This window comes from Pusillimonas sp. ANT_WB101 (assembly GCF_008369125.1).
In the GTDB taxonomy this organism is placed as follows: domain Bacteria; phylum Pseudomonadota; class Gammaproteobacteria; order Burkholderiales; family Burkholderiaceae_B; genus Allopusillimonas.
Genome location: NZ_VOAY01000002.1, coordinates 742,840 through 800,238, shown reverse-complemented (window position 1 = coordinate 800,238; position 57,399 = coordinate 742,840). Strand labels below are relative to the sequence as shown.

The following is a 57,399-nucleotide window of genomic DNA, read 5'->3' as shown; positions in this document are numbered from 1 at the left end:
GGTGGTACGGCCCGAAGTTGCCCCAATGAGAAAGCCTCTCGGGCGCTGGTCGGCGGCTGCCCAGATAAGATCGCCCACACGTTGGAAGCCGAACATCGAGTAATAAATGTAGAACGGCAGCATGGTCATACCATGCACACTGTAGCTAGTCGCTGCGGCAACCCAGCTGGATATGGCACCCGCCTCGCTAATGCCTTCTTCGAGGATCTGCCCGTCACGGGCTTCGTGGTAGCTGAGAATGGACCCTATGTCTTCGGGTTCATAACGCTGGCCCACGCTGGAGTAAATACCAACCTGTTTGAATAGATTGGCCATGCCGAACGTGCGGGCCTCATCGGCAACGATAGGTACCACGCGCGGCCCCAGTGTGGCATCGCGCATTAGCGAACCCATCATGCGAACGAACGCCATGGTGGTCGACATGGATCGGCCGTCAGAGTGCAGTGCAAACTTCGCCCAGGCATCAGTGGCAGGAACAGGCAGCGTGTCGGCATTGGTCTGGCGAGCGGGCAGATAGCCACCCAGCGATTTGCGACGCGCGTGCAGGTATTGCATTTCGGGGCTGTCATCGGCTGGTTTGTAAAACTGCAATTGCCGTGTCTGCTCATCACTGAGGGGTAGCTCGAAACGGTCACGAAAGTCGAGCAGGGCTTCATCGTCGAATTTTTTCGCTGAGTGCGTCGTCATGCGCCCTTGACCAGCTGCGCCCATGCCGTAGCCCTTCTTGGTATGCGCAAAAATAACAGTGGGCTGGCCTGTGTGCTTTGCCGCCGCCGCATAGGCCGCGTAAATTTTTACCAGATCGTGGCCACCGCGTTTTAACTGGTCAATCTGCTCGTCGGTCATGCCCTGCACCAGGCGGCCAAGCGCCTCGTTCTGCCCGAAGAAATGTTCGCGGTTATAGCGCCCATCTTTCGCCGCAAATGTTTGCATCTGGCCGTCTACCGTATTGGTCAGCGCCTGCACAAGCTCGCCCGTGAGGTCTTGGGCAAACAGCCCGTCCCAGTCGCTGCCCCACAGTACTTTGATGACATTCCAGCCTGCGCCAGAGAACAGTTTTTCAAGTTCGGAGATGATGCGGGTATTGCCCCGCACCGGCCCGTCCAGCCGCTGCAGATTACAGTTGACCACCCAAACGAGGTTGTCCAGCCCCTCGCGTGCCGCCAACGTGAGAGCGCTCATGGATTCGGGTTCATCCATTTCGCCATCGCCGAACACACCCCAGACCTTGCGGCCGCTGCAGTCAAGCAAATTGCGATGTGTGAGATAACGCATGAAACGGGCATGGTATATGGAACTGATGGGGCCAATGCCCATGGAACCCGTCGGGAATTGCCAAAAATTGGGCATGAGATAAGGGTGGGGGTAGCTGCACAAGCCTTGCGCCCCGTTGCTTGACCCGCCGAGCTCCTGGCGATAGTGTGACAGATCGGCATCGCTGAGCCGGCCTTCCAGAAAGGCGCGCGAGTACACCCCGGGCGCGCTGTGAGGCTGAAAGAAGACCAGATCACCCAATTGACCGGTACCGTCGTTGCGTGCCCGGAAAAAATGATTAAAGCCCACCTCGAACAGATCGGCGGCGCTGGCATAGCTGGCAATATGCCCGCCTAGTTCGCCATAGGCTGCATTGGCGCGCACTACCATGGCCAGCGCGTTCCAGCGCATGATGGCGCACAGGCGTTGCTCAATGGCGAGATCGCCGGGAAAGTCAGCCTCTTGATCAGCCGCAATCGTATTGACGTAAGGCGTTTCGCCGTCAGGCTTCCAGGCGACCTGTTGCTCATGCGCCATGCGATGCAACAAATCGAGCATGAAAATGGCGCGCTGTTCGCCGCCAGCGTTGATCAGCGAACTAAAGGCGTCGCGCCATTCGTTGGTTTCTTCTGGATCAATGTCGAGCATGCGCTGGCCGAGGGTTTTCATGAGCATGTGATGTAGCCTGAAAATGGGGTAAATGATATATGTCATTTTGCATTGAAATCAGGCATATTTTGTGTTGAACTACACAATATAATCACTGGCTTTCAGCATGAAATGCTTGGTTTTTAATAAGGTTCAGCATAATGAGCTATGAAGCCACCGTGCCCAAACTGGACGCGACCGATCTTCGCATTCTTGAAGAGCTGCAGCGCGACTCCTCGCTCAGTAATGTAGAGCTGGCCCGACGCATACACTTGTCGCCTTCCCCCTGCCTTGCACGCGTCAAGGCTTTAGAGGCAGCGGGTATTATCAAGGGCTATGTTGCGCTGGTTGAAGCGCCTGCCATTGGTCTGGGCATCACCGTTTTTATTAACATCAGCTTAAAGTCACAAGACAGAAAATCACTGGCTGATTTTGAGCACCGCATAACTGAGCACGAAGCGGTTATGGAGTGCTATCTCATGACGGGTAATGCCGATTACCTGATACGTGTAGCCGTTGCTGACATGGCAGCGCTCGAGCATTTTATTCTTGAGCACCTCACATCCATTCCGGATATCGACAAAATACGATCGAGTTTTGCGCTAAAGCAGGTTTCGTACAAAACCGCACTGCCACTGCCGCTAAAGTTTAGGTAGATTGCCCAGCCGGTACCGGACATTGCGGTAAGGGTGCAGACTCCGTTAGCTTTTAGCAGGCTTAGGTCTGGACCAGAGCAGAACTTATCTGTCTTGTTGATGAAGCTAACGACCAGGGGGGATGGTAATGTGATCAAGAGGCCGTGGCACCGGGCGCTCTTGCGTCATGTTGGCCGCCCATTTCTCCAGAGGCAAGGGTGGGTCTTGCCACCATACTCGCCGCATGACAGCGCCCAGCTCATCAAGGCCCCGCTCTCGTGGCCAGTACTGAGGGGTAATCGCCTGCCAGGCAGCACCAGGCTGTGCGCGCGTGGCCATTAGAAACCGAAATGAGTACAAGCCCGTACCAAGGCCCATGCGTAGGTCGGTAACGACCAATTTGTTGCCAATGGCATCGTAACGCAGCCAGTTTCCGGTAAACCATTGCAGCCCAGCCATTTGCGGGGAGCCGGAGAACGTCGAGACAAGGTCTGTGTTAAATGTCTGGCGCAGGTGCTCGGGTGGTTTGCGGTCGAACAGGCTAGCGATGACTTCTACGTAATGATCGTCAGTGGTGCGCGCCACAACACGCCACAAGAAAATATTGAACGGCTCCGGGGTGGAGAACATGGCCTGTACCTGCGTGCCATCTTCGCGCAAAACCTGGCGTACACGGTATTCAATCAGCAGCTTTCCAAATACCGACAGAGCCAGATAAATGCAGCACCACGCAAGGGCCCAGCGCATAGTGCGCCAGATGCCTGGTCGATTACCCATAATGGCGGCCGCCAGCACGATGATGAGCAACGGCACGGTAAACAGCGGGTCAATAATAAAAATGCTGGACCAGCTGGTGGGAATAGGGCGCAGCGGCCACCACAGCTGTGTTCCGTATGAGGTAAAGGCATCGAGCAGCGGATGGGTGGCTAGCACCAGCCAAAGCGTGAGGAAGAGCCAGCCGGCACTATAGTGGGGTGAAGGTCGCCATCGACGCCATAAAAGCGTTAGCAAGGCCGCCAGGGCGGTAAGGACAAACAGTGAGTGAGAAAACCCGCGGTGATGGATCATGCCCGATACGGGGTCGGCATACCTGATAAGAACATCAAGATCTGGCAGGGTAGCCAGCACAGCGCCGACGAGCAGCGCCTTGCGCCCCTGAAACCTGCCGAGCATGGCGCCCTGTATGCCGGCGCCAAGCACGGCCTGAGTGATGGAGTCCATGGCTGACTGCGGCGTTTAGCCGCAGTGCACGCGTGTGAGCATGCCTTCGTCGTCGACGATGAGGTTAAGGCGTTGCGGGTTGTATTCCATGGTCATGACATCACGAGGGCCCAATGATCGCAATTGCTTGGCATCAGCCCTTTTTTGCAGCGTTTGCTCAAGCTGAGGCGTGAGCTTCTGGCCTATGGCGTACTCAGCCGGGTCTGCGTCGCACACCTTGCTGTCATTGGACGTAGTAAAACTTTGAGACGTGTCGGAGCGGGCAACGTTAGATGCACCGCCCGCGCAACCGGCGAGAAGGGCCAGTGTGAGGAGCAAGAAAGATGTCGGTTTCAAGATCATGTTTACTTCCTTTCGTTGGGACGCAGCGCCCTTAATCATACTTTAAGCCCAGCATCACAGAGCAACTAAGGCCCGGGTATGCCTCGCACATCGTTCGCCCTTGGTAGAATGATGCAGCAGCCACTGGCTTTAACTGATCTTTGATCAATCATTACCAAATTTATACCTACTTATGTCCAGCTACCTCGTTGCGGCGCTATACAAATTCGTCGAACTGCCCGATTTTCAAGAAATGCAGCAGCCTTTATTCGATTTTTGCGAGCAGCAAGGCGTCAAGGGTACGCTATTGCTCGCACGAGAAGGTATTAATGGCACCATTGCCGGCAGTGAGGGCGGCATCAAGGCGGTGCTGGCTCATTTGCGCAACGATCCTCGCCTGGCCGGGCTGGAGCATAAAGAGTCACGGGCAGAAAAAATGCCTTTTTATCGGCTCAAGGTCAAGCTCAAGCGCGAAATCGTAACCATGGGCGTTCCAGATGTGCACCCACCGACCATGGCAGGCGCTTACGTGCCGCCCGAAGAGTGGAATCAACTTATCGATGATCCCAACGTAGTGGTGGTCGATGTGCGTAACGATTACGAAGTGTCCATAGGGTCGTTCCGCGGAGCAGTCAACCCGCATACCACCAGTTTTACAGAGTTCCCTGAATGGGTACGTGAGCAGTCCGCCGAGGGCGGCGTGCTGGCGGGCGGCAACAAAGTGGCCATGTTCTGTACCGGTGGCATACGTTGTGAAAAATCTACGGCCTATCTGCGCGCCCAAGGTTTTGACGAGGTTTATCATTTGCAGGGCGGTATTCTAAAGTACCTCGAAACCGTGCCTGCTGAGCAAAGCCGCTGGGACGGCGAGTGTTTTGTTTTTGACGAGCGCGTGTCCGTCGGGCATGGCTTGGCGCAGGGGCATTACGAGTTATGCCGAGCGTGCCGTCTGCCACTCAGCCCCGAAGACAAAAAATCCCCGTTTTTTGAGCCAGGGGTCAGTTGCCCTCATTGCCACGACACGCATACTGAAGAGCAAAAGGCCCGCTTCCGCGAGCGCCAGAAACAGGTCGAGCTCGCGCTGCAGCGCAAAGAGCGTCATATTGGTGAACGTGTAGAAGAAAAAAAACGGGCGGCAGAGCTGGCGGCACAGGCCAAGCTGAAAGAGGCCCAGGCCCGCAAGGCTGCGCAAAAGCCGGGCACTAAACGCTGACACATCAGGTCTGAGGCTTACCGTGCATACATCGCTACCGGTTCTCTATTCGTTTCGACGTTGCCCCTACGCCATGCGGGCGCGTCTGGCGATTGCCGTCAGTGGCATACGCTGTGAGTTGCGTGAAGTGGTGCTGCGCTCAAAGCCGCCGGCCTTATTGCGAGTTTCGCCTAAAGGCACGGTGCCGGTACTGGTAGATACTGAAGGGATAGTGGTTGAGCAGAGTCTGGACATCATGATGTGGGCCTTGCGCCGTAATGATCCCGAAAACTGGCTTACCCCCGAGCAGCGTAACCTGCCTTCCATGCTTGACCTGGTTGCTGAGTGCGATGGCGCATTTAAACACCACCTGGATCGCTACAAGTACCCGCAACGTTACGACTGTGAAACAGGTGAGAGCTGGCGTGATGCGGCAGTAGATTGGCTGCAGAGCCTTGAAACGCGGCTAAAGTCTGACGCTTACCTGTTTGGTGCACGCCCGGCACTGGCCGACATGGCTGTTGCGCCATTTGTCAGGCAGTTTGCTCACGTTGATGTCGAATGGTTTGAACAGCAACCTTGGCCGCGATTGTGCCAGTGGCTTCAAACTTGGAAGCAAAGCGCTTTGTTTGCCTCAGTGATGAACAAATACCCAGCCTGGCAAGACGGAAACCCCGGGCAAGTGTTTCCGCTGCCGCAGCAGGCCGGGTGAGATAGCGAGTTAGCCCATGCCTGGAATGACACAGGAGAAACCGCCATCAACGTGCGTGATTTCGCCTGTAACGCCTGCCGCCAAGTCTGACAGCATAAATGCGGCCACATTGCCCACATCTTCAACGGTTACGTTGCGACGCAATGGCGCATGCGTTTCGACAAACTTTAAAATGACCTGGAAGTCTTTGATGCCGGCGGCGGCCAGTGTTTTGATGGGGCCAGCCGATATACCGTTGACACGGATGCCTTCAGGGCCGAGCGCCGACGCCATGTAACGCACACTGGCCTCGAGTGATGCCTTGGCCAGCCCCATGGTGTTGTAGTTGGGGATGGCTTTTTCGGCACCAAGATAGGTTAAGGTCAGCACCGAGGCTTTGCGGCCCTTCATGAGCGGCATCGCTGCCCGCGTAATCGCAGGAAAGCTGTAGGCCGAAATGTCATGCGCGATACGGAAGTTTTCGCGTGTGCAGCCTTCGAGGAAGTTGCCGGAGATCGCTTCGCGCGGGGCAAAACCGATAGAGTGCACCAGGCCGTCAAGGCCGTCCCAGCGCTCTTTGAGCAGGGTGAAAGCCTCGTCGATCTGGCCGTCGTCGGCCACATCGCAGGGAAGCACAATGTCACTGCCCAGCCCTGCCGCAATCTCTGAAACCCTGTCTTTGAAGCGATCACCTACGTACGTGAAGGCCAGCTCTGCGCCTTGCTCTTTGCATGCATTGGCGATGCCATAGGCGATCGAACGGGTGGAAATAACACCAGTGACAAGAATGCGTTTGCCTGCAAGGAAACCCATGTTGTGATCCTTCATTCTTCGATTAAATATGTAATTGGTTTTAGATTACCCGCGTACCCCTGTGCCTGGAACCGTGAGACGCTTGCCTTTTGCAAGGCGGTCGCTTTTCAGGTTGTTGAGCCGGCGCAGTTCGGTGACGGATGTGTTGTAGCGTTTGGCGAGCGCAAACAGGGTTTCCCCACTTCTGACAGTATGTGTACGCACGTTGGCGCGACGTTTTAACACAGTTACGTCGCCTTTGCGCTGGCGAGCCTGGGGCGCGACGCGACTTGGCGGCTGTTCATACGAAGCCAGGATAATGCCGCCCGTAGGGCCTGAGTCTTTGGTGGGAATAAGCAGTGTTTGGGCAACCGCCTTGCTCTGCTTGGTGCTGATGCCGTTTACCGAGCGCAGGGTGACCACGCTTACGCCATGTTTTTTGGCGATGGATTCGTACGTTTCGCCATACGTGCTTTTGTAGACGTCCCACGAGCTGAGACGACCCTTGTAGGCACGCAGGTTAGTGTTGAAGATGTCAACACGGTCAGCCGGCAGGAGCAACGTGGGGTTGTGCTCGGCCAGAATGACTGGGCGATTAAACGAGGCGTTGAGTGACTTGAATTCTTCGAGAGGCATTTCAGCCAATTCGGCCGCCAGCTTGATGTCGATATTGTCTTTTTTCTCGACCTTGGCAAAATAAGGCTGATTGTTGACGCTGGGCAGAACAATGCCGTAGTGTTCGGGGTCGGCAATAATGTTTTTGATGGCCTGCAGCTTTGGCACGTAGTTGCGGGTTTCGTCAGGCATGTTCAGCGACAGGTAATCAGTAGGCTTACCGGCCAGTGCGTTTTTGCCCATGGCGCGTTTTACCGCCCCTTCACCCCAGTTGTACGATGCAAGTGCCAGGTACCAGTCACCCTGGAAGTCGTATAAATAGGCCAGGTAGTCGAGTGCTGCATTGGTAGAGGCGATGGTATCGCGACGCTGGTCGCGCCAGCCATCTTGCTGCAAATTAAAGTACTTGCCGGTGCTGGGTATAAATTGCCACAAGCCCGAAGCCTTGGAACTCGACAGCGCGGTGGGGTTATAGGCGCTTTCGATAAATGGCAACAGCGCCAGTTCGGTAGGCAGGCCACGACGATTTAGCTCGTCGACAATGTAATAAAGGTATTTGCCTGCGCGCTCGCTCATGCGTTTGACCGATTCTGGATGCGAAGCGTAGTAGCTGGTCCAGCGGTCTGTGACGTCGTCCTGCAGGTTAGGTATGGCAAACCCGCGTCGGATGCGGTCCCACATGTCCTGTGGAGGTTTGGTAAGGTCGACCGTGCGCGAGGTTTCGGCGGCGGTGTACGACTTTTTTGGGGTGGCGTAAGGGTTGTCGGAGGAGTTTTGGGTAGCGCAGCCGGCCAGGACTGCTACGATTACCAGTAGAAATAGGCGCAGGCGGATCATGGGCTTGTGCGTGTCTTCAAAAGTTATTCTTCCATTCGCGCAGGCTGGTGAAAACCTCAATCGGGTTGTTTCGAGGTGCCTCCGCGTACCGGGCGGCGGCTGTTATCACTTCAGGCTGCAGTGTCCGTATAAACGGGTTGGTGTTCAGTTCGGCCTCAATTGTGGAGGGCAGGGTTGGCAAGCCTTGGTTGCGGCGTTGGGTATCCTGCTTAAAGCGTTGTTGCAAAGCACTATTGCCGGGCTCGACACTAAGTGCCCAGCGCAAATTGGCCAGCGTGTATTCGTGTGCACAGCACACGAGTGTTTCTGGCGGCAAAGCGCTTAGTTTACCCAGAGATTCGACCATTTGTGCAGGGGTGCCCTCGAACAAGCGCCCACAGCCTGCGGCAAACAGCGTGTCTCCACAGAAAACAACAGACGTATTTTGGCCAATGCTGCCATAGTAAGCAATGTGCCCCGCTGTATGACCTGGCACATCAAGTACACGCAGCTTCAAATCGACGCTGGGCAATTGTACCGTATCGTTTTCAACAAGGCGATGATCACAGGCTGGCAGTTTTTCGTGCGCAGGGCCATAGACGGCTGCCCCGGTTCGCTGTTGTAATGCGAGCACGCCACCTACGTGGTCACCGTGATGGTGGGTAAGTAAAATGGCGTCCAGCGTCAGGTCGTGCTGATCGAGCACGTGCTCAACGGGCGTAGACTGCCCAGGGTCAATAACGACCGCATGGTTGCCTTTGCGCACCATCCAAATGTAATTATCAGTAAAGGCGGGGATCGGGATGAGTTCGGTATTTGCCATAAAGCAGGAGTAAAAGTGTCTGCAGACCAACCCATTATTCTGGATCTGGCCGAGTGGCTGAACACACCGCCCGGCCAATACGTACAAGGCTGGGAACAGAAGCAGATCGATGCAATGGTCGGAAACGTGTTCGGCTATCATGCCATACAAGTGGGCCTTCCGCATTGGGATTTGCTCAAGGCCAACCGCATTCCCTATAAAGAACGTACTCATATAGAGTCATTTCAGGCGTCTGACTTGGGTGCGACGCTGGTCGCTCAGCCTGAAAATCTGCCTTTTGAATCGCAAAGCATAGATCTTTTGGTGTTGCCGCACGTACTTGAGTGCTCTTCTGACCCCCATCGTATTCTGCGCGAAGCAGAACGGGTGCTTGTTCCCGAGGGTAGGCTGGTCATTTCGGGGTTTAATCCCTGGAGCCTCTGGGGCGTAAGTGATCGCATCCCCGGTATAGATCCGCTTCTGCCCGTGCCAGCGCATCTGCAGGTATCATTGCCGCGCATCAAAGACTGGTTCAAACTTTTGTCGCTCGAACTCGACCGGGGGCGCTTCGGCTGCTACCGGCCAGCCTGCAGCGACAAAGTCTGGCTGGAGCGCTGGGCATTCATGGATGCCGCTGGTGACCGATGGTGGCCTGTGTGCGGCGCCGTGTATGTTGTATCGGCCATTAAGCGGGTTGCGGGCATGCGGCTGGTGGGCCCCGCCTGGAAAACCAAGAAGAGGCGCTCAAGAAGGCATGCTGTGGTGGCCAGTCGAAGGCCACAGGCAGGTGCTTTCAAGGAAGAAGATGCAAAATCATGACGCGAACACCTGCATTAAACGGAATCAGTATTAAATGACGCAAAAACCAGTAGAGATCTGGACAGACGGGGCCTGCAAGGGCAACCCGGGAGTAGGTGGCTGGGGGGCTCTGTTGCGCCAGGGGCGCCACGAAAAAACGCTTTTTGGCGGTGAACACGCCACCACCAACAACCGCATGGAGCTCATGGCGGTGATCCAGGCGCTGGGTGCGCTTAAACGTCCCTGTACTGTTGTGGTCCATACCGATTCGCAGTATGTGCAAAAGGGCATGAACGAGTGGCTGGCCAACTGGAAGAAAAGGGGCTGGCGCACTGCGGACAAAAAGCCCGTAAAAAACGCCGACCTGTGGCAAATGCTTGACGAAATGGTCGGCGAACACGAAGTTAGCTGGCGCTGGGTGCGTGGGCATGCCGGTGACCCGGGTAATGAACGCGCTGATGAGCTGGCCAATATGGGCGTTGAAAAGGCCAGGGCGACGCCGCGAGAAACTTCACTGAAATAAATTGATAACAAGTGCTAAAGTCACGAACAATCAATATTGTTTATTAGCCCGCTGACTTTGGGGCTGGCATGGCTTTTAATTATGAAATTCTCTATCCCAGGGCTCATCCTGGTCCTTGCCCTTGGTGTGGCCGCGGGCGTGTACGGCTCCCGCTGGCAGGCGGAGCGCAGCCAGAAGACTGTGCCAGCGCAGGTCAAGTCAGCCCCAACTGCGGGCAAGAGTACCCCTGCCTCCTCTAAATCTAAAACAGTTGTGGAGGTTGAGGCCGTGCGTCAGGTTTCAATGCCGCGCAGCGTCTCTGCCGTAGGTAGCTTGCGGTCCCGGGACTCCGTCATTTTGCGCCCAGAAATCACTGGTCGCATCACTGAGATTAATTTTGCAGAAGGCGGCAAAGTCGAGAAGGGTCAGGTTCTGGTTCGGCTTGACGACAGTGTTGTGCGTGCCGAGGTGCAACAGGCACAGGCCAACCTCAGCCTGGCAAGCAGCAAGTACAGACGCGCCCAGCAACTGACCAAGCAGGGTTTTATCAGCAAGCAGGCACTTGATGAGGCATCTAGCCAGTTCAAGGTGCAGCAGGCAGAGTTGGCGCTGGCCAAGGCCCACCTTAGCAAGACTGTCATCGTGGCGCCTTTTGACGGCTTGATTGGCCTGCGTACCGTGTCAGTGGGTGATTACGTCAGCCCGGGCATAGACCTGGTGCCTATCGAGTCGATTGACCCGCTTCAAGTTGATTTTCGTATTCCTGAACAATTTCTCAGTGACATAAAGCTGGGGCAAAAGCTTGCCGTCAGCTTCGATGCCCTGCCGGGGCAAAGCCGCCAGGGCGAGGTGGGCGCCATCAGCCCGCTGATAGATGTGGGTGGCCGCTCGCTGTTGTTGCGCGCCAACGTTCCAAACCCGGATGATATTTTGCGCCCCGGCATCTTTGCGCGCGTACGGCTGCAGTTTGCCGATGATGCCACCCTGGTTGTGCCCGAGACGGCTATCTCGCCCTCGGGAGACGAGCAATTTGTATACCGTGTTGTCGACGGTAAAGTACAGCGTGTGGCCGTGCGCCTGGGCATGCGGCGGGATGGGCGGGTGGAGGTGATCGACGGGATACAGCCTGGTGACCTTATTGTTACCTCTGGCTTGCAGAAGGTATCCCAGGGTCAGGAAGTCGAGATAGCAAAACCGCCTGTCAGCGCAACGGCATCCTGAGGGTAGCGCGGCATGAAACTGTCTGAAGTCTGCATAAAGCGCCCGGTTTTCGCGACAGTGCTGTCGCTGATCATTGTGCTGGTTGGCTTTATTTCGTACGAGCGGCTTACCGTTCGCGAGTACCCGGCTATTGATGAGCCTGTTGTTTCGGTACGCACCGACTATAAAGGCGCTTCGCCCGAGGTGGTCGAGTCTCAGGTTACCAAGCCGCTTGAAGATCAGCTGTCGGCCATTGAAGGCGTCGACGTGATGACGTCGCGCAGCCGCTCAGAGATCAGTTACATCAACATCAAGTTCAATCTAAGCCGTAATCCCGACGCTGCAGCCGCAGACGTGCGCGACAAGGTTTCGCGTGCGCGACGTTATCTGCCCGACGAGGTCGACGAGCCCATTATCAGCAAGGTAGAAGCGGACAGCACGCCGATTATCTACGTGGGTGTTTCCACCGGCCAGATGTCCGAGATCGAAGCGTCTGACTACATCAAGCGCTACGTTACAACGCGTCTTTCTGTAATGCCTGGTGCGGCTGAAGTGCGCGTGTTTGGTGAACGCCTGCCGTCCATGCGTATTTATGTCGACCGGTCGAAACTGGCGGCCTATGGCCTTATTGTGCAAGACGTAGAGACCGCGCTGCGCCAGCAAAACGTGCTGATTCCGGCAGGCCGCATAGAGTCGAAAGAGCGCGAGTTTACCGTGATGTCAACGACCGACTTGCAGTCGATTGATCAGTTTCGCGACATTATCGTGTCTATGGCCAACGGGTATCCGGTTCGTCTGGGTGACGTTGCGGATGTAAAAATTGATGCACTTTCAGATCGAATTCTGGCACGCTACAACGGCAGGCCCAGCCTAACCATAGGCATTACCAAACAATCAACGGCAAACCCGCTGGATCTCTCGCGCTATGCCCGTGCCGAAATTGCCGCCATCAATGAAAACCTGCCTTCAGGCATGCACCTTGACCTGACTTACGACACCTCGGTGTTTATTCAGGAGTCCATCAATTCTGTATACAAGACCGTGGGCGAAGCCATACTGCTGGTGGTGTTGGTTATTTTCTTCTTTTTGCGTAACCTGCGCGCCAGCCTGATTCCCATCGTGACAATACCCGTATCGTTGATTGGGGCGTTTGGGGTCATGTATTTTTTTGGATTCTCCATCAATACACTGACCCTGTTGGCCATGGTGCTGGCCATTGGCCTGGTGGTCGATGACGCCATCGTTATGCTCGAGAACATCTATCGGCATATCGAAGAAGGGAAGTCGCGTGTCGAGGCTGCGCTTCTTGGCTCCAAAGAGATTGGCTTCGCCATTGTTGCCATGACGCTTACTCTGGTTACGGTGTACGCGCCGCTGGCCTTCGCCACCGGGCGGACGGGGCGTCTGTTTATCGAGTTTGCCCTGACGCTGGCCGGCGCGGTGCTGGTGTCCGGTTTTGTGGCGCTGACATTAACACCCATGATGTGCGCGGCGCTGCTGCGCCATCAAACTAGCCATGGGCGTATTTATACCTTTATTGAAACCCTGCTCGAAGGGCTGACCATACGCTACCGCAATGGGCTGGCCCGTGCTCTGCGTCACAGAACACTGGTCATGTTGCTGGGCCTGGTGGTGGCGGGCGGCAGTGTGTTGCTTTTTAATACGGTTAAAAGCGAACTGGCGCCATTGGAAGATCGTGGCGTTATTTACGGCATGTTAAGTGGCCCTGAAGGCGCGACCGTCGACTACATGTTGCACAGCATGGAAAAAGTTGAGCAGATTTACGAAGACATCCCTCAGTCTGCGGGTTATCAGTCAATTATTGGCTTTCCAACCATTACCGATGGCATTGCGATTCTTAGGCTCAAGCCCTGGGATCAACGCACACGTTCACAACAAAGTATTGCTGAAGAGCTGCGTCCGCAGTTAGGCGCGCTGTCGGGTGTGCGGGCGTTTCCGGTTAACCCGCCGTCGCTGGGGCAGCGCTCTACCTCCAAACCCGTAAACTTTATGATTATGAGCCAGGCGTCTTATCCCGAAATGGATGCCATGGTAAAGCGCTATACGGATGCGCTGCGCGATTATCCCGGCCTGCAAAACATCGACACTGATCTTAGACTTAATACGCCCGAACTCAAGGTTGTGGTGCATCGCGACAAGCTGGCTGACGTGGGTATCGATGTGGATGTGGTCGGGCGAACGCTGGAGTCTATGTTGGGCGGGCGGCAGGTGACACGGTTTCGCGACAGCGGTGAGCAGTACGACGTAATTGTGCAGGTCAAGAAACAAGACCGGGCCGACCCGGCTGACATCTCTGACATCTATGTACGAGCACGTGACGGCAGTATGGTGCAGTTGTCCAATTTTGTGACGGTTAACGAGGGGGTGTCACCTCAGTCGCTTAACCACTTCAACCGCCTGCGTGCCGTCAAGGTCGAAGCGTCTGTGGCGCCGGGCTACGCGCTGGGTGAGGTGCTGGACCACATGAATACAGTGGCGCGCGATATTCTTCCCCCCACGGTGCAGACGGATCTGGATGGGCAATCACGCGAGTTTCGCGACTCTGCCGGTGGCATCTATCTGGTTTTCATGATGGCTGTCGCCTTTATTTACCTGGTGCTAGCGGCCCAGTTTGAAAGCTGGCGCAATCCGCTCATTATCATGTTGTCCGTGCCACTGTCGATGACGGGCGCATTGCTAGCGTTGTATCTCGCAGGCGGCACGCTCTCGATTTATAGCCAGATCGGCTTGATTACCTTGGTGGGGCTTATTACCAAGCACGGTATTTTGATCTGCGAATTTTCCAACCAGTTGCGTGCCGAAGGCATGGAAATGATGGAAGCGGTCATTAAGGCCTCAGTAATGCGCTTGCGGCCTATTTTGATGACCACTGGCGCCATGGTGTTGGGCGTGGTTCCTCTGGCCCTGGCAACAGGTGCGGGTGCGGAGTCGAGGCAGCAGATAGGCTGGGTACTGGTGGGTGGGCTGAGCCTGGGTACGGTGCTGACGCTGTTTGTAGTGCCAGTGGCCTATACGCTTATCGCCGGCAAGGCGCGGCCTGTTGCTAGTACTACTTAGGCCTGATGGTCAGCCTCGATGCGCTTCTGAGTGCGTGTTGAAGTCTGCAGATGCTTGCAGGTAAACGCAAATGGTTTTCGGTACACATTAATCTCCCGTAGATGGGGGCGTGTATCGACCTGCGGCAAGTAGATGTTGAGCCTGAGTGTGGGCAGCCCGACTTGGCCGTTCTTGTTTGGTTTTTTTCCTCGACCGAGAAACAATGTTACCGAAGAGGTTGGTGTGCCCATGGAGACGCATGCGTTAACATGGTTGCTTCGCCCCCCCATTGCTTTTATTTGCCGTCGCCCATCGTGGCTATGGCTTTGTTTTTTTTTAGTGATTTGCAGATATGCGTCAGATAGTGCTTGATACCGAAACCACCGGCCTCGACCCGGTGCAAGGCCATCGAATAGTCGAACTGGCCTGCGTAGAGCTTGAAAATCGTGCACTTACGGGCCGGCACCTGCATCTGTATTTCAACCCCGATCGTGACAGTGATCCAGAGGCTCTGGCCGTGCACGGCCTGACCACTGAGTTTCTGTCAGGGCACCCGCGTTTCGAAGAAACGGCGCAGCAGCTGGTTGACTACGTCAAAGACGCTGAAGTCATCATCCATAACGCGGCGTTTGACTGCAAGTTTCTGAATGCGGAGCTGACGCGTATTGGTCTGCCGCGTTTTGACGAGCTTTGCGGCAAGGTTACCGACTCGCTGTTGTACGCGCGCGAAATACATCCGGGTAAACGTAATAATCTTGACGCATTGTGCGAGCGTTATGGCATTTCTAATGCGCATAGAACGTTGCACGGGGCACTGCTAGACTCTGAGCTGTTGGCCGATGTATGGTTGGCCATGACCCGCGGTCAAGACGCGCTGATCATGGACTTTAACGAAGAAGAGGGCGGTCGTGCAGGTGGCGTGCATGTTGAGGCTGTTGATGTTTCTGTGCTGAAGGTGATTACCGCCAGTGCTGATGAGCTGCAGGCACATGTTAGCTACCTTGAAGCGCTCGACGAAACGGCAGGCAAGCCGTGTGTGTGGCGGGTGGTGGATGCCGAGGCTCAGGTGGCTGTAGCGGCGTCTACAGAGGTGGCAGGGGGCTGAACGCAGGCAACGATACCGCGTGAGCCATGCTGCTGCGACGGTCGGTTACGGGCAGCCTGTGTTCAATCAGATACCATTTAAAACTGGTGTACAATTCTGGTCTTCCCAAAGCTCGTTTGTGCAGCGCAATGTTGCCAATACGACGTCTTATGGGGCGGTTAGCTCAGTGGTAGAGCACTGCCTTCACACGGCAGGGGTCACAAGTTCGAACCTTGTACCGCCCACCATTAAAACATAAATAAAATCAATGCGTTAGGGCTTTTTGATACTTTTCGATTAGACGGCTAGTACTCAAAAGGTACTCAAAACGAGCGCGTCAAACCGCCATCACCTTTTACGATCTACTCGTAATACTACGAAACTTTCGTAGTAACTCCCACGCGAGCGCTGAGGCTATTACTACCGGGATTCCGGTAGTAGGCTATTAGGTGTTCCACATGCGGTGGAATACTTCCTCAATTTGAGTATGACACCCCCCAATGGGGGAAGTTAAACTTCCATCACCTTGTACGGGTTCAGCAGCAGAAAGTAAGTCGGGTTGCCGTGAAATGGTTTGTCTGCCTGGCGCTCTCGGTTCTCGTATAGGTCAGCCACTTGCAAGAGTATGGCCGCTTGGACTGGCGCTGGCATAGGGTCTGGCATTTCGTCCAGGTTCAGGTAATCTGCGGCTGCCATCGTCGCGGCTGCAATCATGGCGGATATCGCAGTATCTTCATCGTCGTGAATGACGCGAAGATGCATCTTTGCTTGGTCTAAGGTGATCATGTTGGCCCCGTATCGCACATAAGCGTTAAGTAAGTTTTGTCATTGGTCGCCAGTACCGCCCGGATGTTTAGCTCGTCGGCACCGTGAACGATCCGGTAGGCTGGCTTAATATCAGTGCGGTAGCGAATAAACACGCGGCTGGTCACGGTAGACGCCACGGCCATCGCCTGTAAGTATTCTCGGCCTGATAGCCCTTCGACGTGCGCCCAGACGGTCGCCACGGGCACCCAGGCCAGCGCCCAGCCACCCCCGCCATCGGGTGTACGCTCTTGCTTTTGAATCTCAATTCGATGTTTCAGCTTTCCTGCTTGCATATCATGCCCTTAAAGTAAATGACGGCCACCAGCGCAAGGTTCAATTCCACGATCAGGAGATGAAAAACACTGCGCCGCCTCTGGGGGTTTTCCTGAATCGCGGCACTCGCCCAGTAATCCGCGTCTACCCCGTCCGGCATTTCCGGCCCCGGTAGCAAGGGATCAAACAAAATCAAATTCGAGCGCGTCAAAGCTCGCCTCCACCTCTGTGCTGCCAGCTGCCCCAAACGCCATAGCCAGGGCTTGCAAGCCATCGATACGGCCCGTGGCTCGCATCTTGTCCAACTTGCGGTTGCCTGCCGGGTCTTTGGTCGTCACAGCGTTGGCCGCGCACATGGTCATTACCGGGTTCATGCCGTGGGCGACACGCCCATTTAGTAGCTCGGCTTCCAGGCTTTCCAGCGCTGGCGACATATCCTTGTAGCCTTGGCCATGAGGCACGAGCGATAACGACACGCCTATACGCTCGAATTCCCTTTTCAGCAGATCAATGCGCCAGCGGTCATACGCTACGGCCTGTACATTCAGGTCGCATAGGATCGTCGCAATATCCTGCGCCACCACCTCGTAATCGACTGTGGCCCCCGGCGTCGTGTTGATCAGCCCTTGTCTGGCCCATACGTCATACTCGGAGCGGTCTTTATGCGCCCGGTCGGCTAAGCCCTGCTCAGGCGTCCAGAAGTGTGATTGCACATGCCACACACCGTCTATCTTGCCGATAACCACGAGCGCGGTTAAGTCGGTACGGGCAGACAGGTCGAGGCCAGCGTAGACGGCTACGCTCCCGAAGTCTTGGGAACGCTCCCCACATGACTTCCACACGTCTGGCGATATGAACGGGCTTTCAGTTGATACCCGTTGGTTTAGCAGCAGGTTGCGAGCGGCGTTCTCCATCGACGGCATACGCTGGGCCTGCTTCATCTGCTCGGCCAGATCATCGCGGGATCGGAATGTATCTAAGGCTGGATTAGCAGCAGTCCAGGCTTTCTCGTCCATCAGGTCGCAGTCGGCTGGCGCGGCGTACACATGGCTGACAATGCGCGGATCGTTGCTGGTCTTGGCATCGTCTAACCAGATAGAAAGCAAGTCGGCGTCACTGGCTGCCTGCGTTGATATCACCATCAGTATGGGTTCAGCATGTGCGCCCTGGCTGGTCGTGATGGCATCCACAAAATCAGACTGCGGCCCGCGTACCTGCCCCACCTCATCAAGAATCGCCAGCACCGGCGATAACCCGTGAGCGGTCTTGCCCTCGGCCGCCAGCGCCCTGTATTCGGTATTGAGCGGTAAGCCCAGCAGCCGTTTGCTTGATGGCACGATCCGAACAATGCTCGATAGCCGTGGGGAAAGTTGCACCATCTTGGCGGCCAGGTTAAACACGAGCGCGGCCTGATCGCGGCTCATGGCCCCTGATACCAGTTGACTGTTAAGTATGGCTTCAGGCCCGACCAGGTGCGCCAGCAGCAGGCCAGCTATCAGACCAGACTTGCCATTCTTGCGAGCAATGGAAAGGTAAGCGCGGCGGGTGCCATGCTTGTTATCGTAGACAGCGCGGATAAACTCTTTTTGAAAGTCGGCCAGCACCAGCGGCTTGCCAACGTGCGCCCCGTCAGGGGTAACGCAGTGCTTTTCCAGAAAGGCTATGACGCGCTCGGCTCTGGTCATTTCACGGCCCGTAAGGTCGGGATCAGATCATCATCTTCTTCTTGATTCGCTTGGCGCTCCAACTCCAACGCCTTGCCCTGATTCTGGCTGCGCCCGGTTGTCGCCTCGGCGTGAACGTGAATCGCCCTCGCCATTGCCACCACACGACGCGCCAACGTCTCGACTAATTTATGCTTGGGGTTTAGCTTGCCGTCCAGTACATCGCCCTCGATGGCAATCTCACGCTGCAATCTTTCTACAGCGGCCTGATCACGCGCCATGACAGCAGCCATTGCCAGGTCGGCATCGTTCCAACGGTCACGCGGCCTATTCAGCATGACAGCGTCCCAGAAGGGTTTCGCGTCAGCGGGTAGGGCTACATGGCTTGGTGGCGACAGTGGCCCCCGTGCGGCGTTCTGGCTGGCCTGTACGGCTGCCTTGGCGCTATCGGAACGAGTGCGGCGCGTCATGGCTATTTTCCCTTAGCGTTAAAAGAGTGCTCCCCCCGCGGTGCTTGGCCCCCGGTTGCTGGCGATTTTTATTTATTCCAGTGGTGATCAGGATCAAGCGGATTGCCCAGCACATCGCAGCCGTAAGCCACGCGCTTGCCCATGTCAGCGGCGGTCTTCCTGCTATGGCAAGGCCCGCATAGTCCTTGCAGGTTGTCCAGATCATTGTTGCTCGGCTCATTGTCGATATGATCCACATCACGGGCTGGGGTATGGATACCACGAGCCAGGCAGTGAACACACATAGGGTCGCGACTGAGTACCACATCACGTAACCTGTGCCAGGCCGCGCTGCCTAGAAGTAGCGTCCTGCCGTTGTCCTTCTTGGGTGTGTATTTCATCTATGCCGTCCACTTTGGGTAAGTTCTCTAGCCGTCTGGCTTCGCTCGGCAGCATCCAGCCCGAAGCAATACCGTTCGCGTAGAATGCTGCCCGAGTAGTGCTGTCGCCACGCAACAAACCTTCAACGGAATGCTCTGGCTTGAATCGCTGCCTACCGGCTGGCGTCAGCAGTTGCTTGGTAACGGCCTGCTCCCACGAAACTAGATGGCGGCGCAATCCGAAAGTAACGAACTGGCGGGACATTTCCACTGAGTTAGAAAAGTTGCCATGGGTCAAGTCGCCAATCATCACAGGACTTATTCCAAAGATGCGGGCCACTTCTTCAACAGAAAATTTGCGAGCGGATACCCATTCGCTATCTTCCATCGACATTGACACGGTTTGAAAATCAACGCCCTGATCCAAAATTGCGGTGCGGCCTGCGTTCTGATTGCCTGAGTGCTGAGAGTCCCACGAAGCTTTAAGGCTGGCTTTCTGCTCGGCCTTCAAGTGTTGGGGAAATTTCAAAACACCAGACAATTTTGCTCCGTTGCGGAACGTAGAAACCCCATGATCGCGCTCACTGATAGACAGCTCGATGGTTTCACGGCTGGCTTGTATTGGCGATACACCCAGCAGCGCTTCGCCATCAGCGCGGTGCTTCAGGTGAAACACTTCATCTTGCAGCAGCTTTTGTACTTTCCCAGCATGGTCGGTGTGCTCGTAGATCACACCGTTGGCCGTGCGGTACAAGCTCATGCGGTCAGGGTGAATGGGGATCAGTTCCCGCACTTGGCCATCGTAGCCGCGCACGACGCGAGCATACGCATTGCCACGCAGCAGGACACTGGCCGTCATCATTTCGCGGAATTCGAGCGCCGTTTGATGCTCGTTCGCAATGCTGTGAAGCACGGTGTACAGCGGGTGCTTTTTGGCTTTGGTACGCTGGTCGTCACGCTCGTACAAATGCAATGGCAGGCTGCCCACTGTGCCAGCAATGAGGTTCACGGCAGCATATACCGCGCTCACACTCTGCGCCGTCTCAGCGGTCACAGACCCGCTACGCAGAGCTTGAAAGCCCTCCCAATAGTTATCACCATTGGCGCGTTTCTCGTAGCCCAGGCGGGTTAGCAGGCGTTTAATCATAGGGTGTCCATCCAAAGCACTCGAAGGCCACGGGTTTCGTAGACGCTCGGTTTACTGCGTAGTGCAACTGTCGTATCGGCATACGCCGGGTCACTGGTCAATGTGATTTCCTGCAAGTCCAGATCCAGCAATTCACGAATGAGGGTCGTGCCGCGTTGTTCCCATTTGTCGCCACCATCACGTACACGGAAGCCAAACGAGCAGCCGGCCACGTCGCCACGGTCAACCAGAATGGCCAGATCCCGGCCATGACTGGTATCAGGTAACTTCAGGCTGAAGGCCAGCCCCTTGGCATCCTCACGAAGTTCTAAGGTGCCTCCCTTGGTGGTGCCAAGCAAGGCGGAGGCGTCGTGGTGATATAAGGCGCGAATGTTAGAGCCCGATTGCAGCGATTTAGTGAAGGCTCCCGCACGTATTACCTCGGCAAAGTCGCCTATAGGCGCTTCGCTGTTAAATACTGCCGCGTACCCGGATAGGGTCTTGCCATTCGTGGCTAGTGTGCCGCCAGATCGAAGTTCTAACATTCGCTTTGCTCCTTAGCCGACTTCTACATCGTTAGCCAGCACGAAAGCTTGTTCGTGGCGAATGGCCGTACCGACCGTTGCCATGGCGCGTACTTGGACACCCCCACGGCTGTAGGCTGGTTCTGCAAAAGGGTTCACAAGTAGATCGAATTCTGACCACACGCCCAACAGGACTTGGCTAAAATCTCCGAGCAGGACGTTGCCGCCGGTCATGTGTCGGGTGACGCGCAATGCGCGTTCTGCCATGCGCCCACCTTCCAGCAAGTAGCCAGCAAGACCAGCTTCCTTTAGGGTGGTGCCCAGCAGGGTTTTGACAGTGCCCGTGGTCAGCCAGGTGCCGCCCGCAATTTCTTCATCCTCAAGCTTTTGCACCATCGCCATGACTGAAGCCCAATCCAGGTCTGCCAGGCTTGCGGTCTGAATGCCAGGTACGTTAATGACGCCCATCGGCTCGTTGCCCGTGCCGGTGCCTGCAATGATGGCGCGGTCGATCTGCTTGGCAATCAGGAAGGCCAGATCATCACGAACCAATTGTTCAATGTCGGGGCTGGATTGCTGGATCAATTGACGGCTCATTTCCGTTTTTCCGCCGACGTGTTTCGGGGTCAACGATACGGAATCAAAGGTCATACTGCCATCAGGCACGGGACTGTTTTCTGCAATCCAGCCAGTTGTAAGGCCAGTTCCATATTTGGGGATAGAAAGATTGCCAGACAAACCGGTCAACACACGAACGCCCAATTGACGAGCCACCAGTTGTTCACGCAATGCGCCGATGTATTGGTCAGGCCGGTGAATGGTCGGAACAATATCGCTGGCGGTGGTCGTGGTGTTGACGCGCTGTTCCAGCAAACCCATAGGCACGAAACACCCTTCGGCCTTGCGTCCGGTGCGTCGCTCCACTTCCTGCGAGTACTCCCGCGCTGGGCCGTCTACGCTGCGGTTTTCCATTTGTGCGCGCAGCACGTCCATGACGTTTATACGTGCTTCCAAGCTTTGCAGTGATTTGTCGCCTACAGGCTCGCCATGCTGCTGGCGCTCGGCTTCGGCCATGAAGGAGGCGCGTTGCTCATCAGCCTCTAAACCGGTGATTTCAGCTTTCAGTTTATCGAAGGCGGTTTTCTCGCCGTCGTTCAAGCTGCGCTTCTCGGTTTCAGCGGTATTTAGCAGGCCACGCATTTCGTGGACTTTGGAAGCTCGTGCTTCCTTGATAGCGTTAATGTTCATTATTTGGATATCCAATAGTAGTTAACTATCGATAGGTATATCACATTTCACATCATGAAAAAAGCCCCGGAAAGGGGCTTGGATGTTGACGGTTGAGGGTGGACGAAACTGATTATGAGTCGTTGTAAAAAAACCCAAACTCCAGTTCCAGCCTGGTTCTTTGGTTCGCCTTAAAGCCTTTACATCGATGCAATACTTCAACCCCACCACCTCCGAATGGCTGGCGATGTTGGATACACCTGTTGCCGTAAAAGCTGGAGCATTCAGCACAGCTACGGCGGTCGTCCATCTGCATGTCCCTCGTCGTTAGCTTCTCAGCAAGCCAGGTGGCTGTGTCGGACTCAATCCCTTTAGATTCAAATGTGATAACCCTATCTTGCCGGATCATTTCGATGGGGTCGAACGGATCTTCGTTTTTTGGAGAAGTCGGTTGTGCTACGGCTATTGGTGCTATTGTGGCTATTCTGGGCGACTCAATAGCCGGAATAGCCGGAATAGCCGTAGCCACTTCACTATTCAGAGCTTTTTCAAACATTGCCATCAAGCTCATGATGCCCCCCCATTAAGTAGCTTAGGGTTGACGATAATCATTGTTGATCGGCCCTCTGTAGCTGTGCTAACTCTGTCTGCGTCAATCAGTTCTTGCAATACTGGCAACAGTTCGGCCTTCTTGCGAAGTTTACGAACGGGGGCATGTTGCAGCACTTCAACCTGCCCTATCTGGTTCACCTTACGAGCATTGCATTGCTCGATTAGCCACTCGTCTAGCTTGGCCGCAAGGTGCAGTTCGGGTGATTGTTGCAATTCGGAAAGTAGCCGTCTGGATTCGGCCAAATGCCACATTGACACCATACAAGCCGCCTTCATGTCGGCCTGGTTGATCTGGCTTTCAATGCCGTATTGGTAAACATGGAATAGGGCGGCGATACGCGCCGCGTTGTCTGCTGCCTTGGACGCCACATCACGTACCACTGATAACTCACCTTCCGGCTTGAGCTGGCTCTCGACAGTGTTGTAAAACTTTGTCCAGACTGCTTTTGCCTGAGCATCAAACGAGAGTGTTGCCGGTGCAAGTCCATCGCCAGACTCATCAAACGCCATCGGCATTGATAAGATCTGAGTGATCCGCGCATTGAAACGATCCAGTTGCAACATTGATGCGTCAGGCTCCCGGTATGGCCTGTATCCTTGCGTCGATTCAGGACAGGCCACCAGAAAGCGAGCCAGGAAACCAGAACCACGAGCCAGCCCGCCAGCCTTACGCATGAACTCAATAAATACATCTTTCTGTATTTGCAACGTCATCGTCAGCCGCGCATTTCGAACAGCGAATGATTCGGTTGTGCGTCGGTCTACAGTGTGAACGCCACCATCCCATAAGACATTCAGGATCGCTAAGTTACGCATGACGCTATCACTACCCATGCCGTGACTGCCAAAGATCACCCCGGCCTCAGAACTCACAATTCCGCCGCTAGGGAATTTCTTTGCAAGACTAAAGGCAAGCTGCTCGGGTGTAATGTCGCCATACATCAGGCGCGGTACTTTTGGCTCTAATGGCTCGGCCTGCTCCAGCTCACGTAATGAGTTTTCCAGTTCGTCTGTCGGTTGTGCTTTCTTCGCGGCTGCTTTGATCGCCTCCAGAATGCCAGCCTTCTTTGCGGCCCAGCTTTGCTTGTCGGCTTTCCAGTCGTCTACTTCTGGCTGCATCGCCTCGGCCTGAGCGTTTTCAAATGTGCGGATCGCCGACACAAAATAACCGTCTACGGTGGTCTTGCGCTCGCCTGAGTCGGCAAAGGTAATGCTGAACAATGAGCAGGGATTGATGAGCCTGGCATCGCGCTCGACATTAACGTAAGCCTGAGCCGCTAAAGATATCGACGATAGGGCGCAAGTTGCCACCATCGGCATGGGTGCCTGTGAAAACTTTTGCACTTCGACAACGGCATTTTTGATTCCTTCCGGCAAGGCGTCCAGCGGGTATGGTTCCGGGTCGTATGACTTGCCACCCAGGGGCAATGGATCAGGCCACTGGCTTGGCATCCAAAGCCCCGGCATGGAGCCATCAATAGCGGCTGTGGCGCGTTCCAATTCTGTTATCGACATTGGCATACCTCCAGCGCTTGAGTGATCCGCCTTGACGCCAATAACAGTCTGGCCTTATCAGCTTCCGTAAGTGGTGTGCCGTTGCTCAGGTTGCAAGCAGCGGTCGCGGCCAGCATCGCTTCAAAGGAGACAGCCCGTAACGCATCGGCATAAGAGAATGGCATTCTGGCGCTTTTAACGTCAGAGCGCGGTGTTGCCATCGCAGGGAAAAGGTCTTGCACCTTCATTCCGACAGCCGCCAATACGTCGTATACGCTACACCCTCCAAAGTCGTGCAGAAGCACTTTGCCATCGTCAGTCTCGGTGATGGCAAGGGATGGACGTTTATCGTCGTGAGCAGGGCAGCAAGCCACCCACCGCCCACGGCCTGTCTGCTTCACCCGGTCTAGCCGGGAAAGTAAAGCTTGAACAGTCATGGCCGTACCCCTTAGCGTGAGGCGATACGGTCAGAGATCCACTGATCTATTTCTGCTTCGAGAAAACGAATGGCCCGGCCAAACTTGATCGGCTTGATGCGCCCGGCAGTCATTTCGTTGTAGATGAACGACCTGCCCATGCTCATTCTGTCCATAACTTCATGGAGTGTGAGTAGGCGTTGCTGTTGGGTTTGATGTTTTGCTGCTATGGCTGTATTCAGTTGGTCGATCATTTTTAGTTTCCTAAAATATCGACTTACAGTCTAAGTTATGCACTGTATTTACCTAGATTAGGTTCAGTGCTAACATTGAATCGATTACCCTCGGGTAGTCGCCGCGCTAACGGCTGTAAGTCTTAATGGGCCTACAAAATCGCTAGGGGTTGGTTACAGCCTTCCCCTAGCACCTCTACTTTATCTTCACATTTGCCACAACATGTTGTGTTTTTGAATCCTTAAAACCACTGTATGTTGCGCTGGCGTTTGCGTTGATGTATCTATTGTCTCCACAACATGTAATCGCCGCAAGTCGAAAACTTGTAACTGAAATAAGCTCTCTTATAAATAGCGCGAAAGCTCAGACAAGAACCAAAAAACTGTGAAAGCCCCTGCCTATGCGGGTTTCGTCTGCTTTTATGTACAGTGAATTGAACGATTGTGGATTTCATGCGTTAAGCTGGATTATTTTTTGGGCTATAAAATCATTGGTAACTAATTGTATGCGTGCCTAAATACGATTAAATAGCCAGCTTTGCCAGCGCAACAGCCGCCGTGGTGTCGCATAAATGCCCGTAGTGCTTTTCGATCATCGCCACGGAAGTACCGCTAATTTGCGCTACGGTCAGCAAGTCCAGGCCATCAATAACCAAGTCAGTAATGACGCTGTGACGCAAGGTGTATGCGGTCGTCTCGGCAGGCAGGCCAGCAGCCGCTACAGCGTCCTTTACCGGGCCTTTCCAGGCGTCTTTGTTCCATGCCACGCCGTCAGCCCTTGCCAGCAATGGCGCGTCAGCAGGTCGGCCCTCGGATTGTTCGGCCATGAACTTGGCAGCAGAGACAGGCAGCACAAGCCGACGGTCAGCACCAGCCTTGTCCTTGCCTATCTTCAATGCTTTGAGTCTCTTTTCAAAGTCGCCCACTTTGAGCGCGGCCAGCGCACCGGGTCGTAACGGAAGAATCGACATACCACGCAAGAAAGCGCCAACATCAGGGGCGGCATGGTCGATCAATGTCCGGCGTTGGCGGCGGTCTAAATACAGTTCGCGTCGGCGCGAGGCGTTCTTGATGGGTTTCAGATCTTCGCGCCAGGCGAAGTCAGTCGTTACCTTGCCGTCAGCAAAAGCACGATTTAGCGCGGCCCTCAATGGCGACATATCCCGGTTGATAGTGTCCTTGGCCCGTTCGCGTGTTTCGTCGCCTACCGTGACGGGTGCGGCCATCAGCGAGGCGCGAAACTTGCGGATATGGTCGCGTTTAAGTTTTGATAGTTCAATATTGGCAAGGGGTGTGTCATGTACCCAGCGGTTAAAGCGGCCTTGCGCGTCGTTGGCTGGTACATCGCCTTTCTCGCTGCGGATATGTTGGACATAGGCATTGCAGGCAGCGGCCACGGTGTAGGCTTTGGACGATCCGCCTGCCCCTAAATGGGTGAACCATTCGCGAGCCAGTTCAGACGCCTTATCGAATCGCTTACCATCTGGGTATTCATCCAGCGGCCCGAATGACGTAAATAACATTTTCCGGTGGGCATCATCCCAATACCGCGCTACCCATGTTCCAGTGCTCTCGGCAGTCATGCGGCGAAACCCGACATGACGCCCAGTAGCCAGCTTGTGCCAGTACGGTGGTCGCCGTGGGGTTAGGTTGTTTCGCGCCTTGACGCTATCAATGTTGGTGTCCATGTCGAAACTATACACGGTACTCAACAAGTACTCAAAACATTTGTGTATTTCGCTGTATCTTGGTGGACGGTTATTAACGTATTGCCCTATGAACAAAGGCTTCAGCGGATTGTTACGAATCTATAAAAAGTGCCTTCACACGGCAGGGGTCACAAGTTCGAACCTTGTACCGCCCACCAATATATCCCCAAATAAATCAAATGGTTATTGTGCCGAACACCATAATGTGGCCGGATCGGCCAGCATATAGTGTTTTTCATCATTGGCCACATTTTGGTCTATTGGCAGACATTGCGCTAGACGAGAACCATTTCATTGATACGGTCAGCCAGCTCCTTGAAGCCCTCACGCTGGTTGGCGCTGGTGTTGCTGATTAATAGGCTGATTTCCTGCACGGGGCAATACGTCTCGCGGCTGTGAGTGCCTATCTTGCTATGGTCTGCGAGAATCCACGTCTGATGGGCACGCTCTGACATGGCTCGGGCGATGGTCGCCTCGTCATGGTGAAAACTGCTAGCACCATAGCGTGCATCGATGCCCACGGGGGAGAGCAGTGCAATATCAGCATGAAAGCGTTGAATCTGGGCGATGGTTGACGAGCCTGTGGTCGCAGCTAGATGACTGCTTAGTTCGCCGCCAAGAATGATGATCTGATTGCTTTGGGCTGCTGCCTGTTGTCTGAAACTCTGTGCTGCATCCAGAGAGTTAGTAATGATGGTTAGCTCAGACAGCAAAGAGAGTTCTCTCGCGAGCAAGGTTGTGGTGCTGCCTGCATCCATAAATAAAGTGAGAGGGCGGTCAATACGCTGAGCCGCGGCCTTGGCGATGGCTTGCTTGGCTGATACGCGCAGGGTGCTGCGTTTGTCGATAGGGGGTTCGTCGCCGATGTGCACGGCACCGCCATGTACGCGCTTGAGTACGCCCATGGCCTCCAGTTCGAGGAAGTCGCGGCGTACAGTCTCGCGTGAGACCCCCAGCGCAGTCATGACCTGAGTTGTGCTCACACGTTCATAGCGTTGCAGCATGAGCTGGATGCGTTGATGGCGGGCTTCAGACCACATTTACATCACCCCTTGCGCAAGGTTAGGGCGAAAATGGTGGACCAGAGCACGCATCAGCAGCATGGCTACACTCACCACCAAAATAATGATCGTGGAAAAGGCTGCCGCTTGAGAGACAAAACCGGCTTCGTTCAAATGCATGACCGAAACCGCAGCGATATTAAGCTGTGGGGTCACCAGGAAAATTACGGCTGATAGCGTCACCATGGAGCGCATGAACAGGAAAAAGAACACAGCAAGGACGGTAGGGGCAATAAAAGGCAGGATGGCGTCGGTGAGGACGCGACGCGAACCGCCACCCAGGCAGCTTACCGCCTCTTCTAGCGCCTGAGGTACTGAGCGCATACCCGTGGCCATCGTGAGAAAACCTTGGGTGTGATAGTGATAGAAGTTGCACAGCGCAATGAGTATGGCGGTGCCGTATAGCCAATATAGAGGCGTGGACGGATCATTGAAAGCAAAGATATACGAGATCCCCAGCACGAGGCCAGGTACACCCACTGGCAGAACGGCCAACAAGTAGATTGCCTTGGCGACGGGGCCTTGTATGTATCGCGAGCCGTAGGCGAGGCAAAACAGCAGAAATACGCCGAATACAGCCGCCAAGATCGAGACATACAGCGTCGTCCAGATAGGGGCATAGCCACTGCTGATATTGACGTTGAAATTGGCCAATGTGAGCGTCATGTTATAGGGCCAGAGTTTCACGAAGCTTGCAAAGATCACGACGGCAATGATGGCGACAATACAGAATACAGTCAGGTAGGTCACTGCCCCGAACACCGTATCGCGCAAGCGTGCTCGGCCTGGTTGCAAGGGGATCTGGTTCTCGGAGGCGACACCGAATTGCTTTTGCCGGGCGACCCGTTCGATATAGACCGATATCAGCGCAGGCGTGAGCAAAATAATGCCCACGACCGAGCCCATGCCGAAGTTCTGCTGACCCGACACCTGGTTGAATATTTCGGTCGCCAGTACGCGATAGTTGCCTGCGATGACGGCAGCGTTGCCAAAGTCGGTGATGGTAATGGTAAAGACCACAAAGGCGGCGCTCAGCACGCCGAACTTGCAGTTGGGCAGTGTGATGTGAAAAAACTGCTGTGCAGGATTAGCGCCCATGACTGTTGCGGCATCGTAATAGCGCATGTCGGCGTTGCGCAGAGTTGCCTGGATGATCATGACCGCCTGGGGCAAGGCATAAAATATATCCGAGAGCAGCAGACCCCAGAATCCATAGATATCCTGCTCGATGCCTGTCCAACGATAGATTAGGCCATTGCGCCCGAGGATAAACAGCAAGCCCAAGCCTTGCACCAGCGAGGGTGCCAGCAACGGCAGCAACAGCCCCACGCGTACGGCAGATTTGCCCGGGATGCGAGTGCGCTCCAGCGCATAGGCGATGGCAAAGCCCAGAACAATGCAGACGACTGTGGTGCTAATGCTGATCGCCAGGCTATTGATGCCGGCCTGAATCAGGCCCGGTGTATCCGGGATAGCGGCATAGTTGTCCAGGCCGAATGAACCATCCAGCAGAGTAAAGCTCTGCCAAAATATAGTGGTGAGAGGGAAGACAAAAAATATAAGTAATGCCAGGGTAGGAAATACCAGGCAAGAGAACACCAGCCATTGTTCGGCGGTCCGCGGGATGAGACGTGAGATGCCGCTTCGTGGCGCTTGGATGGCGAGGGTAGATGACATAACGTAGCCCTTGAGTATCGTGTGCGTCGGCTTAGCAGCTCACCCAGCAGCATTGTGCGGGGTCGATGTCCAGACTGACGCGCGCACCTTGATGCAGGCCGTCCCGTGAGCGCCGCTCAACAATGAACTTGCGATCTGCCCACTGAATATGCACATGGCACAGATTACCCAGGAAGGTAACGGACTGGACGGTGGCTGGGCCGTTCGCCTCGCTGCGCACGGCGATATGCTCTGGGCGCACGCATAACTCAAGCCCATCGTGCTCACCCGCGGGGCGTCGTGCCATCAGTTCAGGCTGGTGTGCCTGTACCCAAGCGGTGGGCAGCAGATTGCTGATCCCTACAAAGTCTGCGACATAACGGGTCAGAGGTCGCAGATATAGGTCCTCTGGTGAGCCGACCTGCTCGATGGTGCCGTTGTTCATGCACACGATCGTATCGGCTAGCATCAAGGCCTCTTCCTGATCATGCGTCACCATAATGGTCGGAATACCCAGACGACGCTGTACATCATGGATCTCCTGGCGCATTTCATTACGTACTCGTGCATCCAGGGCCGAGAGGGGCTCATCGAGCAGGATCAAACGCGGATCGACAGCGAGCGCTCGGGCGAGCGCGACGCGTTGCTGCTGGCCACCGGAGAGCTGCCACGGAAAGCGATCCAACAAATGCGACATTTTGATGAGTGTAAGCAGTTCGCTCACCCGTTGATCAATGATGCGCTTGTTTTCGTTGCGTATGCGCAGACCGTAGCCGATATTCTGGGCCACCGTCATATTGGGGAATAGGGAATAGGACTGAAAAACAATACCAAAATTACGCTCGCGCGCTGGGGTCTGACTCAGGTCTTGGCCTTCAAACACCAACTGTCCCGTGTCTGCCTCGAGGAGTCCTGCGATGACCCGCAGTAGTGTCGTTTTGCCGCAGCCACTGGGGCCGAGCAGGCAGACGAACTCGTGCTCGCCCACGGTGAGATTGATATCGTGCAGTGCAACGTAATCGTCAAACTTTTTACTGATATTAGAAATTTCTAAAGCCATTGTGTCCCCGTGACCTTTGATTCGGGAGAGAGAAGCAATGCCCCCGCGGGCATTGCGTCGTCATCGTCCGATTACTTAGCCGTGACTTGTTGCCAGGTCTTGATGATCTGGTCGCGCGCCTTGGCTGACTGCTCGAAGTTGATGGGGAACAAGACCTTGGAGACATCTGCGGGTAGGCCTGCCTTGATGGACTGCTCGGAGGGCTTGAGACCTGGAATGGTGATGATCTCTTTGTACTTTTTGTACAAATTAGCGGCATCGGGCGACAAGGTCCAGTCGAGGAAGCGTTTGGAATCCTTCAGGTTTTTGCTTGTCGCCATGATGCCCGAGGCCTCCAGCTCATAGCCCTCCCAGTCCGAAGGGATCACCATCTTGACGGGGAAGCCTGCCTCGATGGATTGCATGGCGGGAAAAGCGAATGAGGCGCCGATGGTGTACTCGCCAGTGCGCGCCATTTTGCAAGGCTTAGAGCCTGAGGATGTGTATTGCGCGATGTTCTTGTTCAAGCGCTTGATCAGATCCCAAGCTTTATCGTCTCCCATGCCTTGGAGTATGGCGGCGATCTGCAAATAGCCTGTGCCTGACGCAGCCGGACTAGGCATGACGATTTCGCCCTTGTAGACCGGGTTGGTCAGATCTTCCCAACTTGTGGGCATGGGCAGGTTTTTACTCTTAAGCCGCTCGGTGTTCACGCAAAACGCCGCCATATAGCCAGTTGCAGCGAACCACGTGCCGTCCTTGGCTTTGTAGAGATCAGGTAGTTGCGCTGCAGCGGGAGGCAAGTAAGATTGCAGGCTGTCGTGGATGCGAGGATCCAGCATATTTGTGACGGCAAACCCCCAGATCACGTCATTACGTGGGTTTTTGCCTTCGGCCAGCATGCGTGCAGCCAGATCGCCCGTGGATAGTCGTAATACATGAAACTCCACATCAGGCATGGCTGCTTTTGCGACAGCCATGTAGTCGGATACTTCGTCATCCTCCAGAGCGGTGTAGATAGTCAAGGGATCGGCGCTGGCGATGTGGGTAACCCCTACGCCTAGCATGGTGATGGCCGCAGCCAAGATACTTCTCGTAAAGGTATTCATGGTGTCTCCTGCTTTGTGGGGAAAAAGGGCCGGTCTATGCCGACTGTGTTGCTATTTTGTGTAAATTTGCATATTTATGCAAGCTCATTCACAATGATTCCGAAACTTGTCAGGAGTTCAGTGTGATGACACTCAGTGGCCTTGAGCCTCAGATTGCAGAAATGCTCGATTTTGCACAGACAACGGTGACGCAGGCGCGTGCCGTCGCCTTGAAGTGGTTCCGACAGGCGCCCGAGATTATCACCAAGGCCGATGAGAGCCCCGTGACCATCGCTGACCGGTCTGTGGAGCAGTTTCTGCGCGATGCGATTTTGCAGCGCTATCCCGAGCACGGCATGCTGGGCGAGGAGTTCGGCCTGAGCCACCTGGATGCGCAATACCTCTGGTCTATTGATCCGATTGATGGCACGCGCAGCTTTATTTCGGGCAATCCTTTGTGGGGATGTCTGGTGGCGTTGCTACGCGATGGTGTGCCAGTTTTTGGTATCGTCGATATCCCGTTTACCGGCGAACGTTGGGTCGGGGCACAAGGACAAGGCTGCCAGTATCGTGGTGGCGCGTGCCACACTCGCCAGACCGATCGTTTACAGGACGCGATTCTGTATGCGACCTCGCCTGATATTTTTACTGGGGATGAGGCGCGGGTATTTGATGCGTTGACGCGAGCTGTATATCTGCGCCGATTTGGCGGGGACTGTTATAGCTATGCCCTGCTGGCCTCGGGGCACGTTGATCTAGTTGTCGAGGCGGGGTTGCAGCCCTACGATTACCTGGCCTTACGCCCGGTGATTGAGGAGGCGGGCGGGGTCATTACCGATTGGGCAGGGCGGCCTGTCACCATGCACTCGGATGGGCGAGTTATTGCCGCAGCCAATCCGGCTTTGCATCAGGCAGTGCTCGACATCGTCGCAGCGCGATAGCTATAGAATCAACATGCCCGGGCGTAGTCGGCGGTACGTCAGCGCATGTAGATCAGCGGTATTCTCACCGGGTGCGGCCACCACCAGAATATCGTCAGCAAGGGCTGCAAAGTCTGCACGAAAATGAACTGAGCTTTTCAATACCAGCACCCGGTATTGCGCAGGTTCGGCATTCAGGTGTCTGAACATCGCCTGGTCGGCGGCTTGCTGCTTTTTGCTGGATACAAGGATCTCGATCGTGCCGTAGCGCACCCGTGCCATGAGCCCCAGATCCATATTGCATCCCAGATAGAACGGACCAGTGCCGGTAAATCGGCCATTGCCTGTGGCGAGTATCTCAAACTCACCGGTCAGTGGCCCCGCTCCTGTACCACTGTATCCGCCTAGTGATCCCTGAATATGATGACCGATTCCGGCCTTGTGGGCGGCCAGGGCAAATGCAGGATCGCATACGATGCCTGCACAAACATCGCGCACAGACTGCTGTGCCAGGGCATGCAGGATGTCTGTCGTGTCGCCCGTCCCGCCCCCGCCTGGATTGTCCTGCGTATCTGCAAGTAGCGTCCGGCGTTCGGGGTGTGCCTGAATGAGTGCAATGGCCTCGGGAATACTGAGCAGTTTTCCCTGGAAGGTCTGGCGTGCGTCTTCGACCTTGGCATAGAGCAGATCGGCGGCCTGATCGGCCTGGGCTTGGCTGCGGCCATATGCCAAAATGGTTGGCCCACTGTCGTGAATATCGGCCAAGGGAAAGCCTGGGATGAACTGAACCTCAGGAGTATCCGAGTTTTCGAGTGAGCGAGCGTATTGCATGATTGAGCATGCGGGTTCTGCCAGCGTGCTTTGCCAAGGCATGGGAATCAGAATATTGATCTGCCGCGACGCCGTATACACCGGCTCTCCGGCGAGAATACGTTTGAGCATCTGTGCCGCGCGCGCACCGGTCTGGGCAATGTCTACGTGCGGGTAGCTGCGATAGGCCAGTAGCCCATCAGTGTGGTGCAGCATGGCCGCGCTCACATTGGCATGAAAGTCCAGTGCAGCCACCATGGGCATGTCTGGGCCGAGACGGGTGCGTAGCCGGGCCAGTAGCTCGCCTTCTGCGTCTTCGTGGGAGACCGTCACCATCGCGCCATGCAGATCCAAAAACAAGGCGTCTAGATGGGGCGCCTTATCGATCTGCTCCAGAATCTGGCTGACGATCGCCTCAAAGGCTTCATCCTCGACGGCTGCGGATGGATTCGCCGAGCACCAGAGCAAGGGAATCAGGGTATGTTCGCTGCCTTGCATGGCGGCGATAAAGCCACTGATAGCCAGGTTCATTCCTCGGGTGGCGCTGAAGATTTCGTCGCCGGTGATTAGGCCGGGCCATGCATCGGCCTCGATGAATTGCGCCAGGGTCGTGACGCCAGGCGCAAAGGTATTGGTTTCATGCAAGAAACCAAGGAGGCCGATGTGTGCCATTACAGTTTTCCGGTCAAGGCGTGACTGAGGATCTCACTGTATTGCGCGGCTGTGAACGGGATGGGATTGGTGGTCGATGCACCATCAGCCACGGCCATGTGTCCGATGTCCTCGATGCGATCATCGGGAATACCAATCTCTGCGAGCGTATGTGGGATACCTACCGAGTCACGTAACTCCAGCACCCAGTCGAGAAAGCCTTCAAAGCTGCACTTGCGCAGATTCAGATAGCGAGACAAGGTGGTGAGGCGTTCGTCGATGGCCGTATGATTAGCGCGCAATACATAAGGCATCAAGATCGCATTAAGCATGCCGTGATGAGCGTCATAGGTGGCGCCTAGCGGGTGTGCGAGTGCATGCATGGCTCCCAGCCCCTTTTGAAAGGCCGTCGCGCCCATGCTGGAGGCGACTAGCATGTGATGGCGTGCGAGCAGGTTGTGTCCGTCAGCCACGGCATCGGGTAAGTATTGCTGAACCAGACGTATGCCTTCAACAGCAATGCCTGCAGCCATAGGGTGAAAGACTGGCGAGCACAGGGCTTCGAGGTTATGCGACAAGGCGTCCATGCCGGTTGCCGCAGTCAGGAGTGCGGGCAGACCGACAGAGAGTTCGGCATCCAGGATGACCACTGCGGGCAACATATTGGCGTGGAAGATAATGCGCTTGACGTGATCGCGCTCGTCGGTGATCACCGAGGCGCGTCCGACCTCCGAGCCCGTTCCGGCTGTCGTCGGAACCGCAACCACAGGTGCCATGCCGGCGACATTCACTCTCAGGTAGTTGTCGCCAATATCCTCAAAGTCCCAGAGAGGACGATCCTGCCCGACGAGTAGCGCGACGGCCTTAGCCGCGTCCAGGGCGGAACCTCCGCCAAAGGCAATTACGCCATCGTGTTTGGATGCATGATAGGCTTTGACACCATCGACGACGTTCGCGCCGGTCGGATTGCCTTTGATGTTGGAGAAGACGTCGCAGTGCAACCCAGCCTGTTTACAGGAGGCGACGGCAGCAGTGACCATCGGCAGGCCGGCCAAGCCCGGGTCAGTGATCAGCAGAGGACGTGTCATGCCGAGCTGACGGCAATATTGTGGTAGCTCTTGGATGCGTCCGGGGCCGACTTTGATGGCGGTTGGGTAATTCCAGTTGGCGTTCAGATGTTTCATGATGGGGTAACCGCTATAGTTGGCGCAAGTGAAAGGATTTTGCTCGAGTGAGAGCCTGGTATCCCAGCGTCGAGAGGGAAATGCCATGCCCGGTATTCTTGACGCCTGTCCAGGCCAGGGCTGGGTCCAGGTAGTCGCAGCGATTCATAAAGAACGTGCCTGTCTGCACCTGACTGCCTATGCGCACTGCCGCATCAGCGTCCTGAGTAAAGACGGATGCGGTCAAACCGTAGTTGCTATCGTTCATAAGCTCGATGGCACGCTGATCCGAGGGCACAGCCATAATGCCCACAACGGGCCCGAAGCACTCTTCATTCATGACCAGCATATCGTGGTTCACGTCGGTGAGCAGTGCTGGGGCCACATAGGTACTGCCTGGCTGGGCCCGAGCGAATTTGCCTGAGTCGATCAGATTGCGTGCGCCTCGGTTTAGCGCCTGATCCAGGGTTTGGCGGATTTCGTTGGCGGACTTGGCCCGTACGACGGGACCTAGCGTGGTATTGGGGTTCATCGGATCATCAAGCACATAGGTTTCGGTGAGCGCGACAGCGCGGTCGATAAAGTCCTGGTAGATCGCCTGGTCGACATAGATACGCTGAATGCCACAGCAAGATTGCCCTGAATTGAAAAACGCACCGTCCACCAGGGTATCCACCGCGTGGCCTAGGTCTGCGTCGGCACGCACATAGGCAGGATCATTGCCTCCTAGCTCCAGCCCCTTGCCGATAAATCGACCAGTGGCCGCCTCCTCGATTGCAGTGCCGCCCCGCACGGACCCGGTGAATGACACATAGTCGATATAGGGCGATTGAATGATTTGGCGGATGGTGTCATGGGTGGCGTGAATATATTGAAACAGCCCTTCGGGCAATCCAGCGGCGCTAAAGGCTTCAACGAGCTGCTCGGCGCACAGTGGTGTCTGATCTGAGTGTTTGAGGATCACGCTATTGCCTGCCACCAGAGCTGGCACGATGCTGTTGACCGCCGTGAGTAGAGGATAGTTCCAGGGCGCGACGGTCAATACGGTACCGACGGGCTCGCGCAAAATATAACGATCGAGCTTGTCCTGCTTGGCGGGATATATGGGTGCCAGGGCTTCGGGAGCGATGGCGATCATATGACGTGCGCGATCCTCAAAGCCACGCAACTCGCCGGGTGTGTAGCGGATCGGACGGCCCATCTGTTCGGTGATGGACTGTGCCATAGCGTCGCTGCGAGCGACCACCGCATCCACGCAGGCGCTTACCAAAGCGCAGCGCTGTGCAAGAGGAACACGCGCCCATTCATGCTGCGCACGTCGAGCGGTGCGCAAGGCACGTGCGATGTCGGTCTCGCTGGTGTAGGGTCGACGCAGGAGTTCACGCCCATCTATGGGGCTGATAGTGATCAGTTCGTTCATGTCAGATGATCTCGAAATAACGCTGGAGTTCCCAGTCAGTTACGTACTCACGGAATTTACGCTCTTCCCACTCGCGTGTGGCGGCCATATGTTCGACAAAGGGTTCGCCAAACAGCTCATGAGCAGCTTCTGAGGCACGTAGCCGCTGGGCGGCATCCCACAGAGTGCTGGGGAATTTCAGATGCTCGGGGAATGATTGAGTATAGGCGTTGCCGAAGGTGAGTTCCGGCTCGAGTTTCTGCTCGATGCCCAGCAAGCCCGAACCCAGACCCGCTGCCAAGGCAATGTAGGGGTTAGCGTCGGCTGAGCCGATGCGGATCTCCACACGCTGACTTTTTTCTGAGCCCGGAATGATGCGTAGTGCTGTGGTGCGGTTCTCGACCCCCAGACTGGCTTCGAGGGGCGCCCAATAGCCGGGCACCAGACGGGTGTAACTATTGATGGTTTGCGCATACATGGCCATCATTTCGGGCATATAGCGCTGTTGCCCTGCAACGAAATGGCGCTGCAGATCACTCATGCTGTGTTCTTTGGTGGGGTCGTAAAATACGTTCTTCCCCGATTTCAGATCGCATAGCGACATGTGAATATGGCCGCTTTGTCCCGCGTGTTTATGGGACCACTTGGCCATAAAAGTTGCCATCAGGCCTTGTTGTTCGGCCAACGCCTTGGTGAAGGTCTTGAACAAAAAGCCCTTGTCAGCGGCAGCATTGATCCGGTCTACCGCGATGGCGGCTTCGAGCACGCCTGGTCCGGTCTCGGTATGCAGACTCTCAATTGGGATATCCATTTGCTCGGTCAAATCGATCAATTGCTTGTAGAAGTCTGAGTTGACGGTGCTGCGCAACACTGAGTAGCCAAAATTTCCTGGAGTCCAGGACTCCAGGTTCCGATATTGCTTTTCTCGTATGGTCTTTGGGGTCTCATTGAACATGAAAAATTCATATTCCAGCGCTGAAAAAACGTCAAAACCCATATCGCTCGCTCTGTCTACAACGCGGTGCAGCAGACGACGCGGGCAGACGCCAGCGGCAGGGCCATCGAGTTCAGCGATGAAAAACAGCATGGCTTCGCCATTGGCTCCGTGCTCTAAGGGTAGGCGCCGGCAACTGCTCGGGTCAATGCGTACCTGGGCGTCCGGGTAGGCGGTATGCCAGCCTGTGAATTTTGCATTGTCGTAGAGGTCGTCATTGGAGTCCCACCCCATGACGACGTCGCAAAATACGAAGCCATCGCGCAAGGCGCCGATGAACTTGTCCTTGCGCATGTACTTACCGCGTATCACGCCATCGATGTCGGATAAGCCCAATTTGATGTGCGTCAGGCCGCTAGCTTCGACGAGCTTTATAGCGTCTTCTGTCGTTTTGATAGAGCGTTCTTGCATGATGAACCTTCGTATGTCTCAGTGACGATGGGCGGAATCGGGCATTGCGCCCGCACCTGTTATGACCTCATCGTCGTGCCTTGGGAGATTGTGAGCTATCGAAAATTGGCACACCACTATCGGAATTTGGCAAATCTTTGTAATTAGTAGCGTGAGAGGAGTTGGGGACGTGAGCGGCACGCTGCCAGGGTGGTGCGTCAGAGCAGGGCGTGGTCAGGCGTAGTTGACGTGAGCGACGGTCTGAGAAGGCGTCTCGCCAAAGAGCTTGCGATAATCGGCCGAGAATTGTCCCAAGTGGTAAAAGCCCCAGGATAAGGCGGCCTCGGTGACTGGGTTACGACGCGTGGTATCTGTGCGCAGATCGCGTCGTACCTGGTTGAGTTTGAGGATACGCAAATAATTCAAGGGCGCCATGCCTACAACGTCTTGAAAACAATACTGCAGGGTGCGACGACTGACGTGCAAGGCGCGGCATAAATCGGGGATTGAGATGCCCTCAGTGGGCGCTGCAAGTACAATGTCGCGCGCCCGCTCGACGATGCGGTGGCGGTTCAGGTTTCTGGCTATGCTGGGCGCAGGTGCGGTACTGGTACAGAGCAGCGGCGCTAGGTAGGAGAGGATTCGATCCTCAAAGGAATAATAGGGTGGTGTGTGAGTATCGTGAGCGGTTTGTTTCGCGTTCAGCATATTAATCAGAGCGCCGCAGACCTCGACCTTGGCCTGTGCACTGACGGCCATGACGCCTTGCTTGCGCGTGATCTGGCTGCTGTCTACCTGTTCGACGTCCTGGAGATAGCGTGCAAAGATATCTTCATCGATCACGATGCCGATGATGTCAAAGTCTGCCGGTGTAAAGAGCTCGAATTGAGTGCCGCCTTGCTTGAAGGCGATGGAGTGCTCGGGAATGTCTATCGTGCCCATGCGCGCACCACCTGTGCGAGATACGGGGATGCCAAACCATAGGGCTTTGGACCAGGCAGCACAGGATTGGTGCAGGATTTGATTGGTCGATTCCAGGAAAAGCTGCGTATGCGGCAGCCACAGCTCGGTGATTTGACCGGCAAAGGTCCCTGCCGAAAACTGGTTGTATTCTTGTACCCAGCGGCTGAGGTTATGGGCATGATCGTCTGCATCAGCAGACGTCGTGATACGCCACTGGGCGTTGTGCCCGCGCTTTCCCTGCATAGTTATGCTCCAGATTCTGGTGCAGGTTAACGTGTAATCCAGCTTGGTTGAATGAGGGTAAATACGGCTATTAGCCTTCCTGCCCGCATGGTCGACCCTTAAAAGACTAGGGGAGGGCACAGACCATTAGTCGAGAATACTCCACAACAGGTATTTAGTATTGTTTGGGATGCTCCATGACTCGAATAGTCTTGCAAGAAGCTCTGACCTATCTGCAAACACTGCAAAAAAGCTATAACCCCCGATGAGTGGGGCGAACTTCTGAAGAAACCCATATTGGTAGACGATGATAGTTAGAAAACCACTGTGCCTTGCGTTGGTCTGGCACCGTACATTCCAGGCTTTGTGTGTTTACGGATAAGGGCACTGAAGGCCATGCTGGCTCGCGTTTGCTCGTGGGCATCCTTGAACATTAGGCCATGGGTGCGGATGGGGGTGGGGCCTTCGAGGGGAATGACTTGTACAGGAATACTGTGGTGTGCGATTGCGCTGGGCGCAACAATAGTACCTACATGTTCTCGTACTACTAAACCCAGCATCGCTGGGATAGTATTCATTTCAGCGATGATATTTGGCTGGGCGCCTGCTGCGTTAAAACATTCATCAAGCAGACGTCTGGTGGAAAATTTTTTTGGCAACAGAACCAGTGACTCGCGATGAAGCTCGGCTACCCGCAAGCGTCTGCGCGTTGCCAATATATGCTTGTTCGCCACGACCAAGGCGAGTTCCTCGTTGAATAGTGGTTCAAACCTTATTGTTTCTTGCAGTTCGGGTCGGTACCCAATGCCGATATCCAGCTCTTCTGCCATGAGCCCGTCAGTGATCGCGTCGGCCGATAGTTCGTCAATGACAATCTTGACAGTGGTGTTCTCTCTAAGAAAAAGTGCCACACAATCGGGAAGAAAACTCTGATTAAAAGTGGATGTAGTGCCTATGTGCACGGTACCTGTAATTGGCGCGACGGCCTGTTTTAGTTCGCCCAGACCCTCATCGATGACTTCAAGCGCACGGTTGGCATAAGCCAGAAACGATTCGCCAGCCTCGGTCAGTACGACACGCTTGCCGTTGCGGTCAAACAAACGTTGGCCGATCTCATCTTCAAGTTGGCGTATTTGATGTGACAGTGTCGACTGCGTTACGTGCACGCGCTCGGCAGCACGGGTGAAGTTAAGTGACCCCGCCAATGCAATGAAATATCGTAAATGCCTCAGTTCCATGACGAGAATGTTTAGATTGCTATCGATGCCATCGATCATAGCTGATTAAAACAATCATTTCTGTATTTCATAACTGGCAATTAGACTGATACCAGCTTCAAGCTCTAGAACAATGAATAAATGAAGTCAGGCCTACAACAAGGAGGAGTAATCATGAGTCTATCTATAAAAAATCCGTTTAATAAATATCCGCCGTACCGTCTTATGGCCGCTTTTGTTTCTGCGCCTTTAGCGTTTATGGCGACGCCAGCCCTATCTGCGGACTTTCCGACGAAGGCAGTGAACTTGGTCGTACCGTTTGGTCCTGGCACCACGACTGACACCATTTCGCGACTCGTCGCCGACAAAATGTCCAAGAAACTGGGTCAGCCCATTGTGGTGAGCAACAAGGCAGGCGCTGGTGGCACAATCGGTACAGCGCAAGTTGCACGCAGTGCTCCCGATGGTTACACCATTCTGATGGGCACGGTTGGAACCCATGCCATTAATACAGAACTGTATTCCAAGCGAGGTTATGAACCGAAAACAGATTTCAAGCCCATCGCTTTCGTTGGGCAAACGCCAACGTTTCTGGTGGTGAGTGGCGATTCGCCTTACCATTCTGTAAAAGAGCTTGCCGAGGCTGCGAACACGCCGAAAGGCATCATGTTCTCATCTGCTGGAAGCGGCACATCGGGTCATCTGGCTGGTGAATTACTTAAAGATCGGCTCGGCGTAGCGATGCTGCATGTCCCATATAAGGAGGGGGCCATGGCTATGCAGGATGTGATGTCAGGAGAGGTTCAGTTCATGTTCTATCACCCCGCTGCCGTGTTACCCCATGTAAAGAGCGGCGCGTTGCGCGCCATAGGTGTGTCTAGCAGTCGACGCAGTATTGCAGCACCCGATGTGCCCAGCATCGCAGAGCAAACCAACAGTGATTTCGACTTGGTCGCCTGGTTCATGATGTATGCCCCTGCCGGGGTGCCTGAGCCCGTCATGGCCAAACTGAAAGAGGCTGCTGCTGATGTGTTGGCCGATCCGGACCTGATTGAGAGACTGAAGCAACAAGGGGTAGAGCCAGGTGGCGAATCTACCAAAGATTTGGCTAAGTTCGAGGCCGACGAGACCAAAAAATGGGCTGAACTTGTCAGGAACTCAGGTGCAAAAGTTAACTAGTATGCCCAAACAATTCGTCTATACCGCACAGCCCACGCGGGTGGTTTTTGGTGCAGACGCGTGGCATACGCTCAAGGCTGAGATCGGCCTGCTAGGGGCGCAGAAAGCGCTCGTGCTTTGCACGGCACGCCAGCGTGGGCTGGCTGAGCAGGCTTATGGAGCGCTTGGAAAAAGCGCTGCGGCCATCTACGACCAAGCAACCATGCACGTACCCTTGGCAGTTGTTCAAGAGGCACGGGTTGCATTAACCAGGTCAAATGCCGATTGCCTGATTGCAATTGGGGGTGGTTCCACGATAGGCCTGGCGAAGGCGCTGGCCTTGGGTACCGGGCTCCCGATACTGGCTGTGCCCACGACCTATTCCGGGTCGGAAATGACGTCCGTGTATGGTGTGACCGAGAGCGGTACAAAAAAGACTGGTAAGGATGCCCGTGTATTGCCAAAGACGGTTATTTACGACCCTCAACTGACCATGAAGCTGCCGTATGATATTTCGGTAACCAGCGGCATGAATGCCATTGCTCATGCTGCAGAGGGCCTGTACGCCCAAGACAGCAACCCGATGATTACATTATTGGCCGAAGAGGGCATACGAGCCATGGCAAGCGGCCTGCGTCAACTTCAGCACCAGAAGAATGATGTAAACGCTCGGGAGCAATGCCTTTACGGTGCGTGGCTTTGTGGCACTGTACTTGGTAGTGCTGGTATGGCTTTGCATCATAAGCTGTGCCATACCTTGGGGGGCAGCTTTAATCTGCCGCATGCTCAGACGCATTCCATCGTTCTTCCCTATGCCATGGCCTATAACGCCTCGTTCGCACCCAGTGCAATGCAACGCATCTCCTGCGCGTTGCAGCGATCAAATCAGTCTGCTGCTTCAGCCCTATATGACCTCGCACAAGAACTGGGTGCCCCTATGGCTTTACGCGCAATAGGCATGCGTGCAGCTGATCTGGATCAGGCCGCAGACATTGCGGTCGCGCAACCGTACTGGAATCCTCGTCCTGTCGAGCGCGACCACATTCGCACGCTTTTGCAATACGCGTTCGAAGGGCTGCGGCCTGAATAAATTAACTTGCTTCAAACACACACCTTGCTGGAACAGTGCCCCAGCACAACGCCGCGCATACGCTTTTCAGGAACGACATGAAAATAGGTAAAGAAACTATTCCGCACTCGGCCATTTGCACTTCGAACTCAGAAACTATCGTAGTGCGAGGAAAGGATCTGGCCCAGGAGCTTATTGGGAAAATATCCTTCACAGATTATTTTTTTCTATTGGTTACTGGTCAAGAACCCACGCCAGCCGCCACAACCGTGTTGAATGCAACGTTGGTTGCCATCGCGGAACATGGCCTCGTTCCGAGCGTGCAAGCCAGTCGGATGACACTGGCGGCAGCCCCTGACGCACTGCAGGGCGCCGTAGCGGCAGGTATTTTAGGTTGTGGTTCCGTGATTCTTGGCGCCTCCGAAACGGCTGGCAGGCTTCTTGAAGAGGTCAGGGTGCGTGCTGACGGCGACAATAATTACAGCGAGGCAGCCAAGCAGGTGATCGGAGAATACCGTAATGCCCGGCGCGCCATTCCTGGCTATGGCCATCCACTGCATAAAGAGCGCGATCCTCGTGTGTCGGCACTATTTGGCGTGGCTGAAGCAGCCGGCGCCGATATGACTTACATACAAATTGCTGACGCGATCGAGAACGTGATCCCGGAAATCATTGGCAAAAACCTGATGTTGAATGTTTCGGCGGCTATTCCTGCTGCGTTACTCGGTGTGGGCTTTCCAATAACTGCCTTGAGGGGTGTGCCTATTCTTGCCCGGACCGCCGGTCTTATTGGGCATCTGACTGAAGAGTTACAGAAACCCATAGGCTTTGCACTGTCGTATCAAGCCACGCGCGATTATGTTTACGACGGAGACACGCCAGAAGGCTTTTCCGCAAGCAACACCTAGTATCTATGATTTGCACCGGAGTTTCATCATGATTAAAGTTCTGAATGGCGTTCGCGTATTGGAACAAGGAACCTTTATTACCGGCCCGGCAGCGGGAATGTTGCTGGGCGACATGGGCGCCGATGTCATCAAAATAGAACAACCTGAAACGGGAGACCCGTTTCGCGCGTTCAAAGGGGGCTTATACAGCCCACACTTCCAGACCTACAATCGCAACAAGCGCAGCGTCACGTTGAACACCAAGAATGCTGAGGACCTCGCGATCTTCGACGAGTTAATTAGTACTGCTGATGTTTATATTCAGAACTTTCGGCCGGGGGCTGCAGAGCGATTGAATGTTGGTGAGGAGCGTCTGCGCAAACTAAACCCTCGTTTGATTTATTGTTCGATTAGCGGATTTGGGCCTACAGGCCCGGCCGCCAGTCGACCCGCCTATGATTCAGTAGCTCAGGCTGCCAGTGGCTTTTTAGGTCTTCTTATCAACCCAGAAAACCCACGTGTTGTTGGCCCCGCGCTGGCCGATTCCATCACCGGTTTCTATGCTGCGTATGGTGTGCTCGGAGCGCTACACGAACGCCATCAGACAGGTGTTGGCCGCAAGGTTGAGGTGTCCATGCTGGAAGCCATGACACACTTTAACCTGGACGCGTTTACTCATTTTTATTCGGCAGGTGAGGTCATGGGGCCTTACAGTCGGCCCAGCGTCTCACAGTCGTATGTCATGAAATGCGCCGATGGTAAGTGGCTCGCACTGCATATGTCTTCGCCTGAAAAGTTCTGGCAAGGCCTTGCCAATGCGATGGAGCAATCCCAGCTGTTTAAGGACCCTCGGTTTTCGGATCGTAACGGGCGTATCGAAAACCAAGAAGCCTTGATTGATATCCTCGGCCCAATTTTTGCGCAACGGACGCGACCGGAATGGTGTCGCCGCCTGGAGGCCGAAGATGTGCCGCACGCTCCCATGTACGATGCCAGTGAAGCCTTGGAAGATCCACAAGCTAAGCATCTGGGGCTGCTTGTTTCGGGCCACCACAAAACCATGGGTGAGTTCCGCACTGTACGCTCTCCAGTTTCGTTTGACGGTGAGCGCAGCACAGAAGTCATACCGCCACCGGTTCTGGGTGAGCACAATAACGATGTTCTGAAAGAATTGCGCGAGCGGTTGGGCTCCATGCAGGAGGACTAATACGGTGAGAAGAGGTGTGGTTGGCGAACTGGAACTTCACGTTACGCGACAGCCAGTATCCGCAAATCCAGTTGGGGCAAATGCTGCAAGTGCATATAATTGAGCTACGTAAAGCTGAAGGGTTGCGTGAACTGACTGCGCCGTTGCTGGCCTGGATCGCATGCCTGTTGCACAACCTGGATGAGGCTGCCATGACCGCAATTACCCACCCACCTGTACAAGAAGCCCTGACCCATCTGCAAACGCTGTATTCAGACGAAGAACTGCGACTGGCAGCAGAGCGCCGAGAACAGGCGCTGGTTGATGCCGAAGATATGCTGGATCAGGCGCGATACGAGGGTGAGCAGAAGGGGCTACAGAAAGGACAGCAACAAGGAATTCTGCAAGGCCAGGCACAGCTGCTTGCGCGTTTACTCGAGTGCAAGTTCGGCCCCTTGCCGCCGCATTACCAAACGCTACTCTCACAAGCCAGCACCGATCAATTGCAAAACTGGTCATTGAGCCTGCTAGATGCCGAGAGTATTGAAAGCGTATTTGTTTGACGTGATTTGGCGCTCTTTGTACAAAGGTTGACCGACAAAATAGATGTAACGGCATTCCCCCGGCGGCATCAAAGAGAATCGGCTCACACCTTACCAATAAAGCCGCAGCTGTCGAAAGTCGAACAGGCAAGGGAAGGCTGAGGCATCCAAGCAGATTTTCGTGTGGGCACAGAATCAGAGGAGAGGGGGGCGGAGCGCTGACGTATCTAAACTGCCGGAACGCAGGGGAGATACTCTCCCGTCTGACTAATTGTCTTTTTCCTGCGTCCCGTTATCTGTCACGACAGCTAACGGCGACCCACTTACCCCCACAGAAAATGCACTCCCGCCTCCTGCAGGCGGAACGGTGACGGTTAACGCAGTACCCCAAGCACCTTGGCGATATTCCTGAACCTGATATGTCTGTAGTTGCCCTGCGTTGCGGGCCACGATATACAAAACGCCATTTATCACACGCAAGGCGGGCGAAGAAGCCACATTGACTGACAGTTTTTTGGCCTGAGCATTTTCGTAAAGCCAGAGTGCACCGCCTGGGTGATCGACGACGGCGACGATGACGTTGCCGTGCTCGTTCAGGCCAGCGGCTGGCTTGCCTACGAAACTTATGCCCAGGTCGGTGGCCGTATTCCAAATGGCTGGGGAAGGCGTGTCTGCAGCGCTATTTGCTTGGGCCGCCTGCACGATCCGCAGCAAATGATTGCTTTCCCGGTCGCGCAGGTAAAGTTCGATCAGGCCGTGTGCATTACGTAGCGCCGCCAACCCACCGAGAGCGGCCGGCGCGGCGATCTCATTCCACGATGACCAGTGTTCTGCATCTTCGGCAGCAATCTGCTGCACGGTAAAAAGCCTGCCCTCGACGTCGGTCGCAAAGATGACCAGTCGGCCTGCCGCGTCGGTTGTTATGGCAAGATCGCCAGAGGCTTGCTGCAGCACTGGCAATGGCTGCCAGGCTGCCCAGCGGTTTTCTGTGCTCGAAGCGGTCGCCCAATAGAGCAGCCCGTCGTTGGCAAGCGCAACCGCTGCCGTTTTCACCTCTGACGTTACAGTGGGAAGGCGAGGAAATCGTGCCCCCACCATGCCTTGCCATCCTTGCCAGCTCTCATCAGGGTTTTGCTTGTTGGTCCAGATGATGCCCAGCGCGTCACGTGCCAGAAACCCGTTTGTTGCATCCGGGTAAGCAAATGAAGCGAGTGAATCGGGGGTGCGACCGCCTAGTGCGCTCCAGGTTTGCTTACGGCTGTTCCAGATATTGGCGGCGTCGTTAACTTCGCCTTTGGCCAGGATCAGTATGCCGCCTTCTGGGTCTGTAAAGAGTGCGGGTGTAATGTTGTGCCGCGATACATAGTAAGAGCGGCCGACCCACGATGCCTCGGGGCCAGCGGGCGCAATGCAATTCTGTGGATCTGGGCAGGCGTGGTAGTCTTTCCAGGCATAGCGGCGAAACGCTTCGGTCTTCTTGTTGATTTCCTTTTCATCCAGGTTGATTTGGCGTTCTTGCGTGGGGTAGTCGACATAGGCGACTTCCGCGTAGTTGCCATGGGCAAGCTTAATGGCGTCGCGAACCAGCCTGGCGCTGGCAATGTGATCGGGGTGGCCATGCCCAATACAACGCCAGCACAGCTCGGTATAAGGGATGTTAATCGTGTCATCCAGGTGGCGTACCGTGGTGGGGCCGTAGCCCTGGATGATGCTGGCGATGGTGGCCACGAGGTCTGCCCGACTATACGTTTCATGGTAAGAGCCCAGCGTGTCGACAGTATTGCCTGCTATGGATTCGGTCTGGCTCAATGGGGTCAGGCTGCCCCATCCCTTACCCAGCCACGGGTCTTTCAGGCGCATATGTATAAGTTGCAGCTTTGGATCACCGGTCAGCGTGAAGCGCGTAAGGTGGTAAGCGCCTACAGCAACCGTATCCTGCGTCCATACATCAGGCTTGTTTGCCAGGTAGGCATAGGCGGCACGCACGCCGCGTTCGCGCGCCAGCATGTAGTCTTCGCCTGCCCGGCGTTCGCTGGCCGTCAGGTAAACCGTCAGCATGCATCCGCCCGCATCAATGTTGGCGGAAACATCGGGATTCATGAACAGCAGGTCGTCGTCCAGATGCGCAGCGAAGATCAGGTCTTTGCTGCCATTGCAATCGTGGATGGAGGGGGGTAAGGGCAGCGCGGTTGCCACATTAGCAAATAAAAACCCAATGCAGCAAAGTAATGCCAAGCGTATGGCAGTGACAATGCGGACTGAAATCGGGGTCATTCGTGATAGCTTCGCAGTGTTGTTTTTGTTTTCGTTCTTGTATCCCTAATTTAACAAGTATAGCTAAGTGTCGTGTAGGTAATGGCTAGGTGTTTGTACGGTGAGTTACGCACTCCGTAACGTTACATCGACACGCCCAGCGTAACGTACCTGAAAGAACTGCTTAGCTCTATTGCGCAGGCCGTAGTTTCATAGCCTATGAAAAAACAGGTGGTGACCAGCGGCCTTGATTATTACCGTTGATAATCAAAACCGCCGTCACCCCCCCCAAACTAAAAAACACTTTCAACCTCCTCCTGCCGAAGCATTTCATGCAGCGCAGTCTGGGTTTTATGCTTGCCTGCAAACTTGCACTCTTCGTCGTTGGGATGTGCTTCTGAGCATCCGGCCAATAACGGGCAACGTTTGAAGAGTTCGCTAATCCAGTCGACAAATACGCGCACTTTTGGTGACAAATGCTTGCTGTGCAGATAGACCACAGAAATCGGCATTGAGGGCGGCTTAAGATGTGTAAGCACCTCGCGCAGTGCGCCTGATTCCAAATGTTGGGCGACCATGTAATGCCCAGGCTGGATGAGGCCGAACCCCTTCAGGCCGCATGTAACATAAGCTTCTGCGTCGTTGACCGACATGACTCCCTTGATGGCGACATCGGTTGCGCGTCCGTCCATCATGAAACTCCAGTCGACAATCCGCCCGGTACGGCCCGAAAAATAATGAACAGCCCTGTGGTCAGCCAGCGATCCGATGGAATGCGGCTCGCCATACTTTTCGAGGTAGGCAGGTGCGGCGCAGGTAACGCCTTCAAAAGTGCCAATACGTTTGGCCACCAGGGAGGAGTCTTCAAGCTCTCCGACCCGTATTACACAATCTACTGCCTCTTGCACGAGGTCTACGGGCCGGTCACTCATGCCCAGTGCGAGTTCGATATCTGGATAAAGCGTGTGAAACTCACAGAGCGCGGGTACAAGAATGAGGCGGCCTATCGAAGGCGGTACATCGATGCGCAGACGCCCGCGCGGGATGCGGTTGCCATCCAGGAAAAGTGACTCTGCATCCTCAAGATCGGCCAGTATCTGCCGACAGCGTTCGTAATAGGACGCGCCGTCAGGTGTGAGGCTAACCCGGCGCGTGGTGCGGTTGAGCAGTCGTACTCGAAGTGATTTTTCAAGACTTTGAATAGTGGTGGTGACGGTTGAGCGCGGCAAACCCAGGTTGTCGGCAGCCAGTGTGAAGCTGTTGGCGTCGGCGACGTGGGTAAATACCTGCATGGCCTGAAAACGATCCATGAACTTCTCCTGGGTCTGGCTAAGCGTGTGAAGTGATTGTTCGTAAAACAGGAACAGTGTTCCCATAAAAACGATATTTATCTGTTTTTGCAAAGAATCAATAATACAACTCTTCTCCGCCTTGGCATACACGTGATCGTGTTTTGAATTGCAACTGACGCGCTTACGCATGTCGCAGCAGCTTCATTGTCGAGTGCTCTCTTCCTTACAAGGACGCAAGATGTTTCCGATTCGCCAACGCTATTTGGTACCGCTGGGCTTGTTGGCCGCGGCACTGTTCGCCATCACCATTTATCGGGCGAATGCAGGTGTCACCCAAAACACACCCGCCGACCAGCCCCTCGCCGCCGTGGTCGATGTTGCCGTTGTTCACAGCAAAGCTATCGTCGATTGGCACGCTTATTCAGGGCGTCTGGAAGCCGTAGAACACGTGCAGATACGTCCGCAGGTATCGGGTGCGATCACGGCGCTGCATTTCGCAGACGGAGGCCTGGTGCACAAAGGCGATGAGCTGTTTACGATTGATCCACGTCCATACGAAGCCAGTGTGAATCAGGCCACCGCACGGTTCGCAGCCGCCCAGGCGCGCGCGGCGTTTACCGCCTCCGAGTTGCAGCGAGGCAAACGCCTGCTGGCCGCCAATGCCATTGCCAGTCGTGATGTGGATGAAAAGCGCAATGCTGCGCGCGTTGCTAAAGCCGAAGAAGCCTCGGCGGCTGCGGCACTGCAGGCCGCGCAACTCGATCTTGAACATACGCGTTTGGTCGCGCCTATTTCGGGACGCGCCTCACGCGCTGAAGTGACGTTGGGCAACGTAGTGCAGGCGGGCCCTGGTGCACCGGTGCTTACCTCTTTGGTGTCGGTGGATAAGGTGTATGCCGCGTTCGATATGGACGAGCAAAGCTTTTTGCGTTTCTTGAACAAGGCCAGGCTGGATCCGCACGCAATCATGCCAGTGGAACTGGGCCTGGGTGACGATCAAGCCTACCCAAGACAAGGGCATGTCGTCTCCATCGACAACCATCTGGATACAGCGTCAGGAACGATACGGGTTCGCGCTGTATTTGATAACGCCGACGGCGCGCTGCTGCCTGGCTTGTACGCACGAGTCAGGCTTAGCACGCGCACAGCCCGTCAGGCTGTGCTTGTTGATGAGAAAGCAATTGGAACAGACCAGAGCAAGCGTTATGTATTGGTGGTGGATGCCAAAAGCCAGGCCAATTACCGGGAGGTGACCCTGGGCCCTGTGCGCGATGGATCAAGAATCGTTGAGTCGGGGCTTGCCGCAGGCGAACGCGTTGTCGTGAGTGGCTTGCAGCGCGTTCGGCCAGGCGACTCTGTACAGGCGCGCGTGGCGGTGGGCGATGCCACGCCCGACATCGCCATGCGCTCTCCGGCGTCCTCCACGGTTGGTAAAGCGCAGTTGCCCACTGCCGAGAGCGCATCTCCCGCCCCCTCTTCCCGTTCTTGAGCCAGATCCCCATGAATATTTCCAGATTCTTTATCGATCGCCCCATTTTTGCCGGGGTCTTGTCTGTGCTTATTGTGCTGGCCGGCGCGCTGGCACTCTTTCAGTTGCCTATCTCTGAATATCCTGAGGTCGTGCCTCCGTCGGTGGTTGTTCGCGCACAGTATCCGGGTGCCAACCCCAAAGTCATTGCGGAAACCGTGGCCGCGCCGCTGGAGGAAGCCATTAATGGTGTTGAGAACATGCTGTACATGCAGTCTCAGGCCAATAGCGACGGCAATCTTGTCGTAACCGTTAACTTTAACCTCGGCATGGACCCGGACAAGGCACAGCAGTTGGTGCAAAACCGGGTTTCTCAGGCCTTGCCGCGCTTGCCTGAAGACGTGCGGCGTCTGGGTGTAACCACCATAAAGACTTCCCCAGCGCTGGCCATGGTGGTGCATCTGGTGTCGCCTGATAATCACTATGACGCCACGTATTTGCGCAATTATGCTGTGCTGAACGTCAAGGACAGGCTGGCCCGTATACCTGGTGTGGGCGAGGTGCAGGTATGGGGAGCAGGTGATTACTCCATGCGGGTCTGGCTGGATCCCGCAAAAATGGCGCAGCGTGGTTTGACTGCCAGCGATGTTGTCGCAGCCATCCGCGAACAGAATGTGCAGGTGGCGGCTGGGGTAATCGGCGCTTCGCCGACGGCGTCTGATGTGGCCACACAGTTTTCGGTTAACGCGCGTGGCCGCCTGCAGACCGAGGACGAGTTTGCCGACATCATTCTCAAAACCTCTGCCGATGGCGGAGTGACCCGGCTGGGCGATGTTGCTCGCATTGAGTTGGCCGCTTCCGAGTACGGCCTGCGCTCGTTGCTGGACAATCAACCTGCAGTTGGGTTGGCCATCATGCAGTCTCCAGGCGCCAATGTGCTTGACGTGTCGGATCAGGTTCGGGCAGCGATGAAAGAGTTGTCTGCAGACTTTCCGGCTTCGCTGGAAAGCCGCATCGCTTACGATCCGACGCAGTTTGTGCGGGCAAGCATCTCGGCAGTCGTCAAGACCTTACTCGAGGCAATTGCGCTGGTGGTCCTCGTCGTGATTGTTTTTCTGCAAACCTGGCGGGCGTCGATTATTCCTCTGCTGGCCGTGCCTGTGTCCATCATAGGCACATTCTCTTTGATGCTATTTTTTGGCTACACCATTAATGCGTTGTCGCTGTTTGGGCTGGTTCTGGCTATTGGAATTGTGGTCGACGATGCCATTGTAGTTGTCGAAAATGTAGAGCGAAATATTGAAGAAGGTCATAACCCCCGCGAGGCGACGTATCGCGCCATGCAAGAGGTCAGCGGCCCCATTATTGCTATTGCGCTGACCCTTGTGGCGGTGTTTGTACCTCTGGCTTTTCTTACAGGGCTAAGCGGGCAGTTTTTCAAGCAGTTCGCCGTCACAATTGCCATCTCTACCGTGATCTCTGCGATCAATTCCTTGACCCTATCGCCTGCGCTTGCCGCCTTGCTGCTAAAAGGCCGTGACGAGAAGCCTGACTGGCTGACACGTGGGATGCACCGTTTATTTGGTGGCTTTTTCAAACGCTTTAATCGTTTCTTCCATAGCACGTCGGATCGCTATGCCAAAGGTGTGTCTGGCGTAATCCGCCGCAAGGCGTCGTCCTTGGGCGTGTATGCACTGCTGCTGGCCATGACGCTGGGGGTTTCTTACATGGTGCCCGGTGGCTTTGTTCCAGCCCAGGACAAGCAGTATTTAATCAGCTTTGCCCAATTGCCAAGCGGCGCTTCACTGGACCGCACTGAAAAGGTGATCCGCCAGATGGGCCAGATTGCGCTGGACGAACCCGGTGTTGCAAGTTCGATTGCGTTTCCTGGCCTATCCATAAATGGGTTTACCAACAGTTCGAGCGCCGGCATTATTTTTGTAACGCTGGATTCGTTTGAGTCGCGCAAGCGTGCCGGACTTTCGGCAGACCATATCGCCGCTGCTCTCAACGCCAAGTTTTCCGAAATCGACGGTTCTTATATTGCGGTGTTTCCGCCGCCGCCGGTGATGGGGCTGGGCACGGTTGGGGGGTTCAAACTGCAGATTGAAGACCATGGGGCGTTGGGCTATGCAGAGCTGGACAAGGCAGCCAAGGCATTTTTGGCCGAGGCGGCGAAAACCCCTGAACTGGGGCCAGCGTTTTCCAGCTATCAGATTAACGTTCCACAACTGGACGTTGACCTTGATCGCATAAAGGCCAAGCAACTGGGCGTACCCATTAACAATGTGTTCGATACGATGCAGATCTATTTGGGATCGCTGTACGTAAATGATTTCAACCGTTTCGGGCGCGTGTTTCAGGTGCGTGCCCAGGCCGACGCGCCATTTCGCTCCCAGCCTGAAGATATCCTGCGACTGGAAACCCGCAACCACAATGGCCAGATGGTACCGCTGTCTTCGCTGATACAGGTGACACCGGGCTTTGGACCGGAAATGGTGGTGCGCTACAACGGCTACACCGCCGCCGACATCAACAGCGGGCCAGCGCCGGGTTTCTCGTCAGATCAGGCCCAAAAGGCCGCAGAACGTGTTGCCGCAAAGGTGTTGCCGCGCGGTGTGAAATTTGAATGGACGGATCTTACCTACCAACAGATATTGGCGGGCAATGCGGGGGTGTGGGTGTTCCCCATTAGCGTGTTGCTGGTCTTCCTGGTGCTTGCTGCCTTGTATGAAAGCCTGGCCTTGCCCCTGGCAGTGATATTAATTGTGCCCATGGGTATTCTTGCGGCGTTAACGGGCGTATGGCTGACGCGTGGCGACAACAACATTTTTACCCAGATAGGGTTGATGGTGCTGGTAGGCCTGGCCTGCAAAAACGCCATTCTAATCGTCGAATTTGCCAGAGAGCTCGAACGTCAGGGCCTGACTGTGGTCAAGGCCGCCATCGAAGCCAGCCGTCTGCGTCTGCGTCCTATTGTTATGACTTCCATTGCCTTTGTCATGGGTGTGCTGCCGTTGGTGTTGTCCAGCGGGGCTGGCTCGGAAATGCGCCATGCCATGGGGGTTGCGGTGTTCTTCGGCATGCTGGGTGTGACTTTCTTCGGGCTCTTTTTAACCCCCGTCTTTTACGTGGTGCTAAGGCTGGCAGGGCAGGCCGTGAGCAAAGGCCGTAGCAAGAACGAGGCCCCTGATGCGGCAGCAAGCCATATATCCGGTGCGAGCCAGCAGCCCGGCACGAGCGGACAGTAAGGAAAGGAATAAACATGAACACAACACACAATCATGCGTTACACCGATTTGCCGGCTTGATTGCCCTCTTGCTGGTCTTGAGCGGGTGCGCTGTCGGGCCGCATTATGAGCGCCCAGCACAGGATGTACCTGCGGTGTTTAAGGAGGCCCGGCTCACGCCTGAGGCGGCGCGCCACTGGAAAGCGGCCCAGCCTGCAGAGGCGCTGGCGCGTGGCCGCTGGTGGGAAATCTTCAACGAGCCGCTGCTGGACAAGCTGGAAGACCAGGCTCTGGCGGCAAATCAAAACCTCAAGGCTGCGGCTGCACGGGTGGAGCAGTCGCGCGCGCTGCAGCGCAACGCAAAAGCGGCACGTTTTCCCACTCTGGACGCGGGTTTTGGGCCATCGCGTCAGCGCGCTTCCAATGCATCACTAGGTTTGTCTGATGATGCAGCAAATTCGCCTGAGACGCTCTGGCGGGCGCAGCTGGGCGTGTCTTATGAGGCAGATCTATTTGGCCGCGTTGCCTCTACCGTGGATGCGGCGCAGGCAGACACCTTGCAGAGCACCGCATTGTTTGAATCCTTGCGTCTGGCCCTGCAGGCTGATGTGGCGCAAAACTATTTTTTGATTCGACGGCTGGACGCGGAGCAGGAGCTGCTGACGCACACCGTTGCATTGCGCGCCAAAACGCTGGACTTGATTGAGCAGCGCTACCGGCTCGGTGAGATTAGCGAGCTTGACCAGGCACGAGCGCGTACCGAGCTGTCAACGGCGCGCGCCCAGGCACTGGGCATTACACGGCGGCGTGTCGCGGCCGAGCACGGGCTTGCCATACTGCTGGGCGAGCCACCTTCCGAATTTTCGGTAGCGCCTGCGCCCATCTCGCGGGTTAATGCACAGATACCAGCTGGTTTGCCGTCGTCGCTGCTGGAGCGTCGTCCTGACATTGCTGCGGCTGAGTACGCCATGGCGGCGGCCAATGCGCGGGTAGGGGCCGCCAAGGCCGCATTCTTCCCACGTCTGACGCTGACCGGCGGGTTCGGCTATGAGTCCAGTGGTTTGGGCGAGCTTTTCAACTGGGGCAGTCGGGCTTTTCTGCTTGGGCCACTCATCGGCACTGCGCTGACCTTGCCGATTTTTGATGGTGGTGCGCGTACGGCGCAGATGGACAATGCGCGGGCGCGTTATACCGAAGATGTTGCCAATTACAGGCAAACCGTCTTGCAGGCTTTTCGCGAGGTGGAAGACAGCCTTTCGGGACTGCGTATTCTCACTGAGCAGACGGCAGTGCAGGATCAGGCGCTGGTTTCGGCCGAGCGCGCTGCGCACCTGTCGCGCACGCAGTATCGCGAAGGCTCTATCGCCTATCTGGATGTTATCGATGCCGACCGTGCCGTTTTGCAGCAACAGCTGGCAACGGTACGGCTGGACGGTGAACGTGCCGCGTTGGCCGTCGATCTAGTGCGTGCGCTGGGGGGCGGGTGGGGTGTGCAGGTCGCGGCGAGTAAGTGAAGATTACCGGGATGTCATTTTCGTTCAAATGAGTGGTGGCTGATCTGGCATAAGGTATCGGCTTGCGAGACCTCGCTTTGAAATGTTGGGTGCGTTTGTGCAGCGCGTTGTCAGGAGGTTGTCAGGGGGCTGCAGCTACTCTGCAGGTATAGCGATGACAACATCGTTGGTGCCCTGTGGCCTCCTAGATAACCTCCTCCCATAGCCACAGAGAAAGTGAAGCTATAGGAGTAATACGCTATGTTGAAAAGAGCGATTCTTGTTAGTGCCATGGGGGCAGGGCTTATGGTGGCAACGGTTGCCAGTGCAGCCGATGCAGCCGTGGGCCAAAAACTATTTGAAACGACCTGTGTAGCCTGTCATGGGGCAAAAGGGATTTCCATCGCGCCCATTTACCCCAATCTGGCAGGTCAGAAAGAGCAATATCTGATCGACCAGTTGAAGGCCTTTCACGATGGAACCCGCGTGAACCCGATAATGCAGCCCATGGCGGCACCTCTGTCTGACACAGATATCGCCAATATTGCGGCATTCCTTTCGAGTTTGAAGCCGTAGTAGGCGAGGTTGCCGCCACCAGAGAGGCCCTTCTTGTAGGATAAATTCGTCATAGGTTAAGCTACAGCTACCTAGTAAGGAGTTGTAGCTTGAACGCAGAAAAATACTCGAAAAACGGGGCACACACGGCGAAAACGGGATCATCGGCCAGTAAGCTAAAGGCGGTTTTGGCTAGTGAGCGTAATGTGGCCGAAGAGGTCAGTGCAGAAGAAATGGAGAGCAACAATCCCGACGTCGACAGTTGGTCAACGTCGTTTTAGGCATCAAATACTAATCTAGCGAGCTGCCGTCCAGCTTTCGGAGAACGCCAGCGCACACGTGCTGAACGGTCGTCCATCGCGTTGTGTGGCGAATGCTTGCCCGTCCGCCTGCACCCCATTGTGTGTTAGCCGTGCGCCGAGTGCAGGGATGAGAAGTGTGCACACCCCATAGGGCCGTCCTGGCGTTTCATTGGGCTGGGTGTGGACGAGCAGTGGGTCGCCCATATCGTGCCAGGTCAGCGCGATCTCTTCGTCGTGGGTAATTAGCGTTTCGGTCCAAAAGTCGCGCACGTCGCCGGAACGGGAGAAATCTGCATCGATCACCGGGATCGTTGTGTCGGCGGTTTCAGTATTGAGCATACCTTGGACGGTGGTTTGCAACCAGCGTGCCATTGCGATGTTATCCGAGTAAATACGCCAACGGCCCTTTGTGAACTCGCTCTTAACGTACAGCACGTGGCCGGGCCCACCGGGGCTAAGGGCGATGCGCCAGAAGCTGGCGTTCGTGGTGATTGGGCCGCCGTCAGTAACGCTCAGGCGGATGAACGGGTTTTCCCCGGTCAAGATGACGCGGTTGGGATCAATCGACATGTTGGAGCCTCCTCCAGACTGGCCACGAGTGGTAGCCTGCACAGTAGAGAGTTTAGTCCAATGCCATCAGGTTTCTAGACCTTGGTTTTTTTGCCGAGAAAGCGCGTTCGAATGTGCCACTATTTCCTTCTAGCCATTTGCAATCATGAGTTAGCAGAATTACGCTTGATTGAACCCGTGCACACCACAAAGGAAACCCCATGACATGGTCAGCCACGCAGTACTCGGCCTTTGAGCAAGAACGCACCCGCCCCGTGCGAGACCTGGTGGCGGCGATACCTGGCCGCGCCGCTGGCGATGTGCGCTTGGCCGTCGACTTGGGTTGCGGTCCGGGCAATTCAACTGAGGTTCTCGCCCAGCGTTTTCCTGATGCCCGTGTGATCGGTGTGGACAATTCAGAAGACATGCTGGAGACGGCCCGTCAACGGTTGCCGGCGATTTCGTTTACGCTCGCTGACATTGGCACCTGGAACCCTGCAGAACGATTTGATGTCATTCTCGCCAATGCCTCACTGCAATGGTTGCCAGACCATGCGGCGCTGTACCCCCGCTTGGTCAGCATGCTTGCACCCGGAGGTAGTATGGCTGTTCAGACTCCGGACAATTTCGAAGAACCAGCGCACAGGCTGATACGCGAGGTGGCGGCCAACGGCCCGTGGGCACAAAAAGTTGGCACCGTGCATCTTCCTGCACGGCATGACGCCAGCTTTTACTACGAACTTCTGCAACCCCATTGCAGCACGGTCGATGTCTGGCGAACAACCTACTATCATCCTTTGGCCGGTGGCCCGGCGGCTGTGGTCGAATGGTTCAAGGGTTCGGCGCTGCGCCCGTATCTGCAGCGGCTTGATGATGACGAAAAGGCCGAGTTCCTTAAGTGCTATTTGGCGGCTATCACTCAGGCCTATCCAGCTCTCGCTAACGGCACGGTGCTGCTTCCTTTTCCGCGGCTCTTTGTTGTGGCTAGTCGCTAAAACCTCCAGTAGGGCGTGGCGTTAGCTGAGAGGGAGCTTGGAGATGAACCTGGGCTTCGTCTCGAATGGTATGGGTGCGAGATCGACCATGTCGTGTCTTTTGTTGCCGAGTCATGAATAAGGTCTACCGTGCCTCGGTGTGAGGCGCGCCCGCGTAGCTACAGGACGGGGCTGAATATAGCCATGATGTTGTTGCGTAGACGTAAGCGCAAACCCCATGCTGCTACATCGGTCTTGCTGACGGGCTTGGATTGTGCGATATATGTTTCTTGTCGGCGACGCATGGTTTGCGTCAGCTGCGGGTC

The 57,399-nt window shown here is 55.4% G+C and carries 54 protein-coding genes and 1 tRNA gene (2 of these 55 cut by a window edge); 22 read left to right on the top strand and 33 right to left on the bottom strand.

Annotation, left to right across the window (positions count from 1 at the left end):
- Positions 1-1,929, bottom strand: partial view of an alpha-ketoglutarate dehydrogenase gene (mdeB, locus tag FQ179_RS12630; RefSeq protein ID WP_370459866.1) — the 5' portion only. Its footprint begins 687 nt before the window's first position; 1,929 of the gene's 2,616 nt are visible here — the first part of the coding sequence; its start codon is at positions 1,927-1,929; the stop codon falls past the left edge of the window.
- Between the two features lie 134 nt (positions 1,930-2,063).
- Between mdeB and FQ179_RS12625 the strand changes: the two genes are divergently transcribed.
- A complete protein-coding gene (locus FQ179_RS12625) occupies positions 2,064-2,558 on the top strand; it encodes an Lrp/AsnC family transcriptional regulator (RefSeq protein ID WP_149397622.1) in 495 nt (164 codons plus the stop codon).
- Positions 2,559-2,663: 105 nt separating this feature from the next.
- Here the strand turns inward: FQ179_RS12625 and FQ179_RS12620 are convergent, their stop codons facing one another.
- Positions 2,664-3,758 carry a metal-dependent hydrolase gene (locus FQ179_RS12620; protein WP_149397621.1) on the bottom strand — a complete coding sequence of 365 codons (1,095 nt, stop codon included), beginning with the start codon at positions 3,756-3,758 and terminating at the stop codon, positions 2,664-2,666.
- A 15-nt stretch (positions 3,759-3,773) separates the two neighbouring features.
- Complete coding sequence (locus FQ179_RS12615) at positions 3,774-4,100, bottom strand: I78 family peptidase inhibitor (protein ID WP_188074602.1); 327 nt, start codon at positions 4,098-4,100, stop codon at positions 3,774-3,776.
- Positions 4,101-4,272: 172 nt separating this feature from the next.
- Between FQ179_RS12615 and FQ179_RS12610 the strand changes: the two genes are divergently transcribed.
- Together FQ179_RS12610 and FQ179_RS12605 are read left to right on the top strand one after the other, a co-directional pair.
- The gene (locus FQ179_RS12610; protein ID WP_149397619.1) at positions 4,273-5,292 is read left to right on the top strand and encodes a rhodanese-related sulfurtransferase; all 1,020 of its coding nucleotides are present in this window, start codon (positions 4,273-4,275) and stop codon (positions 5,290-5,292) included.
- Positions 5,293-5,314: 22 nt separating this feature from the next.
- A complete protein-coding gene (locus FQ179_RS12605; RefSeq protein ID WP_149397618.1) occupies positions 5,315-5,983 on the top strand; it encodes a glutathione S-transferase in 669 nt (222 codons plus the stop codon).
- A gap of 9 nt (positions 5,984-5,992) precedes the next feature.
- Here FQ179_RS12605 and fabI read toward each other — a convergent pair whose 3' ends face one another.
- From fabI to gloB, 3 genes are read right to left on the bottom strand one after another with little or no spacing between them, the layout of a single operon-like run.
- Complete coding sequence (fabI, locus tag FQ179_RS12600; protein WP_149397617.1) at positions 5,993-6,775, bottom strand: enoyl-ACP reductase FabI; 783 nt, start codon at positions 6,773-6,775, stop codon at positions 5,993-5,995.
- Positions 6,776-6,820: 45 nt separating this feature from the next.
- Positions 6,821-8,206 (bottom strand): transglycosylase SLT domain-containing protein, encoded by a 1,386-nt coding sequence (locus FQ179_RS12595; protein ID WP_149397616.1) that lies wholly within the window; start codon positions 8,204-8,206, stop codon positions 6,821-6,823.
- Between the two features lie 16 nt (positions 8,207-8,222).
- Positions 8,223-9,008, bottom strand: coding sequence for a hydroxyacylglutathione hydrolase (gloB, locus tag FQ179_RS12590; RefSeq protein ID WP_149397615.1), 786 nt, complete (start codon positions 9,006-9,008; stop codon positions 8,223-8,225).
- A gap of 15 nt (positions 9,009-9,023) precedes the next feature.
- On the opposite strand from gloB, the gene FQ179_RS12585 reads away from it, so the two are divergent.
- The 6 genes from FQ179_RS12585 to FQ179_RS12560 all read left to right on the top strand — a co-directional run bounded on the left by FQ179_RS12585 (position 9,024) and on the right by FQ179_RS12560 (position 15,876).
- Positions 9,024-9,806: a class I SAM-dependent methyltransferase gene (locus tag FQ179_RS12585; protein ID WP_188074601.1), complete on the top strand. Its 783-nt coding sequence runs from the start codon at positions 9,024-9,026 to the stop codon at positions 9,804-9,806.
- 34 nt (positions 9,807-9,840) lie between these two features.
- Positions 9,841-10,308, top strand: a complete 468-nt coding sequence (gene rnhA / locus FQ179_RS12580) for a ribonuclease HI (RefSeq protein WP_149397613.1) — start codon at positions 9,841-9,843, stop codon at positions 10,306-10,308.
- Positions 10,309-10,389: 81 nt separating this feature from the next.
- On the top strand, positions 10,390-11,508 hold the full coding sequence (locus FQ179_RS12575; protein WP_149397612.1) for an efflux RND transporter periplasmic adaptor subunit: 1,119 nt from the start codon (positions 10,390-10,392) through the stop codon (positions 11,506-11,508).
- A gap of 12 nt (positions 11,509-11,520) precedes the next feature.
- On the top strand, positions 11,521-14,565 hold the full coding sequence (locus FQ179_RS12570; protein WP_149397611.1) for an efflux RND transporter permease subunit: 3,045 nt from the start codon (positions 11,521-11,523) through the stop codon (positions 14,563-14,565).
- Between the two features lie 331 nt (positions 14,566-14,896).
- Positions 14,897-15,649, top strand: a complete 753-nt coding sequence (dnaQ, locus tag FQ179_RS12565; protein ID WP_149397610.1) for a DNA polymerase III subunit epsilon — start codon at positions 14,897-14,899, stop codon at positions 15,647-15,649.
- Between the two features lie 152 nt (positions 15,650-15,801).
- Positions 15,802-15,876: transfer RNA gene (locus FQ179_RS12560), tRNA-Val, on the top strand.
- A gap of 262 nt (positions 15,877-16,138) precedes the next feature.
- On the opposite strand, the gene FQ179_RS12555 is transcribed toward FQ179_RS12560, so the two are convergent.
- The 11 genes from FQ179_RS12555 to FQ179_RS12505 all read right to left on the bottom strand — a co-directional run bounded on the left by FQ179_RS12555 (position 16,139) and on the right by FQ179_RS12505 (position 24,205).
- On the bottom strand, positions 16,139-16,414 hold the full coding sequence (locus FQ179_RS12555; protein WP_149397609.1) for a head-tail connector protein: 276 nt from the start codon (positions 16,412-16,414) through the stop codon (positions 16,139-16,141).
- On the bottom strand, positions 16,411-16,728 hold the full coding sequence (locus FQ179_RS12550; RefSeq protein ID WP_149397608.1) for a phage head closure protein: 318 nt from the start codon (positions 16,726-16,728) through the stop codon (positions 16,411-16,413). Before FQ179_RS12550 ends, FQ179_RS12555 begins: the two co-directional genes overlap by 4 nt.
- Complete coding sequence (locus FQ179_RS12545; RefSeq protein WP_149397607.1) at positions 16,710-16,919, bottom strand: hypothetical protein; 210 nt, start codon at positions 16,917-16,919, stop codon at positions 16,710-16,712. The genes FQ179_RS12550 and FQ179_RS12545 overlap by 19 nt, the downstream gene beginning before the upstream one ends.
- Complete coding sequence (locus tag FQ179_RS12540) at positions 16,891-18,393, bottom strand: terminase large subunit (protein WP_149397606.1); 1,503 nt, start codon at positions 18,391-18,393, stop codon at positions 16,891-16,893. Before FQ179_RS12540 ends, FQ179_RS12545 begins: the two co-directional genes overlap by 29 nt.
- The gene (locus tag FQ179_RS12535) at positions 18,390-18,842 is read right to left on the bottom strand and encodes a TerS protein (RefSeq protein WP_149397605.1); all 453 of its coding nucleotides are present in this window, start codon (positions 18,840-18,842) and stop codon (positions 18,390-18,392) included. The genes FQ179_RS12540 and FQ179_RS12535 overlap by 4 nt, the downstream gene beginning before the upstream one ends.
- Before the next feature lie 68 nt (positions 18,843-18,910).
- Positions 18,911-19,147 carry an HNH endonuclease signature motif containing protein gene (locus FQ179_RS12530; protein WP_188074600.1) on the bottom strand — a complete coding sequence of 79 codons (237 nt, stop codon included), beginning with the start codon at positions 19,145-19,147 and terminating at the stop codon, positions 18,911-18,913.
- 1 nt (position 19,148) lies between these two features.
- Complete coding sequence (locus tag FQ179_RS12525) at positions 19,149-20,348, bottom strand: phage portal protein (protein WP_149397603.1); 1,200 nt, start codon at positions 20,346-20,348, stop codon at positions 19,149-19,151.
- Positions 20,345-20,872 (bottom strand): HK97 family phage prohead protease, encoded by a 528-nt coding sequence (locus FQ179_RS12520; RefSeq protein ID WP_149397602.1) that lies wholly within the window; start codon positions 20,870-20,872, stop codon positions 20,345-20,347. Before FQ179_RS12520 ends, FQ179_RS12525 begins: the two co-directional genes overlap by 4 nt.
- A gap of 12 nt (positions 20,873-20,884) precedes the next feature.
- Complete coding sequence (locus FQ179_RS12515; protein WP_149397601.1) at positions 20,885-22,099, bottom strand: phage major capsid protein; 1,215 nt, start codon at positions 22,097-22,099, stop codon at positions 20,885-20,887.
- Between the two features lie 112 nt (positions 22,100-22,211).
- Positions 22,212-22,649 carry a hypothetical protein gene (locus FQ179_RS12510; protein WP_149397600.1) on the bottom strand — a complete coding sequence of 146 codons (438 nt, stop codon included), beginning with the start codon at positions 22,647-22,649 and terminating at the stop codon, positions 22,212-22,214.
- Complete coding sequence (locus tag FQ179_RS12505; RefSeq protein WP_188074599.1) at positions 22,646-24,205, bottom strand: YfjI family protein; 1,560 nt, start codon at positions 24,203-24,205, stop codon at positions 22,646-22,648. The genes FQ179_RS12510 and FQ179_RS12505 overlap by 4 nt, the downstream gene beginning before the upstream one ends.
- Positions 24,206-24,420: 215 nt before the next feature.
- Here FQ179_RS12505 and FQ179_RS22330 point away from each other — a divergent pair, with 215 nt between their 5' ends.
- Positions 24,421-24,594: a hypothetical protein gene (locus FQ179_RS22330; protein WP_188074598.1), complete on the top strand. Its 174-nt coding sequence runs from the start codon at positions 24,421-24,423 to the stop codon at positions 24,592-24,594.
- A gap of 38 nt (positions 24,595-24,632) precedes the next feature.
- Here the strand turns inward: FQ179_RS22330 and FQ179_RS12495 are convergent, their stop codons facing one another.
- The 6 genes from FQ179_RS12495 to FQ179_RS12470 form a co-directional block, all read right to left on the bottom strand.
- Positions 24,633-24,854, bottom strand: coding sequence for an AlpA family transcriptional regulator (locus FQ179_RS12495; RefSeq protein ID WP_149397597.1), 222 nt, complete (start codon positions 24,852-24,854; stop codon positions 24,633-24,635).
- A 503-nt stretch (positions 24,855-25,357) separates the two neighbouring features.
- Positions 25,358-26,521: a tyrosine-type recombinase/integrase gene (locus FQ179_RS12490; RefSeq protein ID WP_149397596.1), complete on the bottom strand. Its 1,164-nt coding sequence runs from the start codon at positions 26,519-26,521 to the stop codon at positions 25,358-25,360.
- 296 nt (positions 26,522-26,817) lie between these two features.
- Positions 26,818-27,582, bottom strand: a complete 765-nt coding sequence (locus FQ179_RS12485) for a DeoR/GlpR family DNA-binding transcription regulator (protein ID WP_149397595.1) — start codon at positions 27,580-27,582, stop codon at positions 26,818-26,820.
- Positions 27,583-29,280, bottom strand: coding sequence for an ABC transporter permease subunit (locus FQ179_RS12480; protein WP_149397594.1), 1,698 nt, complete (start codon positions 29,278-29,280; stop codon positions 27,583-27,585).
- Positions 29,281-29,311: 31 nt separating this feature from the next.
- Entirely contained in the window at positions 29,312-30,319 is a 1,008-nt protein-coding gene (locus tag FQ179_RS12475) for an ABC transporter ATP-binding protein (RefSeq protein ID WP_149397593.1), read from the bottom strand.
- A gap of 71 nt (positions 30,320-30,390) precedes the next feature.
- Positions 30,391-31,407, bottom strand: a complete 1,017-nt coding sequence (locus FQ179_RS12470; RefSeq protein WP_149397592.1) for an ABC transporter substrate-binding protein — start codon at positions 31,405-31,407, stop codon at positions 30,391-30,393.
- Between the two features lie 125 nt (positions 31,408-31,532).
- On the opposite strand from FQ179_RS12470, the gene hisN reads away from it, so the two are divergent.
- Positions 31,533-32,327, top strand: coding sequence for a histidinol-phosphatase (gene hisN, locus FQ179_RS12465; protein ID WP_149397718.1), 795 nt, complete (start codon positions 31,533-31,535; stop codon positions 32,325-32,327).
- On the opposite strand, the gene FQ179_RS12460 is transcribed toward hisN, so the two are convergent.
- The 6 genes from FQ179_RS12460 to FQ179_RS12435 all read right to left on the bottom strand — a co-directional run bounded on the left by FQ179_RS12460 (position 32,328) and on the right by FQ179_RS12435 (position 40,136).
- A complete protein-coding gene (locus FQ179_RS12460; RefSeq protein WP_149397591.1) occupies positions 32,328-33,788 on the bottom strand; it encodes a M81 family metallopeptidase in 1,461 nt (486 codons plus the stop codon). It lies immediately after the preceding gene.
- Positions 33,788-34,951 (bottom strand): iron-containing alcohol dehydrogenase, encoded by a 1,164-nt coding sequence (locus tag FQ179_RS12455; protein WP_149397590.1) that lies wholly within the window; start codon positions 34,949-34,951, stop codon positions 33,788-33,790. Before FQ179_RS12455 ends, FQ179_RS12460 begins: the two co-directional genes overlap by 1 nt.
- Positions 34,952-34,964: 13 nt before the next feature.
- On the bottom strand, positions 34,965-36,350 hold the full coding sequence (locus tag FQ179_RS12450) for an aldehyde dehydrogenase family protein (protein WP_149397589.1): 1,386 nt from the start codon (positions 36,348-36,350) through the stop codon (positions 34,965-34,967).
- 1 nt (position 36,351) lies between these two features.
- Positions 36,352-37,734 carry a glutamine synthetase family protein gene (locus tag FQ179_RS12445; protein WP_149397588.1) on the bottom strand — a complete coding sequence of 461 codons (1,383 nt, stop codon included), beginning with the start codon at positions 37,732-37,734 and terminating at the stop codon, positions 36,352-36,354.
- 213 nt (positions 37,735-37,947) lie between these two features.
- Positions 37,948-38,919, bottom strand: a complete 972-nt coding sequence (locus FQ179_RS22850; RefSeq protein WP_149397587.1) for a helix-turn-helix domain-containing protein — start codon at positions 38,917-38,919, stop codon at positions 37,948-37,950.
- A gap of 293 nt (positions 38,920-39,212) precedes the next feature.
- Complete coding sequence (locus tag FQ179_RS12435) at positions 39,213-40,136, bottom strand: LysR substrate-binding domain-containing protein (RefSeq protein WP_149397586.1); 924 nt, start codon at positions 40,134-40,136, stop codon at positions 39,213-39,215.
- A gap of 153 nt (positions 40,137-40,289) precedes the next feature.
- Here FQ179_RS12435 and FQ179_RS12430 point away from each other — a divergent pair, with 153 nt between their 5' ends.
- The 5 genes from FQ179_RS12430 (at position 40,290) to FQ179_RS12410 (ending at position 44,978) form a co-directional block, all read left to right on the top strand.
- Positions 40,290-41,294, top strand: coding sequence for a tripartite tricarboxylate transporter substrate binding protein (locus FQ179_RS12430; RefSeq protein WP_149397585.1), 1,005 nt, complete (start codon positions 40,290-40,292; stop codon positions 41,292-41,294).
- A 1-nt stretch (position 41,295) separates the two neighbouring features.
- Positions 41,296-42,363 (top strand): maleylacetate reductase, encoded by a 1,068-nt coding sequence (locus FQ179_RS12425; RefSeq protein WP_149397584.1) that lies wholly within the window; start codon positions 41,296-41,298, stop codon positions 42,361-42,363.
- 77 nt (positions 42,364-42,440) lie between these two features.
- On the top strand, positions 42,441-43,250 hold the full coding sequence (locus FQ179_RS12420) for a citryl-CoA lyase (protein WP_149397583.1): 810 nt from the start codon (positions 42,441-42,443) through the stop codon (positions 43,248-43,250).
- Positions 43,251-43,278: 28 nt separating this feature from the next.
- On the top strand, positions 43,279-44,436 hold the full coding sequence (locus FQ179_RS12415; protein WP_149397582.1) for a CaiB/BaiF CoA-transferase family protein: 1,158 nt from the start codon (positions 43,279-43,281) through the stop codon (positions 44,434-44,436).
- Between the two features lie 20 nt (positions 44,437-44,456).
- Positions 44,457-44,978, top strand: a complete 522-nt coding sequence (locus FQ179_RS12410) for a DUF4351 domain-containing protein (protein WP_149397581.1) — start codon at positions 44,457-44,459, stop codon at positions 44,976-44,978.
- A gap of 246 nt (positions 44,979-45,224) precedes the next feature.
- Here FQ179_RS12410 and FQ179_RS12405 read toward each other — a convergent pair whose 3' ends face one another.
- The gene (locus tag FQ179_RS12405) at positions 45,225-47,231 is read right to left on the bottom strand and encodes a PIG-L family deacetylase (RefSeq protein ID WP_149397580.1); all 2,007 of its coding nucleotides are present in this window, start codon (positions 47,229-47,231) and stop codon (positions 45,225-45,227) included.
- Positions 47,232-47,503: 272 nt separating this feature from the next.
- A complete protein-coding gene (locus tag FQ179_RS12400) occupies positions 47,504-48,520 on the bottom strand; it encodes a LysR family transcriptional regulator (RefSeq protein WP_149397579.1) in 1,017 nt (338 codons plus the stop codon).
- A gap of 220 nt (positions 48,521-48,740) precedes the next feature.
- Between FQ179_RS12400 and FQ179_RS12395 the strand changes: the two genes are divergently transcribed.
- The 5 genes from FQ179_RS12395 (at position 48,741) to FQ179_RS22325 (ending at position 55,529) form a co-directional block, all read left to right on the top strand.
- Positions 48,741-49,991: an efflux RND transporter periplasmic adaptor subunit gene (locus tag FQ179_RS12395; RefSeq protein WP_149397578.1), complete on the top strand. Its 1,251-nt coding sequence runs from the start codon at positions 48,741-48,743 to the stop codon at positions 49,989-49,991.
- Between the two features lie 11 nt (positions 49,992-50,002).
- Positions 50,003-53,221 (top strand): efflux RND transporter permease subunit, encoded by a 3,219-nt coding sequence (locus FQ179_RS12390; protein ID WP_149397577.1) that lies wholly within the window; start codon positions 50,003-50,005, stop codon positions 53,219-53,221.
- A gap of 14 nt (positions 53,222-53,235) precedes the next feature.
- Complete coding sequence (locus FQ179_RS12385; RefSeq protein ID WP_149397576.1) at positions 53,236-54,714, top strand: efflux transporter outer membrane subunit; 1,479 nt, start codon at positions 53,236-53,238, stop codon at positions 54,712-54,714.
- Positions 54,715-54,954: 240 nt separating this feature from the next.
- On the top strand, positions 54,955-55,269 hold the full coding sequence (locus tag FQ179_RS12380; protein WP_149397575.1) for a cytochrome c: 315 nt from the start codon (positions 54,955-54,957) through the stop codon (positions 55,267-55,269).
- A gap of 89 nt (positions 55,270-55,358) precedes the next feature.
- Complete coding sequence (locus FQ179_RS22325; RefSeq protein WP_188074597.1) at positions 55,359-55,529, top strand: hypothetical protein; 171 nt, start codon at positions 55,359-55,361, stop codon at positions 55,527-55,529.
- A 15-nt stretch (positions 55,530-55,544) separates the two neighbouring features.
- Here the strand turns inward: FQ179_RS22325 and FQ179_RS12375 are convergent, their stop codons facing one another.
- Positions 55,545-56,162: a hypothetical protein gene (locus FQ179_RS12375; protein ID WP_223146251.1), complete on the bottom strand. Its 618-nt coding sequence runs from the start codon at positions 56,160-56,162 to the stop codon at positions 55,545-55,547.
- Positions 56,163-56,320: 158 nt separating this feature from the next.
- On the opposite strand from FQ179_RS12375, the gene tam reads away from it, so the two are divergent.
- On the top strand, positions 56,321-57,094 hold the full coding sequence (tam, locus tag FQ179_RS12370) for a trans-aconitate 2-methyltransferase (protein WP_149397574.1): 774 nt from the start codon (positions 56,321-56,323) through the stop codon (positions 57,092-57,094).
- Between the two features lie 158 nt (positions 57,095-57,252).
- Here tam and cls read toward each other — a convergent pair whose 3' ends face one another.
- On the bottom strand, positions 57,253-57,399 hold the final stretch of the coding sequence (gene cls, locus FQ179_RS12365) for a cardiolipin synthase (protein WP_149397573.1). 1,263 nt of this gene lie beyond the right edge of the window; 147 of the gene's 1,410 nt are visible here — the last part of the coding sequence; the start codon falls outside the window, past its right edge; it ends in the stop codon at positions 57,253-57,255.

Coding starts and splice junctions, on each gene's coding strand:
- FQ179_RS12625 (WP_149397622.1), top strand. CDS start 2,064: ATGAGCTATGAAGCCACCGTGCCCAAACTGGACGCGACCGATCTTCGC.
- FQ179_RS12620 (WP_149397621.1), bottom strand. CDS start 3,758: ATGGACTCCATCACTCAGGCCGTGCTTGGCGCCGGCATACAGGGCGCC.
- FQ179_RS12615 (WP_188074602.1), bottom strand. CDS start 4,100: ATGATCTTGAAACCGACATCTTTCTTGCTCCTCACACTGGCCCTTCTC.
- FQ179_RS12610 (WP_149397619.1), top strand. CDS start 4,273: ATGTCCAGCTACCTCGTTGCGGCGCTATACAAATTCGTCGAACTGCCC.
- fabI (WP_149397617.1), bottom strand. CDS start 6,775: ATGGGTTTCCTTGCAGGCAAACGCATTCTTGTCACTGGTGTTATTTCC.
- FQ179_RS12595 (WP_149397616.1), bottom strand. CDS start 8,206: ATGATCCGCCTGCGCCTATTTCTACTGGTAATCGTAGCAGTCCTGGCC.
- gloB (WP_149397615.1), bottom strand. CDS start 9,008: ATGGCAAATACCGAACTCATCCCGATCCCCGCCTTTACTGATAATTAC.
- rnhA (WP_149397613.1), top strand. CDS start 9,841: ATGACGCAAAAACCAGTAGAGATCTGGACAGACGGGGCCTGCAAGGGC.
- FQ179_RS12575 (WP_149397612.1), top strand. CDS start 10,390: ATGAAATTCTCTATCCCAGGGCTCATCCTGGTCCTTGCCCTTGGTGTG.
- FQ179_RS12570 (WP_149397611.1), top strand. CDS start 11,521: ATGAAACTGTCTGAAGTCTGCATAAAGCGCCCGGTTTTCGCGACAGTG.
- dnaQ (WP_149397610.1), top strand. CDS start 14,897: ATGCGTCAGATAGTGCTTGATACCGAAACCACCGGCCTCGACCCGGTG.
- FQ179_RS12555 (WP_149397609.1), bottom strand. CDS start 16,414: ATGATCACCTTAGACCAAGCAAAGATGCATCTTCGCGTCATTCACGAC.
- FQ179_RS12550 (WP_149397608.1), bottom strand. CDS start 16,728: ATGCAAGCAGGAAAGCTGAAACATCGAATTGAGATTCAAAAGCAAGAG.
- FQ179_RS12540 (WP_149397606.1), bottom strand. CDS start 18,393: ATGACCAGAGCCGAGCGCGTCATAGCCTTTCTGGAAAAGCACTGCGTT.
- FQ179_RS12535 (WP_149397605.1), bottom strand. CDS start 18,842: ATGACGCGCCGCACTCGTTCCGATAGCGCCAAGGCAGCCGTACAGGCC.
- FQ179_RS12525 (WP_149397603.1), bottom strand. CDS start 20,348: ATGATTAAACGCCTGCTAACCCGCCTGGGCTACGAGAAACGCGCCAAT.
- FQ179_RS12520 (WP_149397602.1), bottom strand. CDS start 20,872: ATGTTAGAACTTCGATCTGGCGGCACACTAGCCACGAATGGCAAGACC.
- FQ179_RS12515 (WP_149397601.1), bottom strand. CDS start 22,099: ATGAACATTAACGCTATCAAGGAAGCACGAGCTTCCAAAGTCCACGAA.
- FQ179_RS12510 (WP_149397600.1), bottom strand. CDS start 22,649: ATGAGCTTGATGGCAATGTTTGAAAAAGCTCTGAATAGTGAAGTGGCT.
- FQ179_RS12505 (WP_188074599.1), bottom strand. CDS start 24,205: ATGTCGATAACAGAATTGGAACGCGCCACAGCCGCTATTGATGGCTCC.
- FQ179_RS12495 (WP_149397597.1), bottom strand. CDS start 24,854: ATGATCGACCAACTGAATACAGCCATAGCAGCAAAACATCAAACCCAA.
- FQ179_RS12490 (WP_149397596.1), bottom strand. CDS start 26,521: ATGGACACCAACATTGATAGCGTCAAGGCGCGAAACAACCTAACCCCA.
- FQ179_RS12485 (WP_149397595.1), bottom strand. CDS start 27,582: ATGTGGTCTGAAGCCCGCCATCAACGCATCCAGCTCATGCTGCAACGC.
- FQ179_RS12480 (WP_149397594.1), bottom strand. CDS start 29,280: ATGTCATCTACCCTCGCCATCCAAGCGCCACGAAGCGGCATCTCACGT.
- FQ179_RS12475 (WP_149397593.1), bottom strand. CDS start 30,319: ATGGCTTTAGAAATTTCTAATATCAGTAAAAAGTTTGACGATTACGTT.
- FQ179_RS12470 (WP_149397592.1), bottom strand. CDS start 31,407: ATGAATACCTTTACGAGAAGTATCTTGGCTGCGGCCATCACCATGCTA.
- hisN (WP_149397718.1), top strand. CDS start 31,533: ATGACACTCAGTGGCCTTGAGCCTCAGATTGCAGAAATGCTCGATTTT.
- FQ179_RS12460 (WP_149397591.1), bottom strand. CDS start 33,788: ATGGCACACATCGGCCTCCTTGGTTTCTTGCATGAAACCAATACCTTT.
- FQ179_RS12455 (WP_149397590.1), bottom strand. CDS start 34,951: ATGAAACATCTGAACGCCAACTGGAATTACCCAACCGCCATCAAAGTC.
- FQ179_RS12450 (WP_149397589.1), bottom strand. CDS start 36,350: ATGAACGAACTGATCACTATCAGCCCCATAGATGGGCGTGAACTCCTG.
- FQ179_RS12445 (WP_149397588.1), bottom strand. CDS start 37,734: ATGCAAGAACGCTCTATCAAAACGACAGAAGACGCTATAAAGCTCGTC.
- FQ179_RS22850 (WP_149397587.1), bottom strand. CDS start 38,919: ATGCAGGGAAAGCGCGGGCACAACGCCCAGTGGCGTATCACGACGTCT.
- FQ179_RS12435 (WP_149397586.1), bottom strand. CDS start 40,136: ATGGAACTGAGGCATTTACGATATTTCATTGCATTGGCGGGGTCACTT.
- FQ179_RS12430 (WP_149397585.1), top strand. CDS start 40,290: ATGAGTCTATCTATAAAAAATCCGTTTAATAAATATCCGCCGTACCGT.
- FQ179_RS12425 (WP_149397584.1), top strand. CDS start 41,296: ATGCCCAAACAATTCGTCTATACCGCACAGCCCACGCGGGTGGTTTTT.
- FQ179_RS12420 (WP_149397583.1), top strand. CDS start 42,441: ATGAAAATAGGTAAAGAAACTATTCCGCACTCGGCCATTTGCACTTCG.
- FQ179_RS12415 (WP_149397582.1), top strand. CDS start 43,279: ATGATTAAAGTTCTGAATGGCGTTCGCGTATTGGAACAAGGAACCTTT.
- FQ179_RS12405 (WP_149397580.1), bottom strand. CDS start 47,231: ATGACCCCGATTTCAGTCCGCATTGTCACTGCCATACGCTTGGCATTA.
- FQ179_RS12400 (WP_149397579.1), bottom strand. CDS start 48,520: ATGGATCGTTTTCAGGCCATGCAGGTATTTACCCACGTCGCCGACGCC.
- FQ179_RS12395 (WP_149397578.1), top strand. CDS start 48,741: ATGTTTCCGATTCGCCAACGCTATTTGGTACCGCTGGGCTTGTTGGCC.
- FQ179_RS12390 (WP_149397577.1), top strand. CDS start 50,003: ATGAATATTTCCAGATTCTTTATCGATCGCCCCATTTTTGCCGGGGTC.
- FQ179_RS12385 (WP_149397576.1), top strand. CDS start 53,236: ATGAACACAACACACAATCATGCGTTACACCGATTTGCCGGCTTGATT.
- FQ179_RS12380 (WP_149397575.1), top strand. CDS start 54,955: ATGTTGAAAAGAGCGATTCTTGTTAGTGCCATGGGGGCAGGGCTTATG.
- tam (WP_149397574.1), top strand. CDS start 56,321: ATGACATGGTCAGCCACGCAGTACTCGGCCTTTGAGCAAGAACGCACC.